Below are 56,538 nucleotides of genomic sequence, written 5' to 3'. Positions count from 1 at the left end.
ACAGTTCGCTGCCGACCGTGCAGTGGGTGGCCAGCGCGTACCTGCTGGCCGCCTCGTTCACCATCCCGCTGTCCGGGTGGCTTTCCGACCGGTTCGGCGGCCGTCAGGTGTGGATCGCGGCCGTCGGGCTGTTCACGCTGGGGACGGTGCTGTGCGGATTCGCCTGGTCGGCTCCGGCGCTGATCGCGTTCCGCGTGCTGCACGGGCTCGGCGGCGGTCTCATGCAACCGGTCGGCCAGGCGATTTTCGCGCAGGCGGCCGGTCCTCGGCTGGGCCGGATGATCGGCATGGTCACGCTGCCCGCGACCGTCGCGCCGGTGCTCGGCCCGATGCTCGGCGGCGCGCTCGTCCAGGACCTGGGCTGGCGCTGGCTGTTCTTCGGGATCGTGCCGTTCGGCGTCGTCACTCTGCTGCTCGCCGTCCGGGTGCTGCCGCGCGAAAACCCCGCTGGCACGCGTGATCCGCTGGACCTCCGCGGGCTCCTGCTGCTCCCGCCTGGTCTCGGCGCGCTCGGTTACGGCCTAGGCGAAGGTTCCCCCGCCTTCGCCCTCGCCGGCGCGATGTTGCTGCTCGCTTACGCCTGGCACGCTCGTCGTGCGCATGCGCCGCTGCTTGACCTGAAGTTGTTCGCGCACAAGGCTTTTACCGTCGCGAGCGCGAGCACCTTCCTGCTTGGCGCGTCCCTGTACAGTTCGATGCTGCTGCTTCCGCTTTACTACCAGCAAATCCAGCACACGTCCGTGCTCGCCGCCGGACTTCTGCTCGCGCCACAAGCCCTCGGCTCCGCCGTTGTCCTCATCGCAGGCGGAAGACTGTTGGACCGCTTTGGCTCGCGAGCAGTCATGCTCACCGGCATCGCGTTGTCGCTCGTAGGCACGATCGCCTTCACGCAACTCGGCGATTCCCCAAGCCCGGCCCTGTTGACAGTTTCGTTGCTGATCCGTGGGTTCGGCCTAGGCGCGACGACCACTCCCGGCATGACGATGCTCTACACCTCACTGGAACGCAGTCGGATCCCGCGTGCGGCGAGCGCGATCAACGTCGTCAACCGCATCGGCGGCTCGCTCGGCACGGCGCTTCTCGTCGCTGTCCTGCACGCGCAGCCGCGGGGTGCCGCCGCGTTCGGCACGACCTTCACCTGGGCACTCGGCCTTTCCCTGCTGAGCTTTATCCCCGCCCTCTTCTTCCCGAAAGGAACTCGCGCATGACGCTTCGCCTCTTGGCCGTGCACGCCCATCCCGATGACGAATCAAGCAAAGGCGCCGCGACCCTGGCCCGCTACGCAGCCGAGGGCGTGGACGTCCTCGTAGCCACCTGCACCGGCGGCGAACGCGGCGATGTACTCAACCCCACTTTGGACCGAGAAGACATCCGACGGGATCTGCCCGCCATCCGTCGCCGGGAAATGGCTGATGCGGCAAGGATTCTCGGCATCCGCCAAACATTCCTCGGCCATGCGGACTCGGGTATGGACGAGCCGTCCCCGGCCGGAAGCTTCGCGCGGATTCCTTTGGCAGAAGCGACAAAACCACTGCTGGAACTGATGTGGGAATTCCGTCCACAGGTGGTCGTCACCTATGACGAGACCGGCGGTTATCCACACCCGGACCACATCCGCACGCACGAGGTCACGACCGCGGCGTTCGAGGAGTCCGACGACGGCACCCCACGCAAGCTCTACTACCTGGCCACGCTCAGCCGATCCTGGTTCGAAGCCATGCACGAAGCGACCCTCGCCGCGGGTGAAGAGTCGTTGATGGGTCCGGTTCTGGAAGAACTGCCGCCGACTGACGTCCTGACCGTGACCACCCGCATCCGCTGCGAGGAATACTTCGCGACCCGGGATGCCGCGTTGCGCGCGCACGCCACGCAGATGGACCCGGGGCATCCGTTTTTCGCGCACTCACGCGAGATCGAGCGGAAGGCCTGGCCGTGGGAGGACTACCACCTGGCCCGCACGAACGGCCCCGTCGAGATCGGCCCCGGAGTGGAGGACGACTTGTTCGCGGGCTTGCGGTGAGAGCGGGGCGGGTTGCTGGGCCGTTTGCTGGTTTGCGGGGGTGTCCTCGGTATGTGGTCCTGCCGTCCGCAGACCGGGCGGGTACGCGGCCTGCTTCCGAGTGGCATGGGGCCTTCCTGTACCCCGGCTCCAAGAACCGGTCAGCGCCGATTCCGGCCCGCAGCGGCGCGATTATGCAGCACTTGCCACCCGAACCGCGCAGGTCAGGCAGTCACCGGCAAAGTCCGCAGTCCCCGGATCACGAATTCCGGCCTCCGCTCCGGCTCCGCGGCCAGCCGCAGGTCCGGCAGCCGCTTCGTCAATGCCGTCAACGCGGCCGCGATCTCCACCCGGGCCAGCGGTGCCCCGACGCAGTAATGGATCCCCATCCCGAACCCGAGATGTGCGTTCGGCGACCGGCCCACGTCCAGGGTGTCCGGGGCGTCGAACACCTTCGGGTCGCGCGCCGCGGCACCCAGCAGCGCACCGATCTTCGAGCCCTTCGCCACCCGATAACCGGCGATTTCCACGTCCTCGGTCGCCGTGCGCTCGAACAACTGCAACGGCGAGTCGAAGCGGATCAGTTCTTCCACAGCCGAGTCCAGCAACGTGGGGTCGGACCTCAGCCGCTCCCATTCCGTGCGGTGGGTGAGCAGCGCGGTCACCCCGTTGCCGATCACGTTCACCGTCGCCTCGTGTCCGGCCATCAGGAGCAGTACCGCGGTGGCGACGACCTCGTCGGGGGTCAGTTCGCTCGCGGTCAGGTCGCGGACGATCCCGCGCGGGGAGCCAGCGACGACGTCGCGAAGGTACGCCACGAAATCGGCCGCGGCTTGCTCGGCGGCGTCGCGGCCTTCCTCCGACAGGCCGTATTCGTACATCTTCACGATGGCGTTGCTCCACGTCACCAGCTGCGAGCCGTCCGACGTAGGGACGCCGAGCAGTTCGGCGATGACCGCGACCGGCAGCGGCTGCGCGAGGTGTTCGAGCAGGTCCGCGCTTCCGTCGGCGGCGATTTTCGCGGCCAGAGTGTCCACCATGGACTCCGCGAGTTCCGCGACCATCGGACGCAGCCGTTGCACGTGGCCCCGGCCGAACTCGCCCGCGATGACGCGGCGCAGGCGGGTGTGCGCGGGCGGTTCGTTCTCCAGCAACGAGTTGCGGTGCAACAGGTTGAACGACGCGAACCGTTCGAGCGGTTGCGCGTCGGTCCAGATGCGGCCGAGTCCGCGGTGCCGGAGCACGGCGGCGGACGCGGCGTGCGAAACCGTGATCGCGATGCCGAGGCCGTCGTGCTGGTGCACCTCGCCTTCGGCGCGCAGCGCGGCGAACGCGGGATACGGGTCGGCGAGGAAAGCGGGATCGCGAGGGTCGAACACGAGCTGACTCTAACCCGCGAGCCTGGGCGGCCGGTCCCTTCGATAGCGTCTGACACCGAGTTCCAAGGAGGCTGAAATGGGTAAAGGCGCGCGTAAGAAGGGTCCCAAGCCGGACCGCAAGCCGAAGGTGCGCGACGTCTTCGTCGGCCAGCCGTTCGAGGGTCTGGCGGCGGGCCCGGAGCTGATCGCGCTGCGCGAGTTCGTCCCGTCGGCCACGGCGAAGCTCACGCTCGCCGACGGTGGCGACGTCACGCTCGGCACGGTGCTGCCCATGGCCGCCGCGGCGTTCGTCCGGTCGGACGGCGAGCGCTTCCTGGGGCTGCAGGTGCAGACGCGATCCTCGGACATCAGCCGCGACCTCGGCCGCGCGCTGCGCTGGCTGCTCGACGCCGAACCGGGCGATGTGCTGTCGGTGCCGGACACGACGTCGCCCACCGATCCGGACGAGCGCAACCGGCTCCAGGACCTGCTCGTGCCGAGCGCGGAGCTGGAGGTCGACCTCCACACCGACTTCGCGTGGTGGCTGCCCGAGGACGCGGACGCGACCGGCGACGTCGCGGTGTCCCTTGAGCGTGCGAACGCCGCGATCATGCCCACCGACCGGCTCGGCTCCGGCGCGTACTGGGTGCTCGCCGGCGAGAAGGCGCACCTGCGCTGGGTCCGCCCGGAACCGGAGAACCTGCTGCTGCAAGCGCTTGCGCGACTGTCCGCGGCGGGCACGCTCGGGCTCGGCGAGGGCACCCGGTACGCCGGGTCGTTCCGCGCGCACGGCCTGCTCGTCCCGGTGTGGGACCTCGACCCCGAGGCGCACGCCCGGGAATGGGCCGAGCCCAAGGACCAGCTCGGCGCCCGGCTGGACGAGGCCCTCAAGTCGCTCGACTCGGAGCCGCTCAACGCCGCCGAGCGGCGTGCCCGCGACGGTCTGATCGGGCGGCAGCTCACCATTCGCTGACGTATCCACCTGTGGACAACTCAGGCCGAGTTGTCCACAGGTGGGACGATCGCTTCGTGATCCTCCACATCTGCACCCGCGACGAGTGGGCCGCGGTGCCCGCCGACGGCGAATACCGCGCGCCCTCGCTCGACGACGTCGGATTCATCCACTGCTCGGATCCGGGCACGGTCGCCCTGCCCGCCAACGCGCTTTACCGCGGCCGCACCGGGCTGGTGCTGCTGGAAATCGACCCCAAGCTGGTCGACGCGCCGGTCCGCTGGGAGGACGGCGTGCCGCCGGACCCGCGCGGAATCCTGTTCCCGCACATCTACGGGCCGCTCCCGCGAAACGCTGTGGTCGCGGTCCACGATTTCCCCACTGACTCCGGCGGCGCCTTGAAGCTGCCCGAGTCGCTTTCCGTGCGCTGACCTCAGTTGTCCACAGCTACGGAAAGTAGCGACGGAGACGGGACAACCCTCGGGGGCGCTCATGCGTGGTGGGGACGACGAGGAACCGTCGCTGCACGTGGTCATCCGGGGAGGGGGCGATACGGTGACGGCAGCCGCATTGCCCCTCGCGAGCGGAGATCCACCCTGGGCAGGTTCCGCGGAGGAAGCGGTCAACACCGTCACGGACTTCGGCGAGTTCGTGCGCGAGGCCCTGCCCGGGCTGCTCCGCTACGGCCACGTTCTCACCGGGAATCCGCACGATGCCGCCGACCTCGTCCAGACCGTGCTCGAAAAGATCGGCGCGCGCTGGTCGTACGTGCAGCAGAAGACCGGCGACCCGCTGGCGTATGTGCGGCGTTCGATGGCGAACGCGCACGTCAGCCGCTGGCGCCGGACGAGGAAGGAGAACCTGGTCGCGGACCTGCCCGAGACCAGCCCGTGCGCGCCGAAGGATCCCTTCGAGCACGAGCCGCTGTGGCAGGCGCTGCGGGACCTCCCGCCGCGGCAGCGCACGGTGATGGTGCTGCGGTACTACGAAGGACTGTCCGAAGTGGAAATCGCGAAGGCGCTGGACATCAGCCAGGGGACGGTGAAAAGCCAAGCGAGCAAGGCGATCGCGTCCCTGCGGGCGAAACTGCGGAACCAGGAAGGAGGCGACGCCGGGTGAGCCAGCCCGACGATCTGGAACAGCGGCTCCGCGCCCTCTTCTCCGACGACCGGCTGGCCGTGGAGCCACCCGAGGACGCCGCGTCGGCCATCGTGGCGGGCGCGCGCAGGCGGCGGCGCAGGCAGCGGATCCTGACGTCCGCGGCCGGGGCGGCGTGCGTCCTCGCGGTGGCGTCGGCCGGACTGGTGGTGCTCCAGTTGCGCACCCAGCCCGCGGCGACCGATGTCGCCGCCCGCCAGGTCGCTTCGGCCCAGCCCGCGATGCCTTCTTCTTCGGTGCCTGAGCCGCCGTCGAGCGCCGAATCGACGCAGGTGCCAGCGCCGGTCGAATCATCGGCACCCGGTACGGCCGAGCTTCCGGCACCGCCCGCGCGTCCGCACCACACGAAGCCGGCGCCGCCGCAGACGACGCCGACGACGAAGGCCGTGTCCGGAGCGTTGGTGACCGCGGACGGCCTGGGCGCGGTGAAGCTCGGCATGACCGAGCAGCAGCTCGCGGACCAGGGCATGAAGCTCACGGCGGTGAAAGAGTCGGCTGGCTGCACCTACTACGACGTCAGCGGTGCCGGGGTGCCCGCAGCGACGGCCGTCGTGTCGCAGGACAACGGCGTGGTCGCGGTGAAGCCTGATGGCACCGCGCACACCCCGGAAGGCGTCGGCGACGGGTCGCCGAAGGACCAGGTCACCGCGACCTATCCGGGCACGTCGGAGTCGGGGAGCGCGCTCGTGTCGCCGACCGGTGACCAGGGGGCGTATCACTTCACGCTGAACTCGGACGGTGCGGTCCAGAGCATCGAGGTCCGAGCTAAGACGCAGGACTGCGCCGGCTGAAAAATTTCCTCGGGCCGATGTCGATCCGGCTCCGCGCCGCTCGTGTAGCGGGTGACGGGCCGACCGGCGGCCCGCGGAAGCGGAAGGACAACCCCGATGCGTTCGATCAGCGTCACCCTGAGCATCACCCTCGACGGCGTCGTCCAAGGCCTCGGCCGCAGCGACGAGGACACTCGCGGTGGGTTCGACCTAGGCGGCTGGGGCAACGGCTACAGCGACGACGTCATGGCGCGCGAGATGGCCAAGGGCATGAGCCGGCCTGGGGACATGCTGTTCGGCCGGCGCACCTGGGAGGATTTCCGCATGGCGTGGGGGCCTCGGACCGACGGGAATCCGTTCACCGCACACATGAACGCCGCGAAAAAGTACGTCGTCTCCACTACCCTCGACAATGCCGACGCCTGGCAGAATTCGGTGCTGCTGCGCGGCTCCGCGGTGGAGACCGTGGCGGAGCTGAAAGCCTTGCCGGGTAAGGATCTTTCGATCATCGGCAGCGTTTCGCTCGTGCGTGCGCTGCACGCCGCCGGACTGGTCGACCGCTACACGCTGCTGATCCACCCGCTGACGCTCGGCCGCGGCGCGCGGTTGTTCGAGGGGCCCGCGCCGTTGACCGAGTTCTCCCTCGCCGGAAGCGTCGCGACCACCACTGGCGTGCTCATCGCGCATTACGAGCGGCGATGAAGTTATCCACAGGGGGAAGCCCGGTTGTCCACAGTGGGGACAACCGGGCTTCCGGGATCGTGTGAGCGTTACAGCGCGCCACCCGCGACCGGGGGCATCCCCGAGTCCGCGCCGGTGGCGCCGACGGCCTCGCGGTGCAGGAACTTCTCGATCTCGTAGACGTTGTCACCCGCGCGGCGCGCGACCGTGACCAGCGTCGACATCTGGGAGATCTCCTCGACCTGCTCCTTGAGGAACCACTGGACGAACTGCTCGCTGATGTAGTCCTCCTCGGCCCGGGCGGCCTTCGCGAGCGCGGAGATGTCGGCGGCGACCTCCTTCTCCTGCTCCAGCGCGAGCTCGATCAGCTCGAGCGGGGCGGAGAACTCGTTGCGGACCTCGCCGGTGCCGGGAATCTCGACGTGGTGGTCCCGGTCGAGCATGTACTGGACGAGCGCCATCGCGTGATTGCGCTCTTCCACCGACTGCTTGTAGAAGTGCTTCGCCAGCTGCGGCAGGTCCTCGTTGTCGAACCAGACCGCGAGCGCGATGTACTGCTGGGAGGCGTTGAACTCGTTGTGGATCTGCGCCTGCAGCAGTTCGTAGAACTTGGAGCGCGGTTCTTTCTTCGTGAGGGCCATGTCCATCACGGTACGTCAATGTTCGATTGTTTTCCACTTTTGGCTGGTGATCTCCACCCTATTAGGGTTACCATTCCTCAAGAAGGAAACACTTATTTTGGTTAGCCTTCCCTTAATGTATTTACCCTTATTAAGGAAAGGCTAACTTCGCCTCAAGACGTCAGCGCCGCTTCGGCGGGGGATCGCGGCGCACCGGGCACGACATGCAGCGCGGGCCGCCCCGGCCGGACCCCAGTTCGGACCCGGCGATCGGCAGCACCTCGATTCCCGCCGCGGTGAGCCGCTCGTTGGTCTCCGCGTTCCGTTCGTACCCCACGACCACACCCGGGGCCAAGGCCAGCGTGTTGTTGCCGTCGTCCCACTGCTCGCGCTCCGCGGTGACCGGGTCGAGGCCGGTGTCGATCACCCGCAGCCGGTCGATCTCCATCGCTTCCGCGGCGGCTTCCAGGAATGGCGTCGGGCCGGCCACTTTGACCCCGCCGTCGCCGGTCGGTTTCAGGGTGAACGCGGTGAGGGAATCGCGGGCGAGCGGATACATCACGACGGCGTCGACATCGACCATCGTGCACACGGTGTCGAGATGCATTGTCGCGCGCGATTGTTCGATCGGCACCGCGAGGACGGTATGCGCGAGTCCGTCGGCGAATACGGAACGAGCGAGCGATTCGGCGCCGGCCGGAGTCGTCCGTTCGCCGACGCCGATCGCGACGACGCCGGGGGCCAGCAGCATCACGTCTCCGCCTTCGATCGGGGCGGAATGCGCGCCGTAAGCGCGGGCGGCGTGGCGGAATCGGGGATGGTAGGCGTAAATGAGGTCGAGCAGCGCCGTTTCCCGCCGCCGCGCGGGCATGGTCAGCGACGAAATCGCGACACGGTCGCCGATCCACGCCGACGAATCGCGGGTGAAGAGCAGATTGGGCAACGGATCGACGGCGAAGTCGCGCGGATGGTGCATCATCCGCACCAGCGACGCGCCCTCGGCGGATGGCAACTCCTCGAACGTCATGCCCGCCATCAGGACTTCGGCGAGCGTGGGCGCGTCGACGCTCGTGAGGTGCGACCTCAGCGAGTCCGCGAGGTCGTTGCCGAGCCGCCGGTCGTCCACCGCGGCGTGGACGCCGGCGGCGTGCGCGCGCTGGTCTTCCAGCGCGGTGCGGAGAACGTCGGCCAGCAGCAGCACCTCGACGCCGCGGCCGCGCAGGACGTCGGCGAACGCGTCGTGTTCCTGCTGGGCGCGGCTCACCCACGGGATGGAGTCGAAGAGCAGCTTGTCGTTGTTGCGGGGCGTGAGCCGTTTCAGCTCGTTGCCCGGCCGGTGCAGCAGGACTGCCCGGAGAGGCCCGACTTCGCTGTCCACCCGGGGAGGTGCGGTCATCTCGCTCGTCTCGCTCACGAAACGGAGCCTAATGAGCGGGCATCACGGGAGCCAGGAAAGGCGGCCTTTCAGCAACGAATAGCCGACGAAGGACACCACATCGAACAAAGTGTGCGCCGCGATGAGCGGCCACAGCCGGTTGGTCCGCTGCCATACGCGGCCGAACACCAGCCCCATCACCAGGTTGCCGACGAACCCGCCGAACCCTTGGTACAGGTGGTAGGAACCGCGCAGCACGGCGGCGCCGAACAGCGACGCGTTCTCGCGCACCCCGAGTTGCCGCAGCCGCGTGAGCAGGTACCCGATCACGAGCACCTCCTCGGCGAAAGCGTTGCCGAACGCGGAAAGCGTCAGCGCGATCGGCCGCCACCACGTATCGCCCAAAGTGGACGGTTGCACCGCGAGGCTGAACCCGAGGTGGTAGGAGAGGAAGTACAGCGCGAGCCCGGGAATGCCGATCAGCGCGGCGAGCCCGACGGTGACGAGCGCGTCGGAGCGGATGCGGCGGCTCAGGCCGATTTCGCGCAGTTTCAGCCCGGCCCGCCACAGCAGGTACAGCCCGAGCCCGCCCCAGCCGATCAGTTGCGCGGCGCTCAGCAGCTGCTGGAGCAGGTCCAGCAGGCTCGCCGCGGCGCGCGGGACGTTGAGCTGCACTTGCTGCTGCGCCAACGGGGTCGGGCGCAACAGAGAGTCCACAAGGGACAGCAGACTGCGCGCGCCGGACAGCCCGAGGGTGATGCCGAAAACGAGGGTCAGCTCGATCTTGACCGCACGCCGCTCACCGGGATCGGTGAGCGGAGCCGGGAACGCCGGAAGTGCCGGGTTGAGCCAGGATCGCAGGCCGGACAGCCCTCCGGAGCGTTCTGTGGTGCGCATGAACGCACGCTACCGTCGGGGTATGCCGAGGACTATCGCCACCAACACGAAGGTCGAGCGCGCCGAGCTGGTCGCGTTCCTGAAGCCGCGTCACCGCGCGATCCTGGTGACCACCCGCGCCGACGGGCGGCCCCAGCTGTCCCCGAACACCTGCGGCGTCGACGACGAGGGCCGCATCGTCATCGCGACCTATCCGAAGCGCGCGAAAGCGGTCAACCTCCGGCGCGACCCGAAGGTGTCGGTGTGCGTGCTGTCGGACGAGTGGAACGGCCCGTGGGTGCAGGTCGACGGGACCGCGGAGGTGATCGACCTGCCGGATTCGGTCGAGCCGCTGGTCGACTACTTCCGCAGCATCTCCGGCGAGCACCCGGACTGGGACGAGTACCGCGAGGCGATGCGCAAACAGGGCAAGAGCCTGATCCGGATCACGATCGACCGCTGGGGGCCGATCGCGACCGGCGGCTTCCCTCCGGAGCTGGCCGACGAGTGAGGTCCGTGAAGGACTCCTTGAGGGAATCAGATTCCCTCAAGGAGTCCTTCACGGCCAGTCAGGCTTCGCCGCGGAGGAAGGGGCAGCCGAGGAGACGCCGCAGTTCCGCGGCCAGCTGCGGCGGGCTGTCGACCGTGCGGGAGAAGGCGAGGCGGACGTCGTGGTCGCCCGCCGTCGATTCGACGCGCAGGCGCAGGCCGTACCGGTCCAGGCCGAGCGGGCGGATCCGGCCGCCGCGCAGGTCCGCGGGCAGATGCCGGGCCAGCTGCTCCACGACGTCCGGATGGTCGCTTTCCAGATGCCGCAGCCATTCCGCCTCGTAATCGTGGAACGGGTCCGGCGGGGCCGCGCTGAACATGTGCGGCCGAAGAGAATGCGTGCCCTCCGCGTCGGCGAGGACCAGTGAGGCCGGGGTCAGCCGGAGCAGCGTGAGGCCGTGGCCTACGTCGAGAAGCCGATGGTCCGGCCGCTGCTCCGCGATCGACACCGCACGCGCGCGGGCCGACACCTCGGTCAGCGGCCGGAGCCATCCGGTGATCCACAGCAGGCCGCGGACCGGTTCCCGCAGCGCCACCGGGGCGTGGTCGGCGAGCTCGACCATGACGGCGAGCTCGCCGCGCTGAGCCTGCCGGGACGCGCACACCATCGGGTGCTCGTCCGGCAGAAGAATGCTGACGCTTCCGCTGTGGTGCACGTGATGCAGGACCGGCTCGACGCGTTCGGCCTCGCAGCCGGCGTTCTCGACGGTCGGCATGATCGTCGCCGGGCCGCCGCGCGTCGCGATCGTCTTGGCGCGTTCGGCGGGATTCGGCGCGGGCGGGCGGCGCACGGATACGGGTGCCTCGGTCACGGCTCCACCTCCTACTTAGGTGAGCCTAACCTGAATTGCCACGCGAAGGGAAGAGTGCGCGGGAAGATCACCCAGGGAGCGGGAAAGTGCTGGTCAAAAGCCCCGCGGCAGCACCGGACCAGGCGGATTCGGCCGAGCGGGCCAGTTGCGGCCTCAGGGAAAGTCTCTCGAAAAGCGTCCGCAGAGCGAACGATTTTGTCCCCTTGCCGTACGCTACTAGCGTGTCAGTCGTGTCAAGCGCTGTGGAACTCACGCCCCCCGGCCCCCGTGGAATTCCTCCCCTGTTCGCGCGGCTCGTCGACGACTCGGCGCTCTTCCCGCCCGCGGACGTCGCGATGCCGGAGGCGCTGCGTGCGCACTTCGAGTCGCGCAGCGGGGAACACGCCGGGGTGCTCGGGGTTTTCCTGTGCCAGGCCTCGCGGCTGCCGGAGCTGATCACCGAGCTGATCAAGATCAAGCCCAAGGAGCCGCTGCCGCTGTCGCTGATCATCGACACGGGGCTCGGCGGCGTTCCGAAGGCGATCTCGATCGTCGAATCGCGCAGCGAGCTGCTGTCGTTGCGGATGGTGGAGATGCCCGCCCCGTCCGACGTCGACGAGGTGTGGCTCGAACGCGTCTCGGAGTTCGTGCCCGAGGACGTGATCCGGGTGGTCGAACCGCGCCGCGGCGTCGGCTGGCTCGACGGCGTCCGCAACGTGATCGAGCACGGCAGCTGGCCGAAGATCCGCTGCGGCGGCAAGGCGGGCGAGAACTTCCCCAGCGTGGACGAGGTCGCCGACTTCCTGTCCGTGGTCAGCGGCTCGCCGGGGGCGTCGTTCAAGGCGACGAACAGCCTGCACCGCGCGGTCCGGCACGTCGACCCGGAGACCGGCTTCACGCACCACGGCTTCCTGAACCTGCTCGTCGCTTCGGCGCGCTGCCTTTCCGGCGGCGACGTCCGGGCAGCGCTGGAATCGACCGACGGCAAGGCGCTCGCGGACGAAGCCCGCGCGTTGCCGGAGCCCGCCGCGAAGGCGGTGCGGGAGCTTTTCGGGTCGTACGCGGCGGCATCGTTCGCCGAGCCGGTGGCCGACCTGGATGAACTCGAGCTCTTGTGAGCAGGGAGGGGTCGCTGACCCTCGACCGCGGTTTGGCGCTGCTGCAGGCGGTGGCCGATTCGGGCGAGCAGGCGGCGACCATCTCCGAACTCGCGGTGGCCATCGGCGCGAGCCGCGCGGCGGTGTACCGGCTGCTGGTGCCGTTGTCCGAACGCGGCCTGATCTGGCGGGACGGCACGAAGGTGCGGCTCGGCGTCGGGGTGCTGCGGCTGGCCGGTCAGGTGCTCCCGCAGCTGCGTGAGGCCGCGCGGCCGGTGTTGCGCGAGCTCGCCGAGAAGGTCGGTGCTACGGCGCATCTGACGGTGGCGCAGGGCGATCACGCGCAGGCGGTCGCGGTCGTGGAGCCGTCGTGGACGAACTATCACGTGGCGTACCGGGTCGGCAGTATGCACGCGCTCGCCGCGGGTGCGGCTGGGCGGGCGATGGCGTTGCGGCCGGGCGCCCCTGACCGGTGGAGCGTCTCGACCGGCGAGATCGAGGCTGGCGCTTCGGGTGTGGCCGCGCCCGTGCGCGGGGTGCCTGGGTTACGGGCGAGCGTCGGGGTGATTTCGCTGGAGCCGCTGGCTTCGGACGAGGTCGGGCCGCTGACCGTCGAGGCCGCCGCGAAGCTCGGTGAGGTGTTGCGGTCCTAGCGGCGGGACGCGGCGACCAGGGGCCGGACCATGGTCAGCAACAGCGCCAGGTCCACCGTGAACAGCAGCCGCTCGAACAGCCCGAGCGTCACTTCCTGGTGCGCGGGCCCGGTGATCAGCGTGAACACGAACCCGCCCAGCACCACCGCCACGCTGGCGAAACTCGCGACGGCCAGCCGGCGGATCGTCGTGCGGCGCGGCTCCCACGGACACGATCGGCCGCCGCGGCGGGTCAGCAGCCAGGCGGCCGTGGGGAGTGCGAGGAACGCGGTGAGGGCGGCGGCGTTGTGCAGCTGGCCGTCGAAGGACCGGGCTTCGCCGTTGGGGTCGACCGGGACCGTCGCGCAGATCGTGAGGCCGGCGCACCACACGCCGAGCAGGATGACGACCGCGGGCGAGCGGCGGGCCTTGACGAGCCCGGCCAGCAACGCCAGCGAGCCCAGCGCGAGGGCCAGGCACATGACGGTGAACAGCCGCGCGGCGGAATGGTCGCCGAGCCTGCCGTAGACGTACTCCGACAGCGTCTGCCAGATCGGGCTGATCTGCGCGGAGAGCCGCAGGTGCAGATCCGTGGCGATGACCACGGCCGCCCCGATGCCGACCAGCGCGAGCTGGCCGTGCACCGGCGACACGGCGGCGCGGGAGGTGGTCGGCACGGGCGCTCCTCGGCGGTCACGGCAGAGGCCATGGCGTCACCGGGGGTTCACCTGGTCCTCGTTCGGGGGTTCCGCAGAGGTTACCTGGCGTTCCTGTGAAGCGGCGGTTACCAGAGCAGCTGGGCCAGCGCGAACGCGGCGAATCCGGCGAACACGAACCCGGCGACCCGCTGGATCAGCTTCGGCCGGATGCGGTCGCGGATCTTCGCGCCGATGAACACCGCCAGCCCGGCGACCGACACCAGCGCGACGAACGCGCCGACCCCGACCGCGAACGGATTGCCGAGGCGCGCGACGAGCCCGGCGGTCGCCAGCTGCGAGGCGTCGCCCCACTCCGCGGCGAAGAGCACGCCGAACGAGGTGAGTGCGGAGCGCAGGAACGAAACCGGCCCGGGCCCGATCCGCGACGCGTCCTCGCCCGCCTCGCTGCCCTCGCTGAAGCCCTCGCGCAGGAGCAGGAACGCGCCGACGCCGAACATCCCGGCGACCAGCAGCGAAACAAGGGTTTCCGGCAGGAGCGTGAGCAGGCTTCCGAAAGCGACCGCGATCACGCATTGCACGGCGAACGCCACGCATACTCCGGCGAATACCGGCCAGGCGCGGAAACGGGTGGTGAGCACCAGGGTCGCGACGAGCGTCTTGTCCGGCAGCTCAACGGCCAGTACCAGGCCGAACGCGCTGAACAGAGCGATCAATGCGGGAGACATGGGTTCGTGCTCACCCCTTTCACTGCAACGATAAAGGGGCGATTCAGAAAACCGCAAGCTGATGGGTTTCGCGAATTGCCTGATCAGGACGGCAGAATGCTCGCCGCCGGTTTGCCGGATAATTTTTTTCGGTGCACCGAATTCTGTTTTCCGGCTGCGGTACGGTGCGGGTCATGTCTGTTGACCACGTCGTCGTCACCACCACCGTCGACTCCGAGGCCGCCGCGCGCACCATCGCCGCGAGCGCCATCGAGGCCCGGCTCGCCGCGTGCGCCCAGATCGTGGGGCCGATCACCAGCGTCTTCCGGTGGGAGGACGAGGTGCAGACGGCGGCCGAATGGCGGGTCGAATGCAAGACGGCCGCGGACCGCTCCGGTGCGCTCGAGGAGTTCCTGAACGTGCGGCATCCGTACGACCTGCCCGAGGTCGTCGTCACACCGATCGTCGGCGGCAGCCCGCGGTATCTGTCATGGCTCGTGGACGAGACCCGCTAGCCACCTGATCGGGGGTAGCTCCGCCCGGGTCCGGGGCTGGATTCCAGCAGGTCGGCGGGACGTTGGTCCCGGCTAGTTCAGGACGTGTTGAACTGGCTGGGGCGGGGGCGCGCGCGGAGGATCGGACACGTGGATGTCCTAGAGCTCGCGCGGTGGCAGTTCGGCATCACCACCGTCTACCACTTCCTGATGGTCCCGCTGACCATCGGACTTTCGGTGCTGGTCGCGGCCATGCAGACGGCATGGGTGCGCACCGGCAATCCGCGGCACCTCAAGATGACGAAGTTCTGGGGCAAGCTGCTGCTCGTCAACTTCGCCATGGGCGTGGTCACCGGGATCGTGCAGGAGTTCCAGTTCGGGATGAGCTGGAGCGCCTACTCCCGGTTCGTCGGCGACGTGTTCGGCGCGCCGCTCGCGATGGAAGGCCTGCTGGCGTTCTTCGTCGAGTCGGTCTTCCTCGGCCTGTGGATCTTCGGCTGGGACCGGCTGCCCAAGCGAATCCACCTGGCGTGTGCCTGGGCGTTCTCGCTGGCCACGATGGCCTCGGCCTACTTCATTCTCGCCGCGAACTCGTGGATGCAGCATCCGGTGGGCGTCGAGTTCGTGAACGGCAAGCCGACGATGAACTCGATCGGCGCGGTGCTCACGAACAACACGGCGCTCGCCGCGATCCCGCACACGCTCGCCGGCGCGTTCTCGGTGGCGGCGGCGTTCCTGGTCGGCGTGGCCGGATGGCACCTGTGGCGGCGGCGTTCGGCTTCGGACGAACACCGCGAAGTCTGGCGCTCGTCGCTGCGGCTCGGCGGCTGGGTCGGCGTGGTGGCGTTCGCGGTGCTGGCGATCACCGGCGACATGCAGGGCAAGCTGATGTTCGAGCAGCAGCCGATGAAGATGGCGTCGGCCGAAGCGTTGTGCCACACGGAAAAACCGGCCAGCTTCTCGATCATCGCGATCGGCGACGTGGCGAACGCCAACTGCGAGGACGTCAAGACGTTCAACGTGCCCGCGCTGCTCTCTTTCCTGGCGCACAACGACTTCTCGACGGAGGTCAAGGGCGTGGAGAACCTGGTGACCGAGTACCAGGCGAAATACGGCACGAACTACCCGAACGACCCGGCGCTGGGTTCGCTCGCGGGCAAACCGATCGACTACGTGCCCAGCCTGCCGGTGACCTACTGGGGCTTCCGGATCATGATCGGCTTCGGCGCGATCTCCGCGGGCATCGGGCTGCTGGCCCTGTGGCTCACCCGCCGCGGCCGGATTCCGGGCGGACGCTGGTTCCCGCTGATGGTGCTGGGCGGCATCGCGACGCCGTTCATCGGCAACAGCGCGGGCTGGATCTTCACCGAGATGGGGCGGCAGCCGTTCGTGGTCGCGCCCAATCCCACGGGTGTCGAGGGCATGTGGATGTTCACCGCGCAGGCGGTGTCGAGGCTGACCGCCGGCGAGGTGCTGACGTCACTGATCTCTTTGACGGTGCTGTACGCGGTGCTGGGTGTGGTGGAGCTGTACCTGATGCGCAAGTACGTGCGCGGCGGGGTGGACGCGGTGATGCCTCCTGCTGCTTCTGATTCCGATCGTCCGGGCGGTTCTGATGATTCCGAGGACTCCGATGACCAGGCGCTTTCGTTCGCCTACTGACCCGGTGGAGCGGGCCGGGGTGCCGCCAGAAGACCCGGAGGGCCGGGCCTGGGCGCGGCCCGCTCCACTGGCCTGGACCGCTCCTGGACAGGCCGCTGCGACGAACATGGAGATGAACGTGACGCTGGGCAGCCTCGATTCGGCCCCGGTGACGGGTCAGCTCGTTGTGCTGGGTGGGCTAGCCGCCGGCCGGTCCGCCGCCGCAACGCCGCGCCCCCCGATGTCCTCGCCCGCGGCACCGAGCGGCCCGGTCCGCCCTGCCCCGCCGCACCGACCAGCGCGAACTCTTCCCATAACCCCCTCCCGCGCGTACGCAGCCCCCGCCCTCACCGGGGGGACGCCCCGTACCCGGCGTAATCGCGTGGTAGCTCTCGCGGGTTACCCACAGCAAATCTGTGGACAACTCGGCGGGTTGTGGATAACTCAGGGCCATCGTGGGGACAACCCGGTGGCTGACCGGATGACACCGGCGGGTGCCGGACGAGGTGAGCGGCGATGACACTCGAAACGCTGTGGTTCGCGATCGTCGCGTTGTTCTGGCTGGGGTATCTCTTCCTCGAAGGATTCGACTTCGGGGTCGGGATGCTGCTGCCGGTGCTCGGGAAGACGAACACCGAGCGACGCGTGCTCGTCAACACGATCGGGCCGGTCTGGGACGGCAACGAGGTCTGGCTGATCGTCGCGGCCGGTGCGACCTTCGCGGCGTTCCCCGGCTGGTACGCGTCGCTCTTCTCCGGCGCTTACCTCCCGCTGCTGCTCGTCCTTCTCGCACTCATCGGGCGCGGCGTCGCGTTCGAGTACCGCGGCAAGGTCGACTCCGAACGCTGGCGGCGCGTCTGGGACCGCGTGATCATCATCGGGTCCTGGATCCCGCCGCTGGGCGTGGGGCTGCTGCTCGCGACCACCGTGCTCGGCCTGCCGCTCGACGCGCAGGGCAACCGCGTCGGGTCGCCGTTCGAGTCGGTCCGGTGGGACACGCTGCTCGGAGCGGTGGCCATCGTCGGATTCTCGCTCGTGCACGGCGCGGCCTTCCTTGCCCTGAAAACCACCGGAGACCTGCGGGAACGTGCGCGCACCATCGCACTGCGAATCCTCCCGGTCGGCCTGCTGCCGTTGGTCGCGTTCCTGGTGGTCGTCCAGGCCCGCGAAGGCAAGCTGTGGACGCTCGTCTCGCTGGTGATCGTCGTCCTCGCCGCGGCGGTGGCGTGGCTGCGGCTCTACGTCGACCGCGATGGCCAGGCGTTCGCCGCGCTCGCGGTCGTCATCACGGCTGCCGCGGTGACCTTCTTCGGCGCGCTCTACCCGAACGTCCTGCCGTCCACCCTCGACCCGGCGCACTCGCTGACCATCGTGAACAGCGCGGTCAGCCACTACACGCTGACCGTGATGACCTGGGTCGGCGCGTTCGGAGCGCCCGCTGTGCTGATTTACCAAGGCTGGACCTATTGGGTGTTCCGCAAGCGCATCGGCGTCCAGCACATCCCCGCGGTGCACGCACCATGACCGAACTTCCCGGCCGCGCACCCCTTTCCGCCACGAGGTCCCCCATGGACCCAGTGCGGCCGGGCAAGGGTCCGCTCGGCGCGCTTTCGGCCTTGGGGCCGTCGGCGTGCCGAGCATTGACCCTGGTCGCGGTGCTGTCGTTCGCGAACGCGGTGTTCCTTGTCGGACAAGCTTTCCTGCTAGCGGACATCCTCGCTGGCGTGGTCTCCCGGGGGATCGGGGGCCACACCGTCCAGCTGGCCGTCCTGTTCGCCCTCGTCGTGGGCCGGGCAGGCACCAGCTGGGCGGTGCGGGTCGTCTCCGCCCGCGCCGCCGCGACCGCGCAACGCGACCTGCGCGCCCGCGTCGTCGACCACGCGTTGCGCCTCGGACCGGAATGGCTTGCCCGGCGCGGCCACGGCGAACTCACCACGCTCGTGACGCGGGGCCTCGACGCACTCGATTCCTACTTCCGCGAGTACCTGCCCGCGCTCGTCACCGCCGCGGTCGTCCCGATCGCGGCGGGTGCGGCGATCCTGTGGACAGATTGGCCGTCGGCGGTGATCATCGCCGCGACGGTTCCGTTGCTGCCGATGTTCGCTGTCCTGGTAGGAAAATTCACCGCCGACCGCGTTTCCGGCGCGACGGACGCGGTGCACCGGATGTCCGGCCTGCTGCTCGAACTGGTGCGGGCGTTGCCGGTGCTCACCGCGTTCCGGCGGGCGGACGCACAGGCCGAAACCGTGCGGAAACTGTCGGAACGGCATCGTCGCGCGACCCTCAAGACGTTGCGAGTCGCGTTCTCCTCGGCGTTCGTTCTCGAACTCGCGGCGACACTGTCGGTCGCGCTCGTGGCTGTCGTCATCGGTGTCCGGCTGGTGTCCGGGTCGCTCCCGCTGGCGATCGGACTCGGCGTGCTGATCCTCGCTCCCGAGTGCTACCAGCCTATTCGCGCGGTTGGCGCGGCCTTCCATGCCAGTGAGGACGGGGTGGAAGCAGTCCGCCGGGTAACCGCGGTGCTCGCGGAGCCGGTCCCGGCCGAAGGAACGCGGACCGCGCCCGGTGGATCGTTGGTTGTGTCCGACCTCAAGGTCGCCCGACGCGGCGGATTCGCGCCAGACGGCGAGAGTTTCTCGGTCCGGCGCGGCGAGATCGTGTGGCTGCGCGCGCCGAGCGGTGGCGGTAAGTCGACAACGCTGGCGACGTTGCTGGGCTTCGTGTCGTCTTACGACGGATCGGTGCTGGCCGGCGACGTACCGCTCGCCGAAGCCGACCTCGAACGGTGGCGCGCGGGCATCGCGTGGGTCCCGCAGTCGCCGGTTTTCAGCGGCGGCACCGTCCGGGAAGAACTCGCGGTCGCTGGCTCGGACGTCGACGCAGTGCTCGGCCAACTGGGCCTGCACGGCCTCGCCGACCGTCCGGTCGACCGGCTCTCCCAGGGACAACGTCAGCGCGTCGCCGTGGCCCGGGCGTTGTTGCGAGTTCAGTCGGGCGCGTGGTTGCTGCTGCTGGACGAACCGACCGCGCATCTGGACGACGTCAATGCGCGGCGGGTTATGGACGCCGTCGAACGAGCCGTGGAAAACGGTGCGGCGGCGGTAATCGCCGCGCACGAACGTTCCGCTGCGGTAGCCATTTCGGACTCGTCTCCCGCGGCCGCAGTCGAGTCCACTTCGGACAGTGCCGACGCGCGGCCGCTTCCGTGGCGGATGCTGCTCGACCGACGGCTGTTCTCCGGTGCCTTCCTGGGTGCCTTGGCGCTTTTGGCCGGGATCGCTCTCACCGCGACTTCTGGCTGGTTGATCGCCAAAGCGTCGTTGCAGCCGCCGATTCTGACCTTGACGGTCGCGGTCGTCGGGGTGCGCGCGTTCGGGCTTGGCCGGGCCGGACTGCGATACGTCGAACGCCTCGTGACGCACGACGCCGCGTTCCGGATCGCCGGACGGTTGCGTGTTCGGCTGTGGAACGCCTTGGTGCGCTTGGGCCCTGCGCGCAGTCTCGAAGCCGGCGAGAGTCAGCGGCGGTTGGTGACGGACGTCGACACGGTGCGGGATCTCTTGCCGCGAGTCGTCTCGCCGCCGATCGTGGTCGGGCTGGTCGCAGCCGGGGCCATTGCGGTGCAGACATGGGTGTTGCCGTCGGCCGGTTTGGTGCTGGCCTTGACTGTGCTGGTGGGCTTGGCGGCCCCGGCGGTCGCGTTGCGCTTGGAGCGACGGGCGACTGCGGCGCTCGCGGCTGGACGGCGCGACGTCGCGGCGCGGGTCCTGGTGCTGTTCTCGTCGGCCGCAGAACTGCTCGCGTACGGCCGAGCAGCTTCGCGCCGGCGCGAGCTTGCTTCGACGGACACCCAACTGGCAGCCGACACCCGGCGGCAGGCATTCGGCGCGGGCGCGGCGGACGCACTGATCACCTTGGCGACCGGGGCGGCCGCGGTGGTCAGCACGATGCTCGCCGCGGGGGCGGTCGGCCGTGGGGAGCTCGCCGGGGTGATGGCTCCGCTGCTGGCGTTGGTGCCGTTGGCGCTGGCCGAGGTGCTGGCGTTGTTACCGCAGGCGGCAGTGCATTGGGACACGCTGCGGGAGGCTCGGGTTCGGCTTGGCGCGGTAATCGGCGAAGCGGAGGTCGGACGTTCGCAGGGTGCGGCTGGGTCTGGCGGGCTTGAGCGTGGGGCACCGGATCTGGACGGCCCTGCCGCGGTTCGGTTGCGGGGCGCTGAGCTGGGATGGCCCGGTGGCGAGCCGGTGCTGAAGGACGTCGACTTGAGCGTGCCGACCGGGGCTTACGTCGCGGTCGTCGGGCCGAGCGGGGCTGGGAAGTCGACATTGGTGGCGGCTTTGCTGGGGTTCCTGCAGCCGCGCCGCGGCGAGGTCGTCGTCCCCGAGAAGGTGGCTTGGGCCCCGCAGGAGCCGATGCTCGTGTCGACCACTGTGGCGGAGAATTTGCGGCTCGCGGATCCGCTGGCGGAGCCGGCCGATTTGCGTCGGGTGCTGGATCAGGCGCAGTTGCCGGAGCTGGATTTGGCGACCGTGCTCGACAGCGCCGGGGCCGGGTTGTCCGGTGGGCAGGCGCAGCGGGTGGCGGTGGCGCGGGCGTTGCTGGCGGCTCGGTCGGCGGAGTTGGTGTTGCTCGACGAGCCGACGGCGCATCTCGACGAGCCGACGGCGCGGGCTTTGCGGGCGACATTGCGCACGGAGCTTTCCGGACGGACGGTCGTGCACGTAACGCACAATGCGGACGAAGAGCTGCAAGCGGACATTGTCTTCGAGGTCCGGGACGGGCGCGTCGTGCGACGGGCGTTGCCGCGGGTGGCGGCGTGACGGAGGGTTGTTGGTGACGGTCACGATTTCGGGTCTGGGGCTGGGGTCCGCGCTAAGGTCGGAGTTGCTCATGGACCCGACACTTGCCGCGCGCGCTCTTTCCGCGGCCACGGAGATCACCAGCACCGCGCTGTCCGGGGACGACCCGGAGGGGGTGCTGGAAACAGTCGTGGCCAGGGCCGTCGAACTCGCGGACGCCGATCTCGGCCTGGCGATGGTCAGCGCCGACGACGGACGGGTCGTGGTCGAGGCCGCGTACGGCGTCGACGGTTCTCTCGCGGAGGTGCCGACGGGCGAAGGTGAAGGAGCGCCGGTCGGGGAGTTGCGCGGGCTGACGCTCGAGACGGATTCCGCGGCGGGCCAGGTCGCGCGCGGCAGCGAACCGATCGCGGCGGAGGACTTCATCGTCGATCCGCGCACGGCGCCGTATGTGCCGGATGAGCTGCGCGGGTACGGACCGTTCGCGGCCGCGCCGTTCGGGTCCGGCGGGCGGGTGCTGGGCGCGCTCACGGTGTACCGACGGCAGGGGCGCGATCCGTTCTCCGCGGGCACGGTCGAGATGCTCGCGGCGTTCGCGGCGCAGGCCGGGGTGGTGCTCGCGCTGGCGGAGGGCGCGAACGCGCGGCATCGCGTGACCCTTTACCAGGAGCGCGAACGCATCGCTCGCGAGTTGCACGACGTGATCGTGCAACGGCTTTACGGCACCGGGATGCAGCTGGACCGGGTCCGCCGCAACATGCGGAAACGCTTCGCGCAAGCCGACGGGGCCCGGCTGTCCGACGCGATCGACCAGCTGGACCAGACCATCGAGGAAATCCGCGGCACCGTGCGCGCGCTGCGCTCCCCGGAGCCGCGCCACGACCCCAGCAGCCCGACCGACCTCGCCGAGTCCGCGCGCGGCGAAGTACGCATCGCCGGCGAACTGCTCGGCTATCCGCCGACCTTGGAACTGTCAGGCGAGTTCGCTGATATTCCGGCCGAGCGAGCCGACCACATCCGCGCCGCACTGCGCGAGGCACTGTCCAATGTGGTCCGACACTCCGGGGCGAGCGAAACCCGCGTGACACTGACCCGGGACGCCGAGGGTGTGAAGCTTCGCGTGCGGGACAACGGATCCGGCGTGCCGCAAGGGGTCGCGACCCGAGGGCTGCGGCATCTCGCCGAACGTGCTGACGCTGCTGGTGGCCGGTTTTTCCTCAATTCTTCGCCGAGTTTGGGAACGTTGGTCGCGTTTGACCTGCCGCTTGAGTGAGTCTTTCGGTTGGTGGCGTTGCGGCGCAGCGGGTTTCGGTCGCCGCGTTGTGCCGCCTGGGGCGGGAGTTCGTGGCGTCGCGTTGAGACGGTTGGAAACGCGGCCAACCGCATCGCAGCGATCCACGGTGGACCCAGTCATGCGGCAAAGTCGATGCGTTAGCGCGACGGCTCTCGCTGCGGGTGCAACGGTAAGTCGGTCTCGGCACAACTGCGCTGCGATGCAATCGCGCTATGGCACCACGGCAACTCCGCGCTGCGACGCCACCGCGTCACCGTGCTGTGACGCCGTCGCGCTCCGACGCAGCCATGCCATCGTGCCGTGGCGTTGTCGCGCTGCAAGGCAGCCACACCGTCGCGCCGCGACGCCATCAGGCTGGGGATGCACCGCGCCATGGCACGGCCGCGCTGCGACGCCACCACGCAATCGCGACGCGACGTCATTGCGCTGCGACGCAGCCATCCCGTCGTGCCGTGACGCCGTCGCGCTGGGGATGCGCCGCGCCGTGGCACGGCTGCGACGCGACGCCACCGCGCAATCGCGACGCGACGTCATTGCGCTGCGAGGATGCGATGCCATCGTGCCGTGCCGCCGTTGCGCTGCGACGCAGCCGCGCCATCGCGCTGCGGAGCTGTCGCGCAGGGGATGCACCGCGGCACCACTACGCTACGACTCCACCGCGCCACGACGTCACGCTGCGACGCTGCCATGACGCGATCAGCCATGCCGTCGCGCCGCTACACCATCGCATTGCGGCACCGTGACACCATCGCGTTGTGACGCTGCGATGCCGTCGCGTTGTGTCGCTGCGATGCCGTCGCACCGCGATGTTGCGACGATCGCGCTGCGACGCCATCGCGCTGCGACGTGATCACACCGCGACGCAACCACACTGCGACGCAACCACACCACCACAAGTCGCGTCGTCTCGCGCAGCCCGCATTAGCCGCATTGCCATGGCCCGCAACGCAATAGCGCAGTCGGTTCCGAGTCCGAAGTGGCAGTCACCGCGCCGCGCGCGTACGTCGCGGTGACCACATCGCATCGAGCTGCTATCGCACCGGATTCGCCACGTCAGCCGCGCGCGTAGCCCTTCACTGCGTAGCCCTGCACCGGGTTGTCGACCCCGCGTTGCGGCAACCTAGCGCCGGGCGCATCGCCACGTCGGTCTAGTGCCATTTCGGGGCACGCCGCCTCGAATCAGCAACCGGTCGTATCGAATCCGCCGCCTCGGATCGCAGTGAAGGCCTCTGCGTTGTCCTGAATCCTGAATCGCTCACAGCAAACACGCTGTATCAACCTCGCGCCGCTGTGAACCCACCGCTGTGAACACGCCGCGCACCAAGGGATTCAGCCTTCACGAGTCATCGAACACGCTCCTTCCTCGAATTCTCCCGCCCTGCCGCCGAACCGTTCCCATGGTATCGACAAATCGAACATCTATTCGGCACTCAATGGGGTCAATCAATGCACGGCAGTCGGCTACCCTCAGCTTCGTCTTGGACGGCGAGAACCCCGTCCGCAGCAACGCGGACGGGGTTTGAGCACGGAATCAGCAGGGGTCAGTCGCGGTTAGCGAAGAAAGCGCGAATGTCGCCGGCGAGGAGGTCGGGGCGTTCCATCGCCGCGAAGTGACCGCCTTCCTCGAAACGGCTCCAGTGCACGATGTTCGTGTTGTCGCGTTCGGCGAAGGTCTTGATGGTCTGGAAGTCGTCCTTGAACACCGCCACGCCGGTGCGCGCGTCGCTCACCCGCGGCTCGGCCTGTGCGCGGGCGTTCTCCAGGTAGCTGCGGTTCATCCCGGAAGCGGTGTTGGCGAACCAGTTCACGCTCACCTCCAGCAGGATCGTTTCCAGCGGCACCAGGGAAGTCCCGTTGCCGAAGGAGTTGAACAGCTCGCTGTAGGCGAGTAATCCGATCGGGGAGTCACTGAGGCCGACGGAAACCGTCTGCGGGCGCGAGGCGTTCATCGTGTTGTAGCCGCCGACTGACTGAAACCATTGCATGTGCGCGAGGCCGGCGTGGTCGGCCGGTTCGAGACGCTCGAATTCGGCCGGGTCGCCGGAGGGGAACGAGAACAGCTGCAGGACGTGCAGGCCGAGGAAACCGTCCGGGTTCAGCAGGCCGAGTTCCCTGGCGACCATCGCGCCGTTGTCCGAGCCGTGGATTCCGTAGCTCTCGTACCCGAGACCGCGCATCAGCCGGTCGTACGCGGCGGCGACGCGGGCGACTGTCCAGCCCGCTTCGGCGACGGGCTGGGAGAAGCCGTAGCCGGGCGCGTCGGGGATGACGACGTCGAAGGCGTCCTCGGCGCGGCCGCCGTGAGCGACCGGGTCGACGAGGCGGTCGATCAGGTCCAGGTAATCGACCGACGAGCCGGGGTAGGTGTGCGCGAGCAGCAGCGGCGTCGCGCCGGGATGAGCGGAGCGGACGTGGACGAAGTGGAACGTCTGGCCGTCGATCTCGGTGGTGAAGTGCGGGACGGAGTTGATCCGCGCTTCGGCGGCGCGCCAGTCGAAGGTCCGCCACGCTTCGAGCGCCGTCCGCAGGTAGGCGTTCGGGGTGCCGGCGTCCCAGTCGTCGGTCGGCGAAGGCTGCGGCAGGCGGGTGCGGGCGAGGCGGTCGTGCAGGTCCGCGAGTTCGGCGTCGGTGATCTGGACAGTGAAAGGGCGGAGGGCGAGGGAAGCGTTCGTCATGAGAAGAACACTAGGAGGCTATTAGGTAGGATCAGTTCCTAATAGAACAAGGAGTTTCGATGGCCGATCCAACGGCGCGGTTGCTGGCACTTCTCGCCCTCCTCCAGTCCGCCGCCGGGCGGAGCGGCAGGGAGCTGTCGGAGCGACTGGGCGTCTCGGACCGGACGATCCGGAACGACGTCGAACGGCTGCGTGACCTGGGCTATCCCGTCGAGGCGACGCGCGGGAACGTCGGCGGCTACCGGCTCGGCTCGGGCGGAAAGCTGCCGCCGCTCCTGCTGGACGACGAGGAGGCGGTGGCCGTCACGGTCGGGCTGCGGGCCGCCGCGGGCATTTCCGGGATCGAGGAAGCAGGCACACGGGCGCTCGCGAAACTCGAGCAGGTCCTGCCGTCCAGGCTGCGTCCGACGGTCGACGCCCTGCGGTCGACGATCGACCGCGGCCCGGAGAACACCGGCACCGACGCGCCCGATCCGGAGGTCGACGGGGCCGTGCTGCAGGAGGTCGCGCGGGCCATCCGGCACGTCGAATGGCTCCGGTTCGACTACGCGGACGAACTGCGGCTGGTTGAGCCGTACCGATTGCTCAGCTGGCAACGGCGGTGGTACCTGGTCGCCCGCGACCCGCAGGACGGCACTTGGGCGACCTACCGCGTCGACCTGATGCGGCCGCGGATGCCGAGCCGTCGCCGGTTCGAGCCGAATCCCTTGCCCGGCGGGGATTACACCGCCTTCGCGATGCGCACGATCGCGGCGAGCGGCTGGCTGGTGCACGCGCGCCTGCGCATCGACGCCCCGGCGGAGAAGGTGCTGGCACGGATCAATCCGACCGTCGGCGTCGTCGAACCCATTGACGAGAACCACTGCGTGCTCGTTACCGGCGCGGACAGTTTGGACACCGTGGCCGTCTACATTGGAATGTTGATGATGGACTTCACCGTCGAATCGCCGCCGGAGCTGATCCCTAGGCTGCGGTTGCTGTCCGAACGCTACGGTCGCGCCGTCGCGGGCAGCTGATTCACTTGCCGCGCCGGGCAATCCACGCCGCGGCCTGGGTGCGGCGCTGCATGCCGAGCTTCGCGAGCACGGACGTCACGTAGTTCTTCACCGTCTTCTCGGCGAGGAAAAGACGTTCGGCGATCTCGCGGTTCGACAGCCCCTGTCCGATCAGCTCCAGGACGTCACGTTCCCGATCGGTCAGGGTGGCCAGCTCGTCGGTCGGCGGGTGGCGCAGCTTGTCGAGCACCCGCGCGGTGCTGACCGGGTCGAGCAGCGACCGACCGGCGGCGACCTCGCGGACCGCGTTCACCACGTCCTGGCCGCGAACCTGCTTGAGCAGGTAACCCGAAGCGCCCGCCATGATCGCGCCGACCATCGCTTCCTCGTCGTCGAACGCGGTGAGCATGAGGCAGGCCGGCGGATTCGGCTTGGACCGCAGCTCGCGGCAGAGCGTGATCCCGTCACCGTCACCGAGCCGCACATCCACGACCGCGACGTCCGGCTCGACATGCATGGCCACCGCGAGAGCCTCTTCGACGCTCCCGGCCTCGGCGACCACCTCCAGGTCGGCCTCGTCGCTGAGCAGGTCGCGCAGGCCCCGCCGGACGAGTTCGTGGTCGTCTACAAGCAGCACCTGAATCGGCATATCTCCAGGTTACGGGGCGTGCGGCGGTTCGTCTGCCGGTGGTGCCGCACGACACCAGGAGCTACCGCTCGCAGGCCACCCCGTCGCCGTCGCGGTCCAACGCTGGGCGGTAACCCGGGTCGCCGCGGTGGAGCGGCGTCACCCCGGCGGCTTTCGCGGCCGCACAGTTCTTGTAATACACAGCGCTCGGCTGTTCAGGTTCCGGCGTGTCCTCGACCGGCGGCGGGGCGGCTTGTTCAGAGGTGCGCGGTGCTGGCGGCGGAGCGGAAGTCTCCTGTACCGGAGTAGGAGTCGGAGTAGGCACCGGTGCCGGTGCCGTGATCATGCCTTTGCAGGGTTCCGCCCACAGACCCGTCGCGGCCTGCTGGGCCGCGTTTGCCGCGTTGCGCAGCGAGTCGGAGATGACGTTGGAGGCGAGGCGGGCATACCCGGCGGAGAGCGTCGCGGTCGCGTAATCGGTGCCGTCGCTCAGTGCGAGTGCGACGCCGTCCGTGGTGTCCGTCGTGATCTTCACGGCCGCGCCAGCAAGCTTGTTGTTAGCCCAAATCGCGGTTTCACTCGCGTAGCAGTTGTTTCCGGTCGGTACTTCGAGACCGAGGATGCGCACCGTGCGATGACTGCCGTCGGAACCGGTCAGCTCGACGTTGGCGGCATCGGTGATTTTGTCCACGGTGTAGGTCACCGGCGCGGGAGTGGCTGATGTGGTCACCGGACTCGAAGGCGGAGCGACCGGTGCGGCGACCGGCTCCGGCGTCGGTGCCGGTTTTCCGAACACCGCGCCCAGAATGAAGAGAACCGCGAAGACGCTCAGGACGACCGTCAGCCAGGTCGGGAATTTCAGCTTGGGGCGCGACGGCGGCGCGGGCGTGGAGTGCATTCGGAATTCCTCTTCCTGAGGCGGGTGCCGAATGGTGTTCGCAAAAGCGGCGTTCAGTGTTACGCGCCAGGGCATCCAGATTGCCGCGAGCGAAGAACAAGTCACGGATGCGTCACAAAGACAGCGTTTTCCGTCCCGCCTGTGACGATTCGCCGGCTTCTCGCGATGGTCAGGGGAACTGTCCAGGAGAAAGCGCATCCACGATGGCCGAGCTGATCGAACGACTGTCCCTGTCCTCGACTGGGCAGGTGCCCGCGAGCGGCACGGAATTCACCGCGCTCGACGTGAAGACGACCGGACTGCACAGCGGCCGCGTGCTGGAGGTCGCCGCGATCCGGTTTCGCGGGGACGGGACGTTCCTCGGCGAGTTCGCGACGGTCGTCGCCGCTGACGCGAACCGCGGCAACCCGCACCGCATCACCGCGGCGGAACTGGCTGGCGCACCGGCCTTGGGAGAAATCCTCGGACGGTTGTTCGAGCTGTGCCGGGGAGCGGTTGTCGTCGCGCACGATCTGTCGTTGGTGGAAGGGCTTGTCGCTGAGGTCAGCCAGTTAGGCGTCCGGCTGCCCCGCTTGCCGGGGATCTCGCTCAAGGACACCGTGCAGGCGGCGTTTCCGCTGCCCAACTACCGGCTCTCCACCATCGCGCGTGCTTTCGGCATCGAGGACTTCCCCGGTTATCTCGCCGAACCGGCCGCGCGGGCGTGCGCGCGGGCGATGATCGCTCTCGTCGGTACGCACGGGTTGCGGCTGGCACAGCCCGTGCGGTTTCCCGAACTGCCGCGGTATGCCTCCGGCGCGGCAGCCGTGCGCCGGACGGTGGCCGGTGCGGAGAAGGGCTGGATGGCCGAGGCGGTCGACCGGGTTTCCGCGGGAGACGGCGGGCCGGTCGCGCAGGCTTACCTCGATCTGCTCGCCGAAGCGGTCGGCGACCACTTCCTGACCGACGAGGAGGTTTGGGCGCTCGCCGACCTCGCTGCCGAAGCTGGCATGGCGGCGGCGGAGGTGCAGCGGATGCACACGGGCTTCGTCGCTGAGCTGCGCCGGGTCGTCGAGGACGACGGGGTGGTGACTTCCGTCGAATACCGCGAGCTGCGTCAGGTCGCGGACGCGCTCGGGGCGCTGGAGGTGGCGGTGGACCTCAAGGTCACCGCCAACGGAAACAAGCCGACGCGGGTCCTGGTGCTCGGCAAGACGGCGGGCGCGGACCAACTGCGGGCGCGGGTGCTTTCGGCGGGGTTTCAGCTCGCGAAGAACCTGACGGGTTCGGTCACGCACCTGGTGTACGACTCGGGGGTGCGCGAGTCCGAACCGCGGCTTTCCCGGGCGCTCGAGCTCGGTGCGCACGTCGCGCGGCTGGACGAGGCTCCGGTAGTGCTCGGCTTCGAGCGCGCGCCGGTCCCGCAGCCGAAGCACCAGAAAGCACCATCGGGCGGCGGCCGGCTGGTCGGGCGGGTGCTGATCGGTCTCGGGTTGGTCCTGATGGTCCTCACGGTCGCCGCGATGTTCGGCGGCGCCGGAGTCGGGCCGGGGATCGTGCTGGCCGTTTTCGCGGTCGGTGCGCTGGTCGGCGGCTGGTATCTCGACGAGACGAAGCGGCTCGCGGCTGGTTCAGCGGGCTAGCGGAGGGAACCTCTTCTCGTTCCGGTCCACCTTCGCGTTCGCCGCTTCCAGCAGGTCGATTCCCAGTACGTCCGCCAGCCGGACCAGGTACAGCATCACGTCGGCGATTTCGTCGTGGACGTTGAACTCCCGGGCCGGGTCGGCGCGCCAGTTCGCGGCTTCCTCCGGGGTCAGCCACTGGAACAGGGAGATCAGCTCGCCCACTTCGCCGGACAGGGCCATGGTCAGGTTTTTCGGGGTGTGAAACGGTTCCCAGTCCCGGGCGGCGGCGAAGTCGCGGAGGCGCTGGGTGAGGTCGTCTAGGGTCACTGGACCTGATTATCACGCGCAGTGCTCACCTGGGGTGTCCGGGTTGGGCCGAAAAGAGTACGCCGTTGGCCCACACGCCGGTCACGGGCCATACGGCAGACTGTTCGCGTGAGCGTCCCCGACCCGGTCGAGTACACCGCCAAAATCGGTGCGGTTCTCGATACTGTGCGGCGGCTGCTCGACGCCGGAAGCCGCGCTGACCTCGCGCCGCTTGCCCGGCGCGTGGTGGACGACATCGTGGGCATGCTCGAGCAGCACGGCGACCTCGCCGCGGACCTCGAGGTGCGGCTTGACCAGGCGGTCACGTTGTACGCGCGGGCTTGTGCGGCTCGGCCGCCGGATCCGGAGCAGCTCGCGGACTGGGTGCTGGAGGCGGCGTTCAGCGGGCGGGCGGTCGCGGTGGCCGATTTCGCGGCGGCGCTCGGGGACGCCGGGCTCGCGCGGATGAAGTCCATTGTGGACGAAGTGCTGCGCGGAAAGCCGGTCGAGGAGAAGCTCGCGATCGCGGAGCGGCTGCAGGAGGAGATCGCGGAGGCCAGCGGAGACGTGGACGGGCTGGTCGCCATTCTCGCGGCCAAGCCGCCGCGGGTGGACGTCAGTCTCAAGATCGTCCGGGTGCTGCGGGCGGCGGGACGGCACAGCGAGGCGATCGCGTACGCGGCGCGGGTGCTGACTCCCCAGCGGGCAGAGAAACCAAGGGCAGCGAAACCAAGGGCGGAGAAGCCACAGCGGAAAGAGGCACCGCCGAAAGAAGAAGAGTCCATTCCGGAGTACCGCGAGCGGATCGAGCGGTTGATCGCCCAAAAAGAAGCCAGCGCGTACCGGGAAGCGGCGCAGTGCCTCAAAAAACTGCGCACCCTGCACAAACAAGCGGGCACGGCGGAGGAGTTCACCGGCTACGTCGCCGAGCTGGTGAACGTCCACCGCCGCAAGACCCGGTTGCTCGCGGAGATCCGGTCGGCCCGGATCGCGCTTCCGAAGGGCTAGATCTCGGCCAGGGCGGCGCGGTAGGCGTCCAGGTCGTAGTCCAGCTGGTCTTCTTCCTCGGTCTCGGTCAACTGGCCTTCGAGGACGGTTACGAGCCGGTCGAGGACGTCATCGCGGGAAAGGTCCTGCCGCAACAGGTTCTGCGCGGCGGTCCACACCTCGGCGGGTTCGTCGTCCCACAGTTGGTCCACAATGGACGTCTCGAGGGCGAGGCGGAGGCCGTCCGCGCCGTCGAATTCCTCGGCGGCCAACGATTCGTGGTACTCCGGGTGCGCGCCGATCACCAGCAGCCGGCGCTGTTCCGGGTCGCCAGGGTCCAGGTCGGTCAGTTCTTCGTCACCGATCACTGTGGACAGTTCGGGCACCGCGAAACGGCGGCGGGCCACCACTTCCAGTGCCTCGTCGGCGGATTCGGTGCCGTCGAGGTAGTCGCTGAAGTCCTCGTCCTCGTCGTCGTCCGAGAGGTACTCGCCGAGGTATTCGGTGACCTCTTCCAGCAGCGCGGCCGTGGCGACCTCGGACAGTCCGGCGCGAGCGGCGGTCCAGCTGGCCCAGGACAGCACGACCGGCGCGACGGCGTCCTCGTCTTCCAGTTCGTACTCGCCGTCCAGCAAGGATTCGAGGAACCGCGCCAGCTTCTCCGGACCGACGCGCAGCGGGTTCGCCGGTTCGACCCGGCAGCCGTGGTCGACCAGCAGGGCGGCGATTTCGCGGGCCGCGTCGGCGTCCGGCAGGTTCGTGTCGGCGAGGAATCGCGTGACGGCTTCCTCGCGCTGCGCGGCGGTCCATTCCGCCACCGGGGCGGCGGCGGAAGGCTCCGGCAGCGAACGCGCCCAGGTCAGCGCGATGGCATGGAACCGCGGGTAGTCCTCGCCGACGTCCGGCTCGTCCAGCGCGTCCGTGGCCTCGATCCCGGACACCAGCAGCCGGTGCGCGTCGGCGGGCTCGATCTTTTCCAGCACGACCAGCTCGCCGTCCTCCTCGACCTGCGAGCGCATTTCGGCGAGCACCTCGTGCGGCTCCTCGATGACCACCAGGTCGCGCACCCGGCCGCCCTCGGTGAAGTCCAGCAGCGCGAGCAGGCCGAGCGAGTGGTCGCCGCGGGAAAAGACGCAGAGCAGCGACGACTCGTCGCCGTAGACGTCCCCGGTGCGCCAGCATTCGCCGACGCTGACCTGTCCGACCTCGGCGGCCCACTCCGGCTCCGGAATGCCCCGGCCGAGCACGACGCCGAGCGCCTCGGCCGCCGCCGAACGCTCCTCTTCGGATTCGGCCAGCACCTTCAGCGCGGCCAGCAGCGCCGCCGCGCCGGGCGTGATCTTGCGCTGCGCGAAGGCGATCAGCTCAAGGCCGAGCTGGTTTTCCGGTTCGTCCTCCACGACGACGTCCCGCCACTGCCCGACGACCTCGGAAGCGAGCAGGTCGATGTCGAACGGACCGGGCTCGGCCGCGACCGCGGAGAAGTCCCGCAGCACGTCCTTGAACAGACCGTTGACGCTGGGGGCGGCGGGTAGGGAACTCTTCTTGCGCGCGCGGCTCACCGGACTCATGCCGACCATCTTGCCCGGAGCCGAAGCTCGGTCCTCAGCTGGTCGGCTCCGCCGTGCCGCGGGCCTTCACGCGCCGCTCGCGCAGCGCCTCGTCGAAGTCGACGACGAACGCCCCCACGGCCATCGCGACCAGCAGCGTCAATCCCAATACCGCGCCGACCCAGGTCAGGACGATAGAAAACATCGTGGCCTCCTCCGCAGGTCAGGTGCGAGATCCTGCTGCGTTCAGGGTCGCGTGCGGACCGGGGCCGCGGGTATCGGCCAAGTGGTTACGAAGACTCCGGCCGATCGGTCAATTACTCCGGCTCCTGTGCCGGACGAGACCGGCGAGGCGCATGTGGGTGGCCGTCAGAGTTTCCGCAGCCGGACCCGGTTGATCGCGTGGTCGGCGTCCTTGCGGAGAACCAGCGTCGCCCGCGGCCGGGTGGGCTTGATGTTCTCCATCAGGTTCGGCTCGTTGATGGTGCGCCACAGGTGCCGCGCCTCTTCGCGGGCCTCGTCGTCGGGCAGCCCGGCGAAGTGGTGGAAGTGCGAGGCGGGGTCGGCGAACGCGGTGTGCCGCAGTTTCAGGAAGCGCTCGACGTACCAGTGCTCGATGTCGTCGATGTGCGCGTCGACGTAAATCGAAAAGTCGAACAGATCCGAGACGGTCAGGCTCGGCCCGGGCTGCAGGACGTTCAGCCCCTCGATGATCAGGATGTCCGGCCGCTCCACGACCTGCTCCTGGTCCGGGAGGATGTCGTAGGCCAGGTGCGAGTACACCGGCGCGGACACCCGCTCGGCCCCGGACTTCACCTCGGTGACGAACCGCAGCAGCGCGCGCCGGTCGTAGCTTTCCGGGAAACCCTTGCGGTGCATGATCCCGCGCCGGGTCAGCTCCGCGCGCGAGTAGAGGAACCCGTCGGTCGTCACGAGGTCGACGCGCGGGTGGTCGGGCCAGCGGGCGAGAAGAGTGCGCAGGATGCGGGCGGTGGTCGATTTGCCGACCGCGACGCTGCCCGCGATGCCGATCACGAACGGAGCCTTGGTGTTGCGGCAGTCCTCGCCGAGGAACGTCGTGGTGGCCTCGTACAGCTGTTGCCGGGCCTTCACCTGGAGGTTGATCAGCCGCGACAGCGGCAGGTACACGTCGGCGACCTCGGCGAGATCGATTTGTTCCCCGAGCCCGCGGAGCCGGACCAGCTCGTCCGCCGTCAGCGGCAGCGGAGTGGAGCTGCGAAGCTCCCGCCACTGTTCCCGATGCAGCTCTACGTAAGGGCTGAGTTCACGGACCCGTGTGGGCATCGCACACTCCTCGGCCGTCGCCTGCGCTGGCTCCGTCTGCGCTACTTCCGTAACGCCGTATCAACGGTAGGGCTTACCGCGCGTGAACGCGCTGTGATGTGATGCACGCACCCCTGACCGGGCCGGATTCGATCACCGATGGTGACCGTTGGTTCCGAAAACTTCCTGCCACGCGGCGGCGACCTGACGGGCGCACGCGGCCGGAACCACACCGCCGACGCCGGTGCCGAGGCCGGGCATCGCGATCGTCCGCACGGCCGACGCGACCGGGCCGGAATCGAGCTGGCCGCGCTGCCACTGCAGGAACACCGCGCGCGCCGCGAGATACGGGTGGACGGTGTCGGCGGGCAGTCGTTCGCCGGGCTCGCGCATGGTCGGCGCGCTGATCAGCCAGGCCGGTTCCGCTTCGCCGGTCGGGACGATCACCGACTCGCCGATCGGCAGCTCACCGCCGTAAGAGGCCAGCACCGCGCTGCGCACGCTTTGCTCGATGCCGGGGAACGCCCGCGCGTAGACCGCGTCGATCCCGCCGCGCATCCAGCCGTAGGAGTTGGCGGGGCTGACCACCGCCTGTGCGGCGATGTCGAGCACCGAACCGCGGTGCACCCGGGCGGAGCCGCCGAAATCCGCCACGGCGGAGGTCCACGCCGCGGCCAGCGGTTCATCGACGGCGCACAGCACCAATTCCGGCGTTCGGGGAGAACCCGGCGAAACGGCTTCCCCGTGCCCGGCGTGTGTGCCTGAGTCGGCGGTCACCGTTCCAGCATGGCAAAAAACGCCACCCGGCGTAACCGGTTTAGCCACCGGCTGTCCGAGTGAAAAGCGCCACGCGCACGGTCGCTAGCCTGACGCTCGTGTTGCGGATCGCGTATTTCGGCCCTGAGGGCACGTTCACCGAGCAGGCCGCCCGCGCGCTCGCGCCGGGCGAGGACCTGACCCCCTACGAGACCGTCCGGCTGGCGCTGCAGGCCGTCCGCGACGGTGCGGCGGACGCCGCGTGCGTGCCCATCGAGAACTCCGTCGAAGGAGTGGTCCCCGCGACGCTCGACGGGCTCAGCGACGGGGATCCGCTCGTGGCCACCGCCGAGACGATCCTGCCCATCCACTTCAGCGTGCTCAAACGGCCCGGGAGCGGCGAAATCCGCACCGTCGCGAGCCATCCGCACGCGCTCGCCCAGGTGCGCGAATGGCTGGAGACGAACCTGCCGGACGCCACCCCGGTCGCCTCGTCGTCCACCGCGGCGGCGGCGGTCGGCGTGGTGGAGGGCGATTTCGACGCCGCGGTGTCCGCACCGGTCGCGATCGAGCACTACCCGCTGGAGGAACTGGCGACCGGCGTCGCCGACGTCCGCGACGCGCAAACCCGGTTCCTGATGGTGCGCCGCCCCGGCGAACTGCCCGCGCCCACCGGCGCCGACCGCACGTCGATCGTCGCGGCCGCGGTCAACCGCACCGGGACGCTGTCCGACCTGCTGGTGGAACTGGCCGGTCGCGGGATCAACCTGACCCGGATCGACGCCCGGCCGACGCGCAACAACTTCGGCGAGTACCGGTTCTTCATCGACTTCGAGGGCCACGTCGCCGAACCCCGGATCATCGACGCGATGACCGCCCTGCGCCGCCGCTGTCACCTGCGCTTTCTCGGTTCGCATCCGAGGGCGGACGGGGTCGCGGCGACGATCGAGGAAGGCGCGGGGAACCAGGATTTCCTCGACGCGCAGGCATGGGTCGACGCGGTTTTGAAGGGAGAGGGCGCGTGAGGCTGCTGCTGGTCCGGCACGGACAGACGGAAGGCAACGTCCGCCGTGCGCTCGACACCGCGTTGCCCGGTCCGCCGCTCACCGAACTCGGCCGGGAGCAGGCCGCGGCGCTCGCCGAAGAGCTGAAATCCGAGCCGATCGTGGCGGTGTACGCGTCGGAAGCGGTGCGTGCGCAGCAGACCGCGGCACCGCTGGCCGAGGCGCTCGGGTTCGACGTGCAGGTGATCGAGGGCGTCAAGGAGGTCGACGCCGGCGATCTCGAGGGCAAGACCGACCTGGACTCGATCGGCGTCTACCTGCGCGTGGTGAAGGCGTGGACGGAAGGCGACCTGGACGTCGCGATTCCCGGCGGCGAGACCGGCACGCAGGTGCGCGACCGGATGGTCGGCGCGGCCGACGAACTGCGGGCCAAGCACGAGGAAACGTCGCCGGACGGGGTGGTCGTGCTGGTCAGCCACGGCGGCGCGATCCGGCTCGCCGGAGAGTGGCTCGCTTCGAACGTGCCCGCCGAGCTGGCGAACGAGGCCCTGATCCCGAATACGAAGTTCGTCGAGCTGGAAGCCCGCCCCGACGGCTGGGAGTGCCTGCGCTGGATCGATACCCGCCTTTCGTGAGCAGCCGGTCACTCGGGCGGGGAAACGCTGCGTGAACCCGGGCCCGGTGGGGAACTCACCGGGTGCGGAGCAACCCCGTCCGGACCTGGCACGTCCTCCGGATGAAGGTTTCACCCAGGCAGGCGTTCACCAGCACAGCGAGGCGAGTGAGATGGCAAACACGAAGAAACCGTGGATTTCCCTGGTCTTCCTGTCCGCAGTGGGCGCGTCGGGGGCGCTCCTGCTTTCCGCGTGCGGCCAGGGCGCACCCGCCGCGAGCGGTCCGGCGAGTTCGGAAACCCCGTCGAGCAGCCCGATGTCGTCGGCTTCGTCCGCCGCGTCGTCCGCTCCGTCTTCCGCGTCGTCCGCCCCGAGCGGCGGCACGGCGCCGGCCGAGAAACCGCCCGCTGACAACGGCCTGTGCAAGGCAGGCGACGTGTCCCTGTCGCTGGGCGGCGGCGACGCTGGTGCCGGTTCGCAGTACCGGTCGCTGCTGATCAAGAACACCAGCGGCAAACCGTGCACCATCCAGGGCTTCCCCGGGGTGTCCTACGTCGGCGGCGAAAACGGGGCCCAGATCGGCCAGCCCGCCCAGCGCGACGGCGACAAGGGCGCGCCGGTGAACCTGGCTCCCGGCCAGACCGCCGCGGCGGACCTGCAGTTCGCGCAGGTGCGCAACTTCGACCCGGCGGTGTGCAAGCCGACGCCGGTCAAGGGGCTTCGCGTGTACTTGCCGCAGGAGACCGCGTCGAAGTTCGTGCCGCTCGACGGCCTCGGCTGCGCGGGCACGAACATCCCGGGCAAGCAGCTCGGCGTGAAGACCGTGCACAAGGCCTGACCAGCTCAAACCGCTCTGCGCGTGGGGTCAGCCCCGCGCGCAGAGTTGTTCGACCTGGACGACGGCAGCCTGCCCGTCGCGGTTGTCGAAGCGGCTGCTGAGCACCATCTTGTTCACCGCGTCGAGGCTTTTGGCCAGCGGCTGATAGTTGCCGTCGAAGGTCGCCGCCGCCTTGGCAAGTTCCGTCGCGCCGGTGACGCGGTGCACCGCGTCGTCGGACATTCGGGTGAACTGCGCCGCGTCGACGCCGCCGGTGGTGTCCGGGATGTGCCCGGCACGAGAGAACGCGGCGCACGCGGCCGCGGCGTCGACATTCGCTCCGGCACGTTGGCCGGACAGCCCCCACAACAGCCCGAGCACGCATCCGCCGAGCACGAATCCGGCAATGGCGGCGATCACCAGCGGCCGACGCGAGGCGGGCGGCGGCGGTTCAAGATCCGGATCGGTGTCGCGGTCGTCGTCCGGCAGCGGCGGAGTGTCGAGCGCAGTCATCACGTACCTCCGGGCGGCCGGGGTGAGCTGTTATTTCAGCACCAAATCCGCGCCGGATCACTGCTGCGAACGGACTCCGTCGCCGGTCGAGGCCGTTTTGTCATCGAGCGGGTGCCCACGCAGCGCGAAAAGTGCGTAGCCGGTCACGAACAGCAGCAGAACGCCTGAAGCGGTGAAGGTGTCGCCCGCCGAGCCGAGCAACTTCGTGAGCAACCCGCCGAGGAGCGCGCCGAGCGGGATCGCGCCCCAGACGACGGTGCGCCAGACGCCGAGCACGCGGCCGAGCAGCTCGCCTGGCACGAGCGTGTGGCGCGCGGTCGCGAGCACGACGTTCACCGCCACTACCGCCGCCGCGAACACGCCGAACAGGACCGCGGACACGACCGGCTGGCGCACCAGGCCCATGCCGCCAAAGCCGAGCGCGCAGAACAACACCCCGCCGATCAGGACCGTCCGCCGTCCGATGCGCCGGGCCAGCCGCGGGGTCAATCCGGCCCCGACCAGGCCGCCAGCCCCGCCGACGAACGCGAAAGCGCCGAAGGCGGCGTCGGACAAATGCAGGTCTTCCAGCGCGTACAGCACCAGCTGTGCCTGGGCCAGCTCGCTGATCAGGCTGAGCAGGCCCGCGATCGCGAGCAGCCGCAGGAGCAGGGAATGCCGCCGCAGCCAGCGGAAGCCGTCCGCGAAATCCGCCCGAATGTGTGACTTGGTTTCCTGCCGCGGCCGGTAGTTGCCCGCCATGCCGAGCAGCACCGCGGCCCCGACCGCGAACCCGGCCGACGAGAGCAGGAACGGGAAAGCCGCGAACATCGCGAAGGTGGCGCTGCCGACCGGGCCGCCGAGGAACGTCTGGCCGACGATCTCGCATGCCTGCAGCTTGCTGTTGGCGCTCTGCAGCCGGTCCTCCTCGACCAGCGCGGGCGGCAGCACGTTCGCCGCGCTCTCCGCGACCGTCTCCGCGATGCCCACGAGCAGCGACGCGACGTAGATCGTCCAGATCTCCACCGAACCGAACGCGAGCAGCGCGGTGACCGCGGCGACCACGAGCGCGCGCATCGCGTTCGCGGCGATCATCGCCCTCTTGCGGTCGATCCGGTCGACGAGCGTGCCCGCCGGGATGGCGAACAGCAGCCACGGCAGGAACTGCACCGCCGACAGGGCGGCGATCTCCACCGGATCGCGGGTCAGCGTGGTCGCCAGCAGCGGGAAGGCGACCTTGGCGATGCCGTCGGCGAGGTTCGACGTGCCGCTCGACGCGAGCAGCCAGCGCAGCCGGCTGTCCGTCTGACGATGCGACACGAACCACCTCACGAGGAAGGAAACTGCCTGGTGAGGCCAGTCTAGGGAGATCGACGGCGTTCTGTGACGCTTTGGTGACGATCGGTGGTATCCGCGGTCGCGTCGCGATGGTGCTCAGAGAAGAGCAACGGGCCGGCGGGGCGCCGCCGGAATCAGCCCCAGCCGAGTTCGTGCAGCCGCTCGTCGTCGATGCCGAAATGGTGGCCGAGCTCGTGCATCACGGTGATCAGCACTTCCTCGACGACGTCGTCCTCGGTGTCGCAGAGGTCGAGGATCGGTTCCCGGTAAATCGAGATCCGGTCCGGCAGCGTCCCGCTGTAGTGGCTGGTGCGCTCGGTGAGCGCGATGCCGTGATAGAGCCCGAGGATGTCCGGTGCTTCCTCGTTGAAGTCCTCGACCAGCACCACGACGTTGTCCATCGCCGCGGCGAACTCCGCGGGCACCTGGTCGAGCGCGTCGGACACGAGTTCCTCGAACCGCGCCTGGCTCATCTCGACGGGCACCGCTCAGTTGCCCCCGCCGGAACTGGGCGGCGAGCTCTGCTGCTGGCCCGACGATCCGGACGACCCGCCCTTCACGCTGCCGGTGACCGCCTGGAACCCGCTGCCGTCCGGCAGCGTGGCCGCGACCTTGCAGTTGACCTTCGTGGACCCGGCGTCCCAGCTCTCCTGCTCGCGCGAGTCCCAGCCGAGGGTGAGCTTCTTCGAGGAGAGGTCGGTGCTGCCGGTGTAGTCCTTCACGGCCTTGTTGCACTCGGTGTCCAGCCAGGACTTCTGGTCGTCCAGCTTGGGGTAGCCGTCCTTGAAGTGCGAGGCCAGGTCGAGGGTCGCGATGATCTCGTAGGAGTGCGGCTTGCTGCAGTCGACCGGGTCGCCGACGCCCTTGCCCACCAGCGCGAGGCAGGTGCCCGGGGCCCACACCATCGACTGGTCCTGGGTCTTCGCCGCACCGGTCGTGGGCTGCAGGGTGCCGCCCGGACCGGCGAACTGCAGGCCGCAGCGCAGCTGGCGGTCGCCCTGCGACCACTGCGCCGAGGTGGGCCGCAGCAGGTTGGTGGTGAGCTTGCCGTACGGGTCGAGCGGGTGACCGAGGTACGGCCGCACGTCGGAGTTGCACTGCTGCTGCGCGATGTCCTGCCACTGCTCGAGGCTCGGGAACGGAGCCTGCTGCGGGTACTTCGCGCCGATGTCGACCACGGTGGTGACCTCGAACAGGTGCGCCTGCTCGCACGGCACCGCGTGCGCGTCGGAGGCGTCCTTGGCGGTCCAGGTCAGGCAGGTGCCCGGCGGCGAGTGGAACGCCTGCTGGGCGGCCTCGGTGAGCTTGCCCTCCCCGCCGCCCGCGCCGCCGGCGAGCGTGTCGGTCCAGGAGAAGGCGACGCTCAAGGCCAGCGCGATGACCGCGCCGAAGAACACCCCGGCCATCACCACGCGGGTGGTCAGGGTCTGCATACGCGAAGGGAACCGCTCCGAGCGTTGAGACATCGATACCCATGATGCCCGCGCCGCATGAACCGCGCGTGTGCCGGGTCGATTAGGGTGGAACGCGGGGTTTGCAGTGGTGGGGGATTACGGAGCGCACATGACGCAAGACGACACCGGCGGCGTGCAGCCGCCCGAGGAGCCGAAGAAGCCGGGCTCGATGCGTTTCCAGGACGCGAACACGCAGCCCCGGCAGCCCTCGGTGGCCGAACAGCGGGCCCGCCGGCAGGCCATCGCCGACCAGGAACGCGAACGTCAGGAAGCCCTCGCGGCGCAGGAGGCGGCCGACGCGAAGGCGGCCACCAAACGCAAGATCCTGATCGGCGGCGGCGTCACCGTCGGTCTTGTCGGATTGGTCGCGACGTTCTACACGATCGCCAAGCCCGCCGAGGTCACCGCGGTCTGCACCGACTCCAACGGGGTCATCCAAAACGACCAGTACTGCGACGAGAGCTACGCGACCAGCCACGGCGGCCACTACAGCGGCGGGTTCTGGTTCATCCCCCTTCCGGGCGGCGGGTACAGCCAGTACCGCTACAACTACGGCGGATCCGGCAACATCGGCCAGCACGTCTCCGGCGGCAGCTTCACCGCGCCGTCGGGCAACACCAACGTTTCGACCAAGTCGGGCAGCAGCATCCAGCGCGGCGGGTTCGGCATCAGCGGCAAGAGCGGCACCTCCGGAGGCACCGGCGGGACCGGCAAGAGCGGAGGCTCGTAGGTGTATCGGGACCGGCGGGAACCGCGCCGCGACTGGCAGCGGATCGTCGAAGAGCAGGGCCTGGTCTACGGCACCCCGGCGCGCGACGGCACCGGCAAACCCCGGCCGTACTGGGACGAGTCGGTGCACTATGTCTTCGACATGGACGAGGTGCTGTCGCTCGAGGCGGACGTCGAATTGCTGCATTCGATGTGCCTGGAGGCCGTCGACAACGTCGTGACCACCGAGCAGTACCACCGCTTCGGCATCCCGGAGTGGGTGTGGCCGCACATCGCGGAGTCCTGGAAGCGCCAGGACCCGCACGTCTACGGCCGCTTCGACCTGCGCTACGACGGCAAATCGCCGGCCAAGCTGCTGGAGTACAACGCGGACACGCCGACCACGCTGCTGGAGGCGTCGCTGCTGCAGTGGTACTGGAAAACCGACGTCTTCCCGGAAGACGACCAGTGGAACTCCATCCACGAGAAGCTGGTGGAGCGCTGGAAGGAGCTCGGCGGCAAGCTGCCGTCGAACGAGCTGCACTTCACCTGGTCCGCCGCCGATCCGAGCGGCGAGGACCACGTGACCACGGCGTACCTGCAGGAGACCGCGGCCGAGGCCGGGCTCGACACGGTCGGGCTCGCGATCGAGGAGATCGGCTGGGACCCGGTGCTCAAGCGGTTCGTCGACCTCGCCGAGGCGCAGATGTCCACGGTGGTGAAGCTGTACCCGTGGGAATGGGTCGTCGACGAGGAGTTCGGCAAGTTCGCGGTGGAGACCATGCCGCGCACGCTGTGGGTCGAACCGCTGTGGAAGATGCTGCTGTCGAACAAGACCCTGCTCGCCGTGCTGTGGGAGAACTACCCCGGGCATCCGAACCTGCTGCCCGCGTTCGCTGACGATCCCGGCCTGCTCACCGAGTACGTGCGCAAGCCGAAGCTCGGCCGCGAGGGCGCGAACGTGCAGATCGTGGCCACCGGGTACGAAACGCAGACCGACGGCGTCTACGGCGCGGAAGGCTACGTCTACCAGGCCTTCGACCCGCTGCCCGAGTTCGACGGGTACCGGCCCGCGCTCGGCGCGTGGATCGTCGGGGATTCCTCGGCGGGCCTCGGCATCCGCGAGACCAGCGGACTCGTCACCGACGACGGTGCGGCGTTTGTGCCGCATCGTATCCCGGAGTCATGATACAACCCTGGATGTCCGATTCCACCGGCTGAATTGGCCATCCAGGGAGACCCCGTGACCTCGACGCTCGCGCTGCCCGCAACGTTCGGTTCCGACCTCGTGCGCGGCATCGGCGCGATCCTGCTGTACGGCATCGTCGGCCTGCTGCTGATGTTCGCCGGGTTCTACGCGATCGACTTCACCACGCCGGGCAAGCTGTCGAAGCTGGTCACCCGCGGGCTGCCGAACGCGGTGATCGTGACCGCGTCCGGGCTGCTCTCGATGGCGTTCATCGTGGTCGTGGCGATCTACAGCTCCGCGAGCGACCTCACCGCCGGGCTGATCACGTCGCTGGTCTACGGCCTGCTCGGGATCATCGTGCAGGTGCTGGCGGTGCGGCTGCTGGAGTGGGCGACCCGGATCGACGTCGGGTCCACGATCGAGAGCGAGAAGTTCGCCCCGGCGAGTGTGGTCGTCGCGGCGGCGCACCTCGGGCTGGGGCTGGTGGTCGCGGTAGCGATTTCGTAGCGTTCGCGCACTGCCGCGCGGTCCCGTTCCCACTAACGTGGGACCCGTGCGACTCCTCAGGACGCCGGAAGACCGGTTCGCGGACCTGCCCGATTTCGCCTTCGAACCTCAGTACACCGATCTGTCCGACCCGGACGGCGGGCTGATCAGAGTCGGCTACGTCGAGGCCGGGCCCGCCGACGGGCCGCCCGTTCTGCTGCTCCACGGGGAGCCGAGCTGGTCGTTCCTCTACCGGAAGATGCTGCCGGTGCTGGCCGACGCCGGATTGCGGGCGATCGCGCCGGACCTGGTCGGGTTCGGGCGGTCGGACAAGCCCGCGGAGATCGCCGACCACAGCTACGCGCGGCACGTGGAGTGGATGCGCCGGTTCTCCTTCGACGTGCTGGGGCTGAACGACGTCACGCTGGTCGGGCAGGACTGGGGCGGGCTGATCGGGCTGCGGCTGGTGGCCGAGAACCCGGGACGGTTCGCCGGGGTGGTCGCGGCCAACACCGGATTGCCGACCGGGGACGTGGACATGCCGCCGGTGTGGCACAAGTTCCGCGAGGCGGTGGAGGGCGCGCAGATCCTGGACGTCGGGCGGTGTGTGCAGGCCGGGTGCCAGACGCCGTTGTCGGAGGAGGTCCGGGCGGCTTACGACGCGCCGTTCCCGAACGAGATGTACAAGGCCGGACCGCGGGCGATGCCGGGGCTGGTGCCGACGCGGCCGGACGACCCGGCGTCGGAGGCCAATCGGGCGGCCTGGGCGACGTTGACGGAACTGGATGTGCCGTTCTTGTGCGCGTTCTCGGACGGGGACCCGATTACCGGGGGGATGGCGCCGATTCTGCGGCGTTCGATGCGCGGCGCGGGTGGTTTGGACCACCCGACGGTCGCGGGGGCCGGGCACTTTTTGCAGGAGGATGCGGGGGAGACGCTCGCCGAGCACGTGGCGAGGTTTGTGCGGAAGTGACTCACTGCGGTGCGGGACGGGTTCCCGCACCGCAGCGCTGGTGCCGCGGGATCAGGACAGACAGGCCGCGGCCAGCCGAGGCAGCCTGCGCCGCATCTCGTCGGCGTCCTCGTAGTCGAACTCCCAGTCAGGGTCCAGCTGCGGGTACCGGATGGTGAACGAGTCCGAGGGAAGTTCCTCGCCGGTCGCGTCGATGTGCGCGCTCGAGGCGACGCCCAGGGCGGCTTCGCACTCCAGTTCTTCGCCGTCCGCCGCGGCCTCGCGCGCCGCGGGCAACTCGGCCAGTTCGTCCGGGGCGGCCACGATCCGCTCGAAGACTTCCCGGCCTTGCATGACCAGCCAGCCGCGGAAGTAGTCGAAGCCGTCGTCGGAGCAGCCGCCGTTGACCAGGTAGGCGGCTGCCCACAGCGGCGCGCGGTAGGAGTCGGCCAGCAGCTCCCAGACGATCTGCTGGGCGGCGACGATCTCCTCCCGCGGCCGCGCGGAGAGCAAAGCGCAGGCTTGTTCGGCTACGTCGTAGCTGTCTTCCGGCGCGGAGGCCTGGCCGCGTGCCTCGTCGATTAAGGCCCAGAACTGTTCGGTGTTCACGAGAACGGATCTTCGCACCGGGGTACGACAAAATCGCCGGGGCGAGCGGTCAGGACAGCGCGGCCAGCGAGTCGAGGAGGATTTGCAGACCTTCGGCGGCCTCGGCTTCGGTGAGGGTCATCGGCGGGCCGATGCGCAGGACGTTTTTGTGCAGGCCGCCCTTTCCGATGAGCAAACCGCGGTCCTTGGTTTCTTCCAGCATTTGCTTGGCGGCGGCGGTATTCGGCGTTGTGGTGCCGGGTTCGATCAGTTCGACGCCGATCATCAGGCCCTTGCCGCGCACCTCCCCGACGAAGGGGCTGTTCGCCGCGCGAAGGCCTCGCATCAGCTGGTCGCCGCGGGCTTTGCAGTTCGCCTGCAGATCGTGGTCGTCGATGTAGTCCAGAACGGCCAGCGCGCCCTGCATGGACACCGGGTTGCCGCCGAAGGTGGAGAACGATTCCGCCCGGAAGCAGTCCATGATGTCGCCGCGAGCGACCACGCCGCCTACTGCCAGGCCGTTTCCGAGGCCCTTGGCGAAGGTCATCATGTCCGGGACGACGTCGTGCGCCTGGATGCCCCAGTAGTGGTCGCCGGTGCGGCCCCAGCCGGTCTGGACCTCGTCGGAGACGAACAGGATGCCGTGGTCGTCCAGGACTTCCTTCATCGCCTTGAACAGGCCGTCCGGCGGGGAGCTGAAGCCGCCTACGCCCTGGATCGGCTCCGCGATCAGGCAGGCGACGTCGCCCGCGGTGGCGGTTTCGAGGAGCTCCACCAGGTCGGCGACGCAGGCGTCGATGTAGGCGGTGTCGGGCAGGTCGCGGAAGGGGCTGCGGTAGCGGTAGCCGCCGTGGACGTAGTTGACCTTGACCGGGCTCAGCGAGGACGCCGACCAGCCCCGGTTGCCGGTGATCGCGACCGTGCCGAACGACCGGCCGTGGTAGGAGTTCCGCATCGCCAGCACCTGGTTGCTGCGGCGGTATTGGGTGGCGAGCATCAGCGCGGTGTCGTTGGCTTCGCTGCCGGAGTTGGTGAAGAACACCTTGGCGTCCGGGATGCCGGAGCGTTCCGCGATGCGTTCGGCCAGCTCGACCTGCGAGCGGATCAGGTACAGCGTCGAGGTGTGCAGGACGCCGGTGTCCAGCTGCTTGCGGACCGCGTCGCTGATCGCGGGGACGTCGTAGCCCATGGCGTTCGTGAGCACGCCGGCGAAGAAGTCGAGGTAGGTGCGGCCGGTGGAATCGGTGAGACGGCGATCCTGCGCGTGCACGATTTCGATCGGCTCGTCGTACAGCAGGGACATCCAGGACGGGAGCACCGCGCGGTGGCGCGCGAGCAGGTCGTCGGTCATGTGAATTCCCTCCGCTCCGGGTTCTAGCGAGTATGGGGAGCGCGGGAAACGGGCGACAACGATCAGACTGTCGGGTTGTCTCGAGGGCGCCGCACAGTGTGTACGGGAAACCGCGTCGAAGGCGCGGCTGGCCTGCGACTACCCTTCTGTCCGTGATTGACCCCAGGACTCTGCGCGAAGACCCGGAAGCCGTGCGCGCGTCGCAGCGTGCCCGTGGCGAGGACGAGGGAGTGGTCGACAAGCTGCTCGACCTCGATACGCGCCGCCGCTCTGCGATCGCGACCGCCGACAAGCTGCGGGCCGAGCAGAAGTCCGTGTCCAAGCAGGTGCCGAAGGCCTCCGCCGAGGAGAAGCCCGCCCTGCTGGCCCGCGCCAAGGACCTGTCGGCGCAGGTCAAGGCCGCTGAGGTCGAGCAGAACGAGGCGTCGGAGGAGTTCGACAAGCTGTTCCGCGTCCTGCCGAACCTGGTGCACCCGGACGCGCCGGTCGGCGGCGAAGACGACTTCGCGGTGCTGAAGACCGTCGGCGAGGTGCCGTCGTTCGACTTCACCCCGCGCGACCACCTCGACCTGATGGAGGGCCTCGGCGCGCTCGACATGGAGCGCGGCGCGAAGGTGTCGGGCTCGCGGTTCTACTTCCTGTCCGGCGTCGGCGCGCAACTGCAGCTCGCGCTGCTGAACATGGCCGTGGCGCGCGCGACGGCGAACGGCTTCACGCCGATGATCACGCCGTCGCTGGTCCGCCCGGAGATCATGGCCGGCACCGGCTTCCTCGGCGCGCACTCGTCGGAGGTGTACCGGCTGCGCGACGACGACCTGTACCTCGTCGGCACGTCGGAGGTCCCGCTCGCGGGCTTCCACTCGGACGAGATCCTCGACCTCGCCGCCGGTCCGCGCCGCTACGCGGGCTGGTCGTCGTGCTACCGCCGCGAGGCCGGGTCGTACGGCAAGGACACCCGCGGCATCATCCGGGTGCACCAGTTCGACAAGGTCGAGATGTTCGTCTTCGCCAAGCCGGAGGACGCCGAGACCGAACACGAGCGGCTGCTGGGCTGGGAAGAGGAGATGCTCGCCGCGATCGAGGTCCCGTACCGGGTCATCGACACCGCGACCGGCGACCTCGGCACGTCCGCCTACCGCAAGTACGACTGCGAGGCGTGGGTCCCGACGCAGGAGACGTACCGCGAGCTGACGTCGACGTCCAACTGCACCACGTTCCAGGCCCGCCGGCTGTCCGTCCGCTACCGGGACGACAACGGCAAACCGCAGACGGCCGCCACGCTGAACGGCACGCTGGCGACCACGCGCTGGATCGTCGCGATCGTGGAGAACCACCAGCAGCCGGACGGTTCGGTCCGGGTGCCGGCGGCGCTGCGCCCGTTCCTGGGCGGGCTCGAGGTGCTGGAGCCGGTCAAGCGCTGAGCCCGGGCTCGCTGTCGTGGACCCCGCTGGTCAGTAGGGTGCGGGGCGGAGGAGGAGACAGCCGATGAGGTTCAACGGAGCGGCGGTCGCCCTGGCGGCGGTCGCGATGCTGCTCGCCGGGTGCACGCAGCAGGTGAGCGGTGTGGCTTCGCCGGTGCCGGGGCAAGGGCCGGTCACACAGGTCGTCGACCCGTGCGCGTTGCTCGACGCGAAGCAGCTCGCCGGGCTTGGCTACAAACCGCAGGGCAGGCCGGTGAAGGCCAGCAAGGAACAGCGCGCGCCCGCGATGTGCCTGTGGACCGCGACGGACACCGAGCACACGGTGGTCATGTCCGTCGGCTGGTCGGTGGACCTGAGCCTCGACGACTACCTCCAGGGGGCTCTCAAGAAGGCCGACCCGGTGGAGCTCGGCGGGTTCGCGTGGACGCGGTACGCCGGGTTCATGGGCGGCAGCTGCGACCTGTACACGACGCTCGGGCCGAAGTCGTTCGCCTTCGTGAGCGTGTCCTATCCGGACGACGCGCAGGCCTGCGAGCGCACGAAGAAGGTCATCCCGCAGGTCGCCGCGCATCTGCCGGGCGGGCAGCCCGCGCCGCCGATCACGCCGAGCACTCCGCCGGGGGGCACCGCGCCGAGCGGGCCGCTCGCGTCGGTGAACCCGTGTCAGCTGCTGAAGCCGGAGCAGGCGCAGCAGCTGAAAATGGCACCGCAGGGGCAACTGGACAGTTCCAAGGTCATCTCGCCGAACGTGACCTACTGCCTGTGGAAGGACACCGACGGAGACGGCGGGCAGAAACCGTTCGAGGTCTGGGTCGGGCCGGACGTGCCGTTGAAACGCTGGCCGGGCATGGAAGTCGCGCCGACCGAGCAGATCGACGTGAACGGCCGGAAATGGTCGCTGTTCCCGAACTTCAACGATTCCGGCGGCGTGATCTGCGCGGCGGCCGGGCTCTCGGTTTCGGACACCGCCTCGATCCAGATCGTCAGCGGGCAGCTGTCCGACAAGACCAAGGCGTGCGACGCGGTCAAGGCCGGAATCCCGATGGTGTCGGGGAATCTGCCTTCCTGAACTGTCTACATTAGACGGTTCAGTCGGTCACCTGGTCGGCGATGTACTTGGCGATCTCCAGTGCGCTCGTCGCCGCCGGGCTCGGCGCGTTGAGCACGTGCACCTGGTCCTTTGTGGACTCAATGAGGAAGTCGTCCACCAGTGAACCGTCCGGGCGCAATGCCTGCGCGCGCACACCGGAGCCGTGGCGCACGATGTCGTCCTCGGTGACCGCGGGCACGAGCTGCGCGAGGCTGGCGGCGAACCGCTTCTTCGAGAACGACCGCAGCACCTCTTCGAGGCCGGTCGGGTAGGCGTACTTGCGCGCGAGCTTCCAGGAACCGGGGAAGCGGGCGACGTCGGCGAGATCCTTCACCGACACGTCGGCCCAGCGGTAGCCCTCGCGGCGCAGCGCGAGCACGGCGTTCGGGCCCGCGTGGACACTGCCGTCCAGCATGCGGGTCAGGTGCACGCCCAGGAACGGGAGCGTCGGGTCCGGCACCGGGTAGATCAGGCCGCGCACGAGGTGGCGGCGCTCCGGCTTCAGTTCGTAGTACTCGCCACGGAACGGCACGATGCGCGCGCTCGGGGTGAGACCGGCCAGTTCGGCGACGCGGTCAGCGTGCAGGCCGGCACAGTTGACCAGCGCGTCCGCGCGCAGCACCTCGGAACCGGTGGCCACCTCGACGCCGCCGCCGCGAGCCGGGCGGATGCCCAGCGCGGGGGTGTTCAGCCGCAGGTCCGCGTCCGCCTCGTCGAGCAGCCGTACGAGGGCCGCGCACACCGCGGGGAAGTCGATGATCCCGGTCGACTCGACGCGCAGCGCGCCGACGCAGGACACCTCCGGCTCGTACTCGCGGGCCTCCGCGGGGGTGATCCGCTTGGCCGGCACGCCGTTGGCCTCGGCCCGCTCGGCGAGCGTGTCCAGCGCGGGGATCTCCGCCTCGCGCGTGGCCACCACCAGCTTGCCGCAGACCTCGACCGGCACCCCGTACTGCCTGGCGAAATCCACAATGGACCGGTTGCCGCCGACCGACATCCGCGCCTTGAACGAGCCCGGTTTGTAATAGAGCCCGGCGTGCACGACGTTGGAGTTGTGCCCGGTCTGGTGCGCCGCCCAGCGAGCTTCCTTTTCGAGCACCGTCACGTCCTGACCGCGCTGGGACAGCTCCCACGCGACCGACAGCCCGACGATTCCCCCACCGATCACAACTACGTTCCGCACGGCAGGGAAGGCTACGCGCTCTCGTGCGGCGCTGCGTACCCCCCGACGGCGTGGTACCGGTTCACTGGACCGGGGACAATCCGGCCAACTCGAGGCGTTCGTATGGTTCTAGCTGCTTACCGGCGGTGTACGCGGCGGCGAACCCGTCCGGCCCGAGCGCCTGCTCCGCGGCCGCGGTGACCTGCGCGACATCGTGCTGGCCGGGCACGGCGGTCCCGCGCACCGCGGCCGCCGCGCCGAGCAGAGCGGCGGCGTCGGCGAACCGGCCCTCCTCGGCGAAGACCCCGGCGACGCCCTCGAACGCGGTGGCCAGTGACCCGTGGTCATGCCAGCGGTGCGCGGTTTCGACCCCGAGTCGCATCCGGCGGCGGGCGTCCTCCGGGCGATGCTCGGCCACGTCGATCCAGCCGAGCGCGATCGACGCGGCTGCCCGCGCGATGGCGGCCGAGAACGAGTCCGCGGCGCATTCGGCGAGCGCCTGCTCGGCGAGAGCCCGTGCGGTGGCCAGATCGCCGGAGCGGCGGGCGAGCCCGGACAGTCCGACCTGACCGCTGGCCCGGGTCTCGGGCATTCCGGTGCGGTGGGCCAGTTCGACGGTCCGCTCGTAGTCCGCCTTCGCGCCGTCGAGATCGCCGCGCAACGCTCGGCTGTCGCCGCGACGGCACAGCAGATCCGCGTAGTCGTCGGTCGCGCCGAGCGTCTGCATGAGCGACAGGGACTCGGTCATCGCGGTGAGCGCTTCTTCGTGACGGCCGCGCAAAACCAGCAGTTGCGAAAGGTGGTCGAGCGCCATCGACAGACCCCAGCGTTCGCCGAGCGCCCGGTAGCGCGCTTCGCCTTCTCGCAGACCGCGTTCGGCTTCGTCGAGTTCCCCGGCGAGAATCGAACGCAGACCGTCGCCCATCGGCACGAGTGCGTTCAGCCACGGGTCGGGTTGCTTTTCGAGACCGGACAACTGGAGCCGCGCGTCGTTGTCTTCCGGCGGTCCGAGCACGACGCCGGACAGCATGAGCATCATCGGATGCTCCGGCGTCCAGGCAGTGTCCATCAGGTATTGCTCCACATAGGACCGATAGTTCGCCGTTTCGGCGGCTTCGGGCGCGCCGGCCATCGCGGTCAGCAGGCACATGAGGAATTGCTCGCGGTGCCCTTCCGGCGGTTCCGCTTGGCAGTGGCGCACGATTTCCATCGACAGCGTCGCGCCTTCGTAACGTCGTCCGCGCAGCCACCAATACATCGACAGTGCGGTGGCGATCCGCAAGGCAAGCGACGGATCCGCCGCGGCCGACCACCGGAGCGCGGCCACGATGTTGTCGTACTCAGCGTCGATTTTCCGCAGCCAGTCCAGCTGTTCCGCGGTGCGCAGCTTCGGGTCGGCTTCCTCGACGAGCCGCAGGAACGCCTGCGCGTGGGCGCGCCGGAAACGCTCGGTCTCGCCTGCAGCGTCGAGCTTTTCCGCGCAGAACGCGCGGATCGTCTCCAGCATTCGGTAGCGCCCGCTCGAAGGCTCGACAAGCGACTTGTCGGCGAGTTCGGGAAGCAGATCGACGGGGGCGTCGCATACCTGCTCGGCGTACGCGAGTGTCGCGCCGCCGGTGAAGACGGTCAGCCGGCGGGCGAGGCGGCGTTCGTCTTCATCGAGGAGATCCCAGCTCCATTCCACGACGCCGCGGAGCGACCGGTGCCGTTCGTCGGCGGTGCGGCTGCCGCGGGCGAGGAGCTGGAAGCGGTCGTCGAGCCGTGCGGCGATGTCGGCGACCGGCAGCGTGCGCACGCGGGCGGCGGCCAGTTCCAGGGCGAGCGGAAGGCCGTCGAGCGCGGCGCAGATCCGCACGACGTCGGCCGCAGTCTCGTCGGTCAGCCGAAATGCCGGGTCGCTCGCCCGGGCGCGGTCGAGGAACAGCCGGACCGCGGGGTAGGCCTCGACTGTCTCGGTGCCTGGTGGCGGCACGGCCAGGCGGGGGATCGGCGCGAGCTGTTCACCGGTGATGCCGAGCGGTTCCCGGCTCGTCGCGAGGACGCGCAGCCCGGGGCAAGCGGGCAGCAGCTGCGCGACCACCCGCGCTGCCGCGGCGATGACGTGTTCGCAGTTGTCCAGCACGAGCAACGTCGCCTGGTCGCGCAAAGCCGACACGAGCCGGTCGACCGGGTCTTGCCGACCGCGTGGCCCTTCGCGCAAACCGAGCGCGGTGAGGACGGCCTGTGGCACGTCGTCGGCGACGTGCGGGGCCAGTTCCACGAAGGCACACGGCCCCGCGTCCGCCGCGGCTTCGACGGCCAGCCGGGTCTTCCCGGTCCCGCCGGGGCCGAGCAGCGTGACGAGCCGGGCCTGCCGCAGGAGATCCGCGACCTGGCGCAGTTCGTCTTCGCGGCCGACGAAGCTGGTGAGCTGTGCGGGCAAGGGCGTCGCGGCGTTCGCCGACTCGCCGCGCAAGGCGGCCAGATGCGCCTCAGACAGGTCTGGACCAGGATCCGCGCCCAGTTCCTCGGCGAGCGTGCGACGGGCGTCCTCGAACGCGGCCAGCGCCTCGGCGGTCCGGCCCGCCGCGTGCAGGGCGCGCACCAGCTGGGCCCGCGGCCGTTCGCGCAGCGGATGCTCGGCGACGGCGGTGCGCAGTTCGTCGAGAACGTCGGCGGCGCGGCCGAGCGAGATCTCCGCGTCGACCCGGTCGGCGGCCGCCTCGGCCCGCAGCTCGGTCAGCCGGGTGGCCTGGACCTCTGCGGCTGGCACGTCGGCGAACGCCGGTCCGCGCCACAACGCGAGCGCCTCGCCGAGCAGATCGCTGGCCCGCGTCGGGTCGCCCTCGGCCAGTTCGCGACGGCCCTCGCCGGCCAGTCGTGCGAAGCGGTGCGCGTCCACTTCGTCCGGTTCGATCCGGAGGCGGTACCCCGCCGAGGTGAGTTCGATCGGCAGTTTCAGCGCGCCGCGCAGCCGCGAGACCTGCGATTGCAGCGCGTTGGCCGCGCCGTCCGGCGGTTCCTCGCCGTACAGCCCGTCGATGAGCCGTTCGGCGGACACGAAGCGTCCGGCATCCGCCGCGAGCAACGCCAGCAGCGCCCGGCCTCGCGGGCCGCCTACGGCGACCGTCCCGCCCGCGCCGTCCCATGCGACGACGGCCCCCAGAACCCCGATCCGCATTCCGTGAGCCTATGCCCCGGACGGGTGGCTACCCGTGGGTTCTGTCCCCGAAACAGGCAGGAAGCGCGACTTCTATACACTTCGGCGCGACCCCGCGCAATGCGGGACACCCCGATGCACAGGAGATCTACCGTGGGCGAACCCGTCCTGCTCGGGAAGCCGACCGTCGGCGACGAAGAGCTCGCAGCCGTCGCCGAAGTGTTCCGTTCCGGCTGGCTGGCCGGCGCGGGCCCGGCGTGCCGTCGCTTCGAGGAACGGTTCGCGCAGACGACCGGCACCGCGCACGCTCTGACCACCAGCAACTGCGGCTCCGCCCTGTTCCTGGGCCTGAAGGTGCTGGGCGTCCAGCCCGGCGACGAGGTGATCGTCGGCGACTACACCTTCCCGGCGACCGGCCACGCCGTGCTGCAGGCCGGCGCGAAGCCGGTCTTCGCCGACATCCGCCCGGACATCTTCAGCGCCGACCCGGCCGCGATCGAAGCGCTGATCACGCCGCGCACGGTCGGCATCCTCGCCGTCGACGTCGCGGGCCAGCCCGGCGACTTCGACGAGTACCGCGCCATCGCCGACAAGCACGGCCTGTGGCTGTTCGAGGACGCCGCCTGCTCCGCGGGCGCGACCTACCGCAACCGCCCGGCGGGCAGCCTCGCCGACCTGGCCGCGTTCTCCTTCCACGGCCGCAAGGGCATCACCGCGGGCGAGGGCGGCGCGCTGGTCTCGAACCGCGAGGACCTGATCGCGCACGCGCGCAAGATCCACACCTACGGCATCGAACCCGCGTTCACCCGCGAGGGCTCGCAGGAACTGCCGATCCCGACGTTCCACGAGCTCGGCTGGAACTTCCGGCTGTCGGACATCCAGGCCGCGATCATGGGCGTGCAGCTCGACCGGCTGCCCGACCTGCTCGCCGCCCGCCGCTCGGTGGCCAAGCGCTACCACGAGGCGTTCGCGGACCTCGACGCGCTGACCGTTCCGGTCGAGGCACCCGACCGCGAGCACCCGTGGCAGGCATACTTGATGACCGTGGCCCCGGAGATCAGCCGCGACGCGCTGGCTCTGCGGATCCGCGAACAGGGCGTGCAGTGCAACTTCGGCACCTACGCCTCCCACCTGCAGCCGGTGTACGGCGAGCAGCAGCCGCTGCCCGTCTCCGCCGACGCGTTCCGCCGCCAGCTGGCGATCCCGATGCACGCGGAACTCACCGACAGCGAAGTCGAGCGCGTGGTCACCACCGTGCGCGAAGCCGTATCCGCCCTTTCCTGACCCGCCGACCCTCCTGAGGAGAACCCATGTCCGACAAGAAAGTTTTCTTCACCGGCGCCGGCGGTTTCATCGCCTCGCACGTGATCCCGCTGCTGCTGGAGAAGGACTACACGGTCCGCATCTTCGACAACATGACCCGCGGCAACCGCGACCGGGTCAACGAGTTCGTCGCCACCGGCAAGGTCGAACTGGTCGAGAAGGACGTGCGCTACGGCGTCGGCGTCCGCGAGGCCATCCGCGGCTGCACGCACGCGATCCACTTCGCCACCGTGTCGATCAACAAGTCGGTCGCGGACCCGGGCGAGTCGATCGACATCAACATGGTCGGCAACAACAACGTCTTCGCGGCCGCCGCCGACGAGGGCGTCGAGCGCCTGGTGTTCGCCTCCAGCGCCTCGGTGTACGGCGAGCCGGAGAAGCTGCCGATGCACGAGGACGACAAGCTGAACCCGCTCACCCCGTACTGCATCTCCAAGCGCGCGGGCGAGGACCTGCTGGGCTTCTACGAGCGCACCAAGGGCCTCTCCTGGAACGCCCTGCGCTTCTTCAACGTGTACGGCCCCGGCCAGAAGATCGAGGCGTACTACACCTCGGTCATCAACCACTTCATCCAGCGCCTGCGCGCCGGCCAGCCGCCGATCATCGACGGCGCGGGCGACCAGTCGATGGACTTCGTGCACGTGACCGACCTCGCCAGGGGCGTCGTCGCCGCGCTGGAGTCGGAGCAGGCGAACCTGCCGATCAACATCGGCACCGGCATCGACACCTCGATCGCCACCCTGGCGAAGATCCTGATCGAGGCCGTCGGCGTCGACGTCGAGCCGGTGTTCAACAAGCGCGACGTGCTCGTGTCCCGCCGCGCCGCGGACATCACCCGCGCCCGCGAGGTGCTCGGCTGGGAGCCGACGATCACCGTCGAAGAGGGCATGCGCGCCTTGGTGCGGGACTCCGAGTGAGCACTTCCGTCGGCGCGTCTTCCAAGGGGAATGCGTAATGAGCACTGCGGGCCCGGCCGAAGGAAAGCCCATGCGGATCGTGGTGGTGAACAACTTCTTCCCGCCGCGGGTGGGCGGAAGCGCGCACATGTCGGCCTCGCTGGCCGCCGAGTACGCGGCCGCCGGGAACGAAGTGCTGGCGATCACCGCTGCCTACGGTGACGCGCCGGCGGAAGAGGAGCGCGACGGATACCGCGTCGTGCGCCTTCCCGCGGTGAAAATGCCGCAGCTCGGCCTGTCGATCGACTTCGACATGACGTTCGCGTCGATGCGGCCGGGCAACTGGCGGCGGCTGTGGAAGCTGCTGAACGAGTTCAAACCGGACGCGGTGCACCTGCACGGGCAGTTCTTCGACCTGTCCTGGATGGTCGGCATCTACGCGCGCCGGCACAAGCTGCCCGTTCTGCTGACCATCCACACGCTGCTGATCAGCGAGAACAAGATGTACGGCCGGGTTTTCCGCGCGCTCGACGCGATGCTGGTCAACCCGGTGCTGAAGTACCTGCGCCCGCGCTTCATCATCCTCGACAAGCAGGGCGTCGACTACTGCGTCGACCGCTACGGCACGAGCGACGACAACTCCGAGTACTTCCCGATCGCGGTGGACACCGGGCATTTCGCCAAGCCGGTGACCAAGGACGTGCGCGCGGAACTGGAAATCGGGGACGCGCCGCTGATCGTGTCGCTCGGGCACGTGATCCCGCTGCGCGACCGGCTGCCGCTGATCGAGGCGCTGCCCACGATCCTGGAGCGGCATCCCGGGCTGCGCGTGGTGGTCGTCGGCCGGGTGTATCACGACGCGTTCCAGCAGCGCGCCAAGGAACTCGGCGTCTCGGACGCGCTGATCGTCACCGGCGCGGTGCCGAAGGCGGACGTGCCGGCGTACTTCGCGGCCGCGGACATCGTCACGCACGACCTCAACGGCGGCTGCGGCACCGCGTCGCTGGAGGCGATGCTGTCCGGCACCGCGACCATCGCGTCGGTCACCGAGGACAACTACCCCGGCATCGAACTGCACAACGGCGAGAACATCCTGCTGGTGCGGCCGAACGATTCCGAGGCGGTCGCGACCACCGTACTGTCCCTTTTGGACGATCCGAAGGAGCGCGCGCGGATCGCCGAACGGGAAGCCGCGATGGTCCGCGACAACTTCGGGCTGGACGTAGTGGCCGAGGAACACCTGCGGGTGCTCACGAAACTGGTGGCGGACAACTGATGTTCTTCGATGACGAGCGCAGCAACCGGCTGCGCCCGATGATCCTGAACGACCTCGTCGCGCAGTACATGAACGACGCCGAGCGGGCCAAGTTTCTCGGCCTGCCGGAATCGTGCCGCGTGCGCGAACGGGTCAAGATCGTCAGTCCGGACAACCTCACGATGGGCGAGCACTGCTGGGTCGGCGAGGGCGCGGTCCTCGACGCGAGCGGCGGGCTGGAAATCGGCGAGCACACCAGCATCGGACTGAACACGCTGGTGTTCACGCATTCGAGCTGGCTGGCGAACATGGCGCTGGAAAACCATTCCGGCAGCGACCTGATCGAACGCAAGCCGGTGAAAATCGGCAAGGGCTGTTTCATCGGCGGCCTCGTGGTGATCATGCCGGGCGTCACGATCGGCGACTTCGCGACGGTGCAGCCGAACTCGGTGGTCGCGAAGGACGTCCCGGAACGTTCGCTGGTCGCGGGCAACCCGGCGCGGGTGTTCCAGCGCTACGACGAGGAGTACATCGAGGCGGAGGTGAAGCGGGTCCGCGAGGAAAACGCCCGCCGCCGCGCTTTGTCGGACGACCCGTCCGGCTGGGGCTCCCCGTCCGGAGATTTCAGCGGGAAGTGATCCGGACACGGCGCGTCACGCGGTTGGCGTTTCTCCTCGACGCACTTCCCCGGAAACGATGCGTCGCCATTGAGACAAGACTGACCAGCTATTTCATCGACGCACGTCTCCCATCCCCGTAACCTGGACAGCACGACAACCGGGAAACAGGGGTGGGATAGTGCGCGGGGACGACGAATTCGCCGACTTCGTGCGGTCCTGTTCCGCTCGGCTCACTCACGCGGCCTATCTGCTCACCGGCGACCGCCATCAGGCCGAAGACGCCGCGCAGACCGCCTTCACCCGCACTTATGCCGCCTGGCCCAGGGTGCGGCGGAAGAACCCGTACGCCTACGCCCGGCGCGTGCTGGCCAATCACGTCATCGACATCTGGCGCCGACCGCTCCGCGAATACGCCACCGAGGAGATGCCGGAACCGGCGAAGGTGCCCGACATCTCGCACGCCGTCACCGATCGGGAATGGCTTTCCGACGCATTGGCCCGGCTCAC

General features: G+C 69.3%; 55 protein-coding genes (2 of these 55 cut by a window edge). 32 read left to right on the top strand and 23 right to left on the bottom strand.

Features of this window, described 5'->3' with window-relative positions; translation table 11 throughout:
• A protein-coding gene (locus H5411_RS02075) for an MDR family MFS transporter (protein WP_101436582.1) crosses the window boundary here: on the top strand, positions 1-1,208 show its 3' portion. Its footprint begins 142 nt before the window's first position; the window shows 1,208 of its 1,350 coding nt (coding positions 143-1,350); the start codon falls outside the window, past its left edge; its stop codon occupies positions 1,206-1,208.
• Positions 1,205-2,020, top strand: a complete 816-nt coding sequence (gene mca / locus H5411_RS02070; RefSeq protein ID WP_101436581.1) for a mycothiol conjugate amidase Mca — start codon at positions 1,205-1,207, stop codon at positions 2,018-2,020. Before H5411_RS02075 ends, mca begins: the two co-directional genes overlap by 4 nt.
• Before the next feature lie 203 nt (positions 2,021-2,223).
• On the opposite strand, the gene H5411_RS02065 is transcribed toward mca, so the two are convergent.
• A complete protein-coding gene (locus H5411_RS02065) occupies positions 2,224-3,378 on the bottom strand; it encodes a cytochrome P450 (protein ID WP_101436580.1) in 1,155 nt (384 codons plus the stop codon).
• 76 nt (positions 3,379-3,454) lie between these two features.
• Here H5411_RS02065 and H5411_RS02060 point away from each other — a divergent pair, with 76 nt between their 5' ends.
• The 5 genes from H5411_RS02060 (at position 3,455) to H5411_RS02040 (ending at position 6,939) form a co-directional block, all read left to right on the top strand.
• The gene (locus tag H5411_RS02060; protein WP_183122791.1) at positions 3,455-4,330 is read left to right on the top strand and encodes a DUF5926 family protein; all 876 of its coding nucleotides are present in this window, start codon (positions 3,455-3,457) and stop codon (positions 4,328-4,330) included.
• 56 nt (positions 4,331-4,386) lie between these two features.
• A complete protein-coding gene (locus H5411_RS02055; protein WP_183122790.1) occupies positions 4,387-4,740 on the top strand; it encodes a DUF952 domain-containing protein in 354 nt (117 codons plus the stop codon).
• A 124-nt stretch (positions 4,741-4,864) separates the two neighbouring features.
• A complete protein-coding gene (locus H5411_RS02050) occupies positions 4,865-5,428 on the top strand; it encodes a SigE family RNA polymerase sigma factor (RefSeq protein WP_376772084.1) in 564 nt (187 codons plus the stop codon).
• On the top strand, positions 5,425-6,258 hold the full coding sequence (locus tag H5411_RS02045) for a hypothetical protein (RefSeq protein WP_183122789.1): 834 nt from the start codon (positions 5,425-5,427) through the stop codon (positions 6,256-6,258). Before H5411_RS02050 ends, H5411_RS02045 begins: the two co-directional genes overlap by 4 nt.
• 96 nt (positions 6,259-6,354) lie before the next feature.
• Complete coding sequence (locus H5411_RS02040; protein WP_101436576.1) at positions 6,355-6,939, top strand: dihydrofolate reductase family protein; 585 nt, start codon at positions 6,355-6,357, stop codon at positions 6,937-6,939.
• A 68-nt stretch (positions 6,940-7,007) separates the two neighbouring features.
• On the opposite strand, the gene H5411_RS02035 is transcribed toward H5411_RS02040, so the two are convergent.
• The 3 genes from H5411_RS02035 to H5411_RS02025 all read right to left on the bottom strand — a co-directional run bounded on the left by H5411_RS02035 (position 7,008) and on the right by H5411_RS02025 (position 9,810).
• The gene (locus tag H5411_RS02035) at positions 7,008-7,559 is read right to left on the bottom strand and encodes a ferritin (protein ID WP_183122788.1); all 552 of its coding nucleotides are present in this window, start codon (positions 7,557-7,559) and stop codon (positions 7,008-7,010) included.
• A 160-nt stretch (positions 7,560-7,719) separates the two neighbouring features.
• Positions 7,720-8,916: an arginine deiminase gene (locus H5411_RS02030; RefSeq protein WP_183122852.1), complete on the bottom strand. Its 1,197-nt coding sequence runs from the start codon at positions 8,914-8,916 to the stop codon at positions 7,720-7,722.
• Positions 8,917-8,976: 60 nt separating this feature from the next.
• Positions 8,977-9,810: a CPBP family intramembrane glutamic endopeptidase gene (locus tag H5411_RS02025; protein WP_183122787.1), complete on the bottom strand. Its 834-nt coding sequence runs from the start codon at positions 9,808-9,810 to the stop codon at positions 8,977-8,979.
• Positions 9,811-9,832: 22 nt separating this feature from the next.
• Between H5411_RS02025 and H5411_RS02020 the strand changes: the two genes are divergently transcribed.
• On the top strand, positions 9,833-10,300 hold the full coding sequence (locus tag H5411_RS02020) for a PPOX class F420-dependent oxidoreductase (RefSeq protein WP_101436572.1): 468 nt from the start codon (positions 9,833-9,835) through the stop codon (positions 10,298-10,300).
• 58 nt (positions 10,301-10,358) lie between these two features.
• Here H5411_RS02020 and H5411_RS02015 read toward each other — a convergent pair whose 3' ends face one another.
• Positions 10,359-11,150 (bottom strand): DUF2470 domain-containing protein, encoded by a 792-nt coding sequence (locus H5411_RS02015; protein ID WP_101436571.1) that lies wholly within the window; start codon positions 11,148-11,150, stop codon positions 10,359-10,361.
• A 242-nt stretch (positions 11,151-11,392) separates the two neighbouring features.
• On the opposite strand from H5411_RS02015, the gene H5411_RS02010 reads away from it, so the two are divergent.
• Positions 11,393-12,247: a hypothetical protein gene (locus H5411_RS02010; RefSeq protein ID WP_279630049.1), complete on the top strand. Its 855-nt coding sequence runs from the start codon at positions 11,393-11,395 to the stop codon at positions 12,245-12,247.
• Positions 12,244-12,879, top strand: a complete 636-nt coding sequence (locus H5411_RS02005; RefSeq protein WP_101436570.1) for an IclR family transcriptional regulator — start codon at positions 12,244-12,246, stop codon at positions 12,877-12,879. The genes H5411_RS02010 and H5411_RS02005 overlap by 4 nt, the downstream gene beginning before the upstream one ends.
• Here the strand turns inward: H5411_RS02005 and H5411_RS02000 are convergent.
• The gene (locus H5411_RS02000) at positions 12,876-13,535 is read right to left on the bottom strand and encodes a DUF998 domain-containing protein (RefSeq protein ID WP_183122786.1); all 660 of its coding nucleotides are present in this window, start codon (positions 13,533-13,535) and stop codon (positions 12,876-12,878) included. The genes H5411_RS02005 and H5411_RS02000 overlap by 4 nt on opposite strands.
• Before the next feature lie 107 nt (positions 13,536-13,642).
• The gene (locus H5411_RS01995) at positions 13,643-14,242 is read right to left on the bottom strand and encodes a TMEM165/GDT1 family protein (protein WP_183122785.1); all 600 of its coding nucleotides are present in this window, start codon (positions 14,240-14,242) and stop codon (positions 13,643-13,645) included.
• A gap of 173 nt (positions 14,243-14,415) precedes the next feature.
• Here H5411_RS01995 and cutA point away from each other — a divergent pair, with 173 nt between their 5' ends.
• From cutA to H5411_RS01970, 5 genes are all read left to right on the top strand, one after another.
• Entirely contained in the window at positions 14,416-14,736 is a 321-nt protein-coding gene (gene cutA / locus H5411_RS01990; protein ID WP_101436568.1) for a divalent-cation tolerance protein CutA, read from the top strand.
• Between the two features lie 129 nt (positions 14,737-14,865).
• Complete coding sequence (locus H5411_RS01985; RefSeq protein ID WP_183122784.1) at positions 14,866-16,377, top strand: cytochrome ubiquinol oxidase subunit I; 1,512 nt, start codon at positions 14,866-14,868, stop codon at positions 16,375-16,377.
• A 495-nt stretch (positions 16,378-16,872) separates the two neighbouring features.
• Positions 16,873-17,880: a cytochrome d ubiquinol oxidase subunit II gene (cydB, locus tag H5411_RS01980; RefSeq protein ID WP_183122783.1), complete on the top strand. Its 1,008-nt coding sequence runs from the start codon at positions 16,873-16,875 to the stop codon at positions 17,878-17,880.
• Between the two features lie 44 nt (positions 17,881-17,924).
• On the top strand, positions 17,925-21,176 hold the full coding sequence (gene cydD, locus H5411_RS01975) for a thiol reductant ABC exporter subunit CydD (RefSeq protein ID WP_183122782.1): 3,252 nt from the start codon (positions 17,925-17,927) through the stop codon (positions 21,174-21,176).
• Between the two features lie 70 nt (positions 21,177-21,246).
• Positions 21,247-22,428 (top strand): GAF domain-containing sensor histidine kinase, encoded by a 1,182-nt coding sequence (locus tag H5411_RS01970; protein WP_183122781.1) that lies wholly within the window; start codon positions 21,247-21,249, stop codon positions 22,426-22,428.
• Positions 22,429-23,990: 1,562 nt separating this feature from the next.
• Here the strand turns inward: H5411_RS01970 and H5411_RS01965 are convergent.
• On the bottom strand, positions 23,991-25,124 hold the full coding sequence (locus tag H5411_RS01965) for an epoxide hydrolase family protein (RefSeq protein WP_183122780.1): 1,134 nt from the start codon (positions 25,122-25,124) through the stop codon (positions 23,991-23,993).
• Positions 25,125-25,183: 59 nt separating this feature from the next.
• On the opposite strand from H5411_RS01965, the gene H5411_RS01960 reads away from it, so the two are divergent.
• Positions 25,184-26,140, top strand: a complete 957-nt coding sequence (locus tag H5411_RS01960; protein ID WP_183122779.1) for a helix-turn-helix transcriptional regulator — start codon at positions 25,184-25,186, stop codon at positions 26,138-26,140.
• A 1-nt stretch (position 26,141) separates the two neighbouring features.
• Here H5411_RS01960 and H5411_RS01955 read toward each other — a convergent pair whose 3' ends face one another.
• Positions 26,142-26,768: a response regulator gene (locus H5411_RS01955; protein WP_101436561.1), complete on the bottom strand. Its 627-nt coding sequence runs from the start codon at positions 26,766-26,768 to the stop codon at positions 26,142-26,144.
• Between the two features lie 61 nt (positions 26,769-26,829).
• Entirely contained in the window at positions 26,830-27,645 is an 816-nt protein-coding gene (locus H5411_RS01950) for an excalibur calcium-binding domain-containing protein (RefSeq protein ID WP_183122778.1), read from the bottom strand.
• 203 nt (positions 27,646-27,848) lie between these two features.
• Between H5411_RS01950 and H5411_RS01945 the strand changes: the two genes are divergently transcribed.
• Entirely contained in the window at positions 27,849-29,267 is a 1,419-nt protein-coding gene (locus tag H5411_RS01945; protein ID WP_183122777.1) for a 3'-5' exonuclease, read from the top strand.
• Here H5411_RS01945 and H5411_RS01940 read toward each other — a convergent pair.
• The gene (locus H5411_RS01940; RefSeq protein WP_101436558.1) at positions 29,256-29,576 is read right to left on the bottom strand and encodes a nucleotide pyrophosphohydrolase; all 321 of its coding nucleotides are present in this window, start codon (positions 29,574-29,576) and stop codon (positions 29,256-29,258) included. The two genes, H5411_RS01945 and H5411_RS01940, sit on opposite strands and share 12 nt — an antisense overlap.
• 108 nt (positions 29,577-29,684) lie before the next feature.
• Here H5411_RS01940 and H5411_RS01935 point away from each other — a divergent pair, with 108 nt between their 5' ends.
• Positions 29,685-30,563, top strand: coding sequence for a hypothetical protein (locus tag H5411_RS01935; RefSeq protein WP_220816370.1), 879 nt, complete (start codon positions 29,685-29,687; stop codon positions 30,561-30,563).
• Here the strand turns inward: H5411_RS01935 and H5411_RS01930 are convergent.
• The 4 genes from H5411_RS01930 to H5411_RS01915 all read right to left on the bottom strand — a co-directional run bounded on the left by H5411_RS01930 (position 30,560) and on the right by H5411_RS01915 (position 34,153).
• Positions 30,560-32,113 carry a hypothetical protein gene (locus H5411_RS01930; protein ID WP_183122775.1) on the bottom strand — a complete coding sequence of 518 codons (1,554 nt, stop codon included), beginning with the start codon at positions 32,111-32,113 and terminating at the stop codon, positions 30,560-30,562. The two genes, H5411_RS01935 and H5411_RS01930, sit on opposite strands and share 4 nt — an antisense overlap.
• Before the next feature lie 34 nt (positions 32,114-32,147).
• Positions 32,148-32,297: a hypothetical protein gene (locus tag H5411_RS01925; protein WP_167441937.1), complete on the bottom strand. Its 150-nt coding sequence runs from the start codon at positions 32,295-32,297 to the stop codon at positions 32,148-32,150.
• 164 nt (positions 32,298-32,461) lie between these two features.
• Positions 32,462-33,397 carry a type I pantothenate kinase gene (gene coaA / locus H5411_RS01920; RefSeq protein ID WP_009085796.1) on the bottom strand — a complete coding sequence of 312 codons (936 nt, stop codon included), beginning with the start codon at positions 33,395-33,397 and terminating at the stop codon, positions 32,462-32,464.
• A 132-nt stretch (positions 33,398-33,529) separates the two neighbouring features.
• Positions 33,530-34,153 carry a macro domain-containing protein gene (locus H5411_RS01915; protein ID WP_101436555.1) on the bottom strand — a complete coding sequence of 208 codons (624 nt, stop codon included), beginning with the start codon at positions 34,151-34,153 and terminating at the stop codon, positions 33,530-33,532.
• A gap of 98 nt (positions 34,154-34,251) precedes the next feature.
• Here H5411_RS01915 and pheA point away from each other — a divergent pair, with 98 nt between their 5' ends.
• The 3 genes from pheA to H5411_RS01900 all read left to right on the top strand — a co-directional run bounded on the left by pheA (position 34,252) and on the right by H5411_RS01900 (position 36,588).
• The gene (pheA, locus tag H5411_RS01910; RefSeq protein WP_101440911.1) at positions 34,252-35,157 is read left to right on the top strand and encodes a prephenate dehydratase; all 906 of its coding nucleotides are present in this window, start codon (positions 34,252-34,254) and stop codon (positions 35,155-35,157) included.
• A complete protein-coding gene (locus tag H5411_RS01905) occupies positions 35,154-35,771 on the top strand; it encodes a histidine phosphatase family protein (RefSeq protein ID WP_101436554.1) in 618 nt (205 codons plus the stop codon). The genes pheA and H5411_RS01905 overlap by 4 nt, the downstream gene beginning before the upstream one ends.
• Before the next feature lie 151 nt (positions 35,772-35,922).
• Positions 35,923-36,588, top strand: a complete 666-nt coding sequence (locus H5411_RS01900) for a DUF4232 domain-containing protein (protein ID WP_101436553.1) — start codon at positions 35,923-35,925, stop codon at positions 36,586-36,588.
• A gap of 27 nt (positions 36,589-36,615) precedes the next feature.
• On the opposite strand, the gene H5411_RS01895 is transcribed toward H5411_RS01900, so the two are convergent.
• The 4 genes from H5411_RS01895 to H5411_RS01880 form a co-directional block, all read right to left on the bottom strand.
• Positions 36,616-37,080 carry a hypothetical protein gene (locus H5411_RS01895; RefSeq protein WP_208637365.1) on the bottom strand — a complete coding sequence of 155 codons (465 nt, stop codon included), beginning with the start codon at positions 37,078-37,080 and terminating at the stop codon, positions 36,616-36,618.
• A gap of 57 nt (positions 37,081-37,137) precedes the next feature.
• A complete protein-coding gene (locus tag H5411_RS01890; protein WP_208637364.1) occupies positions 37,138-38,379 on the bottom strand; it encodes an MFS transporter in 1,242 nt (413 codons plus the stop codon).
• Between the two features lie 152 nt (positions 38,380-38,531).
• Positions 38,532-38,882, bottom strand: a complete 351-nt coding sequence (locus tag H5411_RS01885) for a metallopeptidase family protein (RefSeq protein WP_101436550.1) — start codon at positions 38,880-38,882, stop codon at positions 38,532-38,534.
• A 3-nt stretch (positions 38,883-38,885) separates the two neighbouring features.
• Positions 38,886-39,863, bottom strand: a complete 978-nt coding sequence (locus H5411_RS01880) for a septum formation family protein (protein WP_101436549.1) — start codon at positions 39,861-39,863, stop codon at positions 38,886-38,888.
• A 97-nt stretch (positions 39,864-39,960) separates the two neighbouring features.
• Here H5411_RS01880 and H5411_RS01875 point away from each other — a divergent pair, with 97 nt between their 5' ends.
• The 4 genes from H5411_RS01875 to H5411_RS01860 are packed head-to-tail and all read left to right on the top strand — an operon-like array spanning position 39,961 to position 43,207.
• Complete coding sequence (locus H5411_RS01875) at positions 39,961-40,581, top strand: hypothetical protein (protein ID WP_183122774.1); 621 nt, start codon at positions 39,961-39,963, stop codon at positions 40,579-40,581.
• Entirely contained in the window at positions 40,582-41,748 is a 1,167-nt protein-coding gene (locus H5411_RS01870; RefSeq protein WP_101436548.1) for a glutathionylspermidine synthase family protein, read from the top strand.
• 54 nt (positions 41,749-41,802) lie between these two features.
• Complete coding sequence (locus H5411_RS01865; RefSeq protein WP_101436547.1) at positions 41,803-42,255, top strand: DUF350 domain-containing protein; 453 nt, start codon at positions 41,803-41,805, stop codon at positions 42,253-42,255.
• 37 nt (positions 42,256-42,292) lie between these two features.
• Complete coding sequence (locus H5411_RS01860; protein ID WP_183122773.1) at positions 42,293-43,207, top strand: haloalkane dehalogenase; 915 nt, start codon at positions 42,293-42,295, stop codon at positions 43,205-43,207.
• A gap of 51 nt (positions 43,208-43,258) precedes the next feature.
• On the opposite strand, the gene H5411_RS01855 is transcribed toward H5411_RS01860, so the two are convergent.
• A complete protein-coding gene (locus tag H5411_RS01855; protein ID WP_183122772.1) occupies positions 43,259-43,795 on the bottom strand; it encodes a DUF4240 domain-containing protein in 537 nt (178 codons plus the stop codon).
• A 49-nt stretch (positions 43,796-43,844) separates the two neighbouring features.
• On the bottom strand, positions 43,845-45,125 hold the full coding sequence (locus tag H5411_RS01850; RefSeq protein ID WP_183122771.1) for an aspartate aminotransferase family protein: 1,281 nt from the start codon (positions 45,123-45,125) through the stop codon (positions 43,845-43,847).
• Between the two features lie 152 nt (positions 45,126-45,277).
• Between H5411_RS01850 and serS the strand changes: the two genes are divergently transcribed.
• Together serS and H5411_RS01840 are read left to right on the top strand one after the other, a co-directional pair.
• The gene (serS, locus tag H5411_RS01845; protein WP_183122770.1) at positions 45,278-46,546 is read left to right on the top strand and encodes a serine--tRNA ligase; all 1,269 of its coding nucleotides are present in this window, start codon (positions 45,278-45,280) and stop codon (positions 46,544-46,546) included.
• Between the two features lie 64 nt (positions 46,547-46,610).
• Complete coding sequence (locus H5411_RS01840) at positions 46,611-47,615, top strand: DUF3558 family protein (RefSeq protein WP_183122769.1); 1,005 nt, start codon at positions 46,611-46,613, stop codon at positions 47,613-47,615.
• A 19-nt stretch (positions 47,616-47,634) separates the two neighbouring features.
• Here H5411_RS01840 and lhgO read toward each other — a convergent pair whose 3' ends face one another.
• Together lhgO and H5411_RS01830 are read right to left on the bottom strand one after the other, a co-directional pair.
• Positions 47,635-48,819 (bottom strand): L-2-hydroxyglutarate oxidase, encoded by a 1,185-nt coding sequence (gene lhgO / locus H5411_RS01835; protein ID WP_183122768.1) that lies wholly within the window; start codon positions 48,817-48,819, stop codon positions 47,635-47,637.
• A gap of 61 nt (positions 48,820-48,880) precedes the next feature.
• Positions 48,881-51,958 carry an AfsR/SARP family transcriptional regulator gene (locus tag H5411_RS01830; protein ID WP_183122767.1) on the bottom strand — a complete coding sequence of 1,026 codons (3,078 nt, stop codon included), beginning with the start codon at positions 51,956-51,958 and terminating at the stop codon, positions 48,881-48,883.
• 114 nt (positions 51,959-52,072) lie between these two features.
• Here H5411_RS01830 and H5411_RS01825 point away from each other — a divergent pair, with 114 nt between their 5' ends.
• From H5411_RS01825 to H5411_RS01805, 5 genes are all read left to right on the top strand, one after another.
• The gene (locus tag H5411_RS01825) at positions 52,073-53,221 is read left to right on the top strand and encodes a DegT/DnrJ/EryC1/StrS family aminotransferase (protein WP_183122766.1); all 1,149 of its coding nucleotides are present in this window, start codon (positions 52,073-52,075) and stop codon (positions 53,219-53,221) included.
• 26 nt (positions 53,222-53,247) lie between these two features.
• Positions 53,248-54,177, top strand: coding sequence for an NAD-dependent epimerase/dehydratase family protein (locus H5411_RS01820; RefSeq protein ID WP_183122765.1), 930 nt, complete (start codon positions 53,248-53,250; stop codon positions 54,175-54,177).
• Positions 54,178-54,214: 37 nt separating this feature from the next.
• Positions 54,215-55,432, top strand: coding sequence for a glycosyltransferase family 4 protein (locus H5411_RS01815; RefSeq protein ID WP_376772078.1), 1,218 nt, complete (start codon positions 54,215-54,217; stop codon positions 55,430-55,432).
• Positions 55,432-56,049 carry an acyltransferase gene (locus H5411_RS01810; protein WP_101436538.1) on the top strand — a complete coding sequence of 206 codons (618 nt, stop codon included), beginning with the start codon at positions 55,432-55,434 and terminating at the stop codon, positions 56,047-56,049. The genes H5411_RS01815 and H5411_RS01810 overlap by 1 nt, the downstream gene beginning before the upstream one ends.
• A 157-nt stretch (positions 56,050-56,206) precedes the next feature.
• Positions 56,207-56,538, top strand: the 5' portion of a protein-coding gene (locus H5411_RS01805; protein WP_183122850.1) for a SigE family RNA polymerase sigma factor. It continues 169 nt past the right edge of the window; only the first 332 of its 501 coding nucleotides appear in the window; its start codon is at positions 56,207-56,209; its stop codon lies off the right edge, out of view.

The organism is Amycolatopsis echigonensis (assembly GCF_014174495.1).
Classification (GTDB): domain Bacteria; phylum Actinomycetota; class Actinomycetes; order Mycobacteriales; family Pseudonocardiaceae; genus Amycolatopsis; species Amycolatopsis echigonensis.
The sequence above is the reverse complement of the archived record's forward strand: the minus strand, read 5'-3'. Positions and strand labels throughout refer to the sequence as shown.

Bases quoted from the DNA above. Each gene is read 5' to 3' on its own strand.
- H5411_RS01950 (WP_183122778.1), bottom strand. From the start codon at position 27,645: ATGCACTCCACGCCCGCGCCGCCGTCGCGCCCCAAGCTGAAATTCCCG.
- H5411_RS02040 (WP_101436576.1), top strand. From the start codon at position 6,355: ATGCGTTCGATCAGCGTCACCCTGAGCATCACCCTCGACGGCGTCGTC.
- H5411_RS01960 (WP_183122779.1), top strand. From the start codon at position 25,184: ATGGCCGATCCAACGGCGCGGTTGCTGGCACTTCTCGCCCTCCTCCAG.
- H5411_RS01825 (WP_183122766.1), top strand. From the start codon at position 52,073: ATGCACAGGAGATCTACCGTGGGCGAACCCGTCCTGCTCGGGAAGCCG.
- H5411_RS01830 (WP_183122767.1), bottom strand. From the start codon at position 51,958: ATGCGGATCGGGGTTCTGGGGGCCGTCGTCGCATGGGACGGCGCGGGC.
- H5411_RS01880 (WP_101436549.1), bottom strand. From the start codon at position 39,863: ATGTCTCAACGCTCGGAGCGGTTCCCTTCGCGTATGCAGACCCTGACC.
- H5411_RS01840 (WP_183122769.1), top strand. From the start codon at position 46,611: ATGAGGTTCAACGGAGCGGCGGTCGCCCTGGCGGCGGTCGCGATGCTG.
- H5411_RS02025 (WP_183122787.1), bottom strand. From the start codon at position 9,810: ATGCGCACCACAGAACGCTCCGGAGGGCTGTCCGGCCTGCGATCCTGG.
- coaA (WP_009085796.1), bottom strand. From the start codon at position 33,397: ATGCCCACACGGGTCCGTGAACTCAGCCCTTACGTAGAGCTGCATCGG.
- H5411_RS01930 (WP_183122775.1), bottom strand. From the start codon at position 32,113: ATGAGTCCGGTGAGCCGCGCGCGCAAGAAGAGTTCCCTACCCGCCGCC.
- H5411_RS01955 (WP_101436561.1), bottom strand. From the start codon at position 26,768: ATGCCGATTCAGGTGCTGCTTGTAGACGACCACGAACTCGTCCGGCGG.
- cutA (WP_101436568.1), top strand. From the start codon at position 14,416: ATGTCTGTTGACCACGTCGTCGTCACCACCACCGTCGACTCCGAGGCC.
- H5411_RS01925 (WP_167441937.1), bottom strand. From the start codon at position 32,297: ATGTTTTCTATCGTCCTGACCTGGGTCGGCGCGGTATTGGGATTGACG.
- cydD (WP_183122782.1), top strand. From the start codon at position 17,925: ATGGACCCAGTGCGGCCGGGCAAGGGTCCGCTCGGCGCGCTTTCGGCC.
- cydB (WP_183122783.1), top strand. From the start codon at position 16,873: ATGACACTCGAAACGCTGTGGTTCGCGATCGTCGCGTTGTTCTGGCTG.
- H5411_RS01965 (WP_183122780.1), bottom strand. From the start codon at position 25,124: ATGACGAACGCTTCCCTCGCCCTCCGCCCTTTCACTGTCCAGATCACC.
- H5411_RS01875 (WP_183122774.1), top strand. From the start codon at position 39,961: ATGACGCAAGACGACACCGGCGGCGTGCAGCCGCCCGAGGAGCCGAAG.
- H5411_RS01815 (WP_376772078.1), top strand. From the start codon at position 54,215: ATGAGCACTGCGGGCCCGGCCGAAGGAAAGCCCATGCGGATCGTGGTG.
- H5411_RS01900 (WP_101436553.1), top strand. From the start codon at position 35,923: ATGGCAAACACGAAGAAACCGTGGATTTCCCTGGTCTTCCTGTCCGCA.
- H5411_RS01810 (WP_101436538.1), top strand. From the start codon at position 55,432: ATGTTCTTCGATGACGAGCGCAGCAACCGGCTGCGCCCGATGATCCTG.
- H5411_RS01850 (WP_183122771.1), bottom strand. From the start codon at position 45,125: ATGACCGACGACCTGCTCGCGCGCCACCGCGCGGTGCTCCCGTCCTGG.
- H5411_RS01895 (WP_208637365.1), bottom strand. From the start codon at position 37,080: ATGACTGCGCTCGACACTCCGCCGCTGCCGGACGACGACCGCGACACC.
- H5411_RS02020 (WP_101436572.1), top strand. From the start codon at position 9,833: ATGCCGAGGACTATCGCCACCAACACGAAGGTCGAGCGCGCCGAGCTG.
- mca (WP_101436581.1), top strand. From the start codon at position 1,205: ATGACGCTTCGCCTCTTGGCCGTGCACGCCCATCCCGATGACGAATCA.
- H5411_RS01820 (WP_183122765.1), top strand. From the start codon at position 53,248: ATGTCCGACAAGAAAGTTTTCTTCACCGGCGCCGGCGGTTTCATCGCC.
- H5411_RS02035 (WP_183122788.1), bottom strand. From the start codon at position 7,559: ATGGCCCTCACGAAGAAAGAACCGCGCTCCAAGTTCTACGAACTGCTG.
- H5411_RS02060 (WP_183122791.1), top strand. From the start codon at position 3,455: ATGGGTAAAGGCGCGCGTAAGAAGGGTCCCAAGCCGGACCGCAAGCCG.
- H5411_RS01970 (WP_183122781.1), top strand. From the start codon at position 21,247: ATGGACCCGACACTTGCCGCGCGCGCTCTTTCCGCGGCCACGGAGATC.
- H5411_RS01945 (WP_183122777.1), top strand. From the start codon at position 27,849: ATGGCCGAGCTGATCGAACGACTGTCCCTGTCCTCGACTGGGCAGGTG.
- H5411_RS01995 (WP_183122785.1), bottom strand. From the start codon at position 14,242: ATGTCTCCCGCATTGATCGCTCTGTTCAGCGCGTTCGGCCTGGTACTG.